The organism is Bifidobacterium sp. MSTE12 (assembly GCF_000513015.1).
Lineage (GTDB): Bacteria > Actinomycetota > Actinomycetes > Actinomycetales > Bifidobacteriaceae > Bifidobacterium > Bifidobacterium dentium.
This window is the reverse complement of the sequence record NZ_AZYA01000013.1, coordinates 1-57,671: the sequence shown is the minus strand read 5'-3', so window position 1 is coordinate 57,671 and position 57,671 is coordinate 1. Positions and strand designations below refer to the sequence as shown.

The 57,671-nt window shown below is 53.6% G+C and carries 47 protein-coding genes and 1 tRNA gene (1 of these 48 running past the window's edge); 31 read left to right on the top strand and 17 right to left on the bottom strand.

From position 1 onward, the window contains the following. Nucleotides 1-104, top strand: the 3' portion of a protein-coding gene (gene nagA, locus HMPREF1494_RS04125) for an N-acetylglucosamine-6-phosphate deacetylase (protein WP_034519867.1). It extends 1,168 nt beyond the left edge of the window; 104 of the gene's 1,272 nt are visible here — the last part of the coding sequence; the start codon falls outside the window, past its left edge; the stop codon is at nucleotides 102-104. Between the two features lie 100 nt (nucleotides 105-204). Here the strand turns inward: nagA and HMPREF1494_RS04120 are convergent, their stop codons facing one another. Both HMPREF1494_RS04120 and HMPREF1494_RS04115 read right to left on the bottom strand, forming a co-directional pair. Then, on the bottom strand, nucleotides 205-1,050 hold the full coding sequence (locus HMPREF1494_RS04120) for an ATP-binding cassette domain-containing protein (RefSeq protein ID WP_034519864.1): 846 nt from the start codon (nucleotides 1,048-1,050) through the stop codon (nucleotides 205-207). A 23-nt stretch (nucleotides 1,051-1,073) separates the two neighbouring features. Beyond that, on the bottom strand, nucleotides 1,074-2,246 hold the full coding sequence (locus tag HMPREF1494_RS04115) for an ROK family transcriptional regulator (protein ID WP_003843239.1): 1,173 nt from the start codon (nucleotides 2,244-2,246) through the stop codon (nucleotides 1,074-1,076). A gap of 256 nt (nucleotides 2,247-2,502) precedes the next feature. Between HMPREF1494_RS04115 and HMPREF1494_RS04110 the strand changes: the two genes are divergently transcribed. The 4 genes from HMPREF1494_RS04110 to HMPREF1494_RS04095 all read left to right on the top strand — a co-directional run bounded on the left by HMPREF1494_RS04110 (nucleotide 2,503) and on the right by HMPREF1494_RS04095 (nucleotide 6,879). Continuing rightward, nucleotides 2,503-3,660 (top strand): substrate-binding domain-containing protein, encoded by a 1,158-nt coding sequence (locus tag HMPREF1494_RS04110; RefSeq protein WP_003843240.1) that lies wholly within the window; start codon nucleotides 2,503-2,505, stop codon nucleotides 3,658-3,660. Between the two features lie 80 nt (nucleotides 3,661-3,740). After that, nucleotides 3,741-5,297 carry a sugar ABC transporter ATP-binding protein gene (locus HMPREF1494_RS04105; protein WP_003838500.1) on the top strand — a complete coding sequence of 519 codons (1,557 nt, stop codon included), beginning with the start codon at nucleotides 3,741-3,743 and terminating at the stop codon, nucleotides 5,295-5,297. Next, nucleotides 5,294-6,514, top strand: a complete 1,221-nt coding sequence (gene mmsB / locus HMPREF1494_RS04100; RefSeq protein ID WP_034519856.1) for a multiple monosaccharide ABC transporter permease — start codon at nucleotides 5,294-5,296, stop codon at nucleotides 6,512-6,514. Before HMPREF1494_RS04105 ends, mmsB begins: the two co-directional genes overlap by 4 nt. 134 nt (nucleotides 6,515-6,648) lie before the next feature. Continuing rightward, nucleotides 6,649-6,879, top strand: a complete 231-nt coding sequence (locus HMPREF1494_RS04095; RefSeq protein WP_003838504.1) for a hypothetical protein — start codon at nucleotides 6,649-6,651, stop codon at nucleotides 6,877-6,879. 17 nt (nucleotides 6,880-6,896) lie between these two features. Here the strand turns inward: HMPREF1494_RS04095 and HMPREF1494_RS04090 are convergent, their stop codons facing one another. Continuing rightward, nucleotides 6,897-7,652 (bottom strand): TIGR03943 family putative permease subunit, encoded by a 756-nt coding sequence (locus HMPREF1494_RS04090; protein WP_034519848.1) that lies wholly within the window; start codon nucleotides 7,650-7,652, stop codon nucleotides 6,897-6,899. A 1-nt stretch (nucleotide 7,653) separates the two neighbouring features. Continuing rightward, complete coding sequence (locus HMPREF1494_RS04085) at nucleotides 7,654-8,754, bottom strand: permease (protein WP_034519845.1); 1,101 nt, start codon at nucleotides 8,752-8,754, stop codon at nucleotides 7,654-7,656. A gap of 183 nt (nucleotides 8,755-8,937) precedes the next feature. Between HMPREF1494_RS04085 and HMPREF1494_RS04080 the strand changes: the two genes are divergently transcribed. Further along, a complete protein-coding gene (locus tag HMPREF1494_RS04080) occupies nucleotides 8,938-9,282 on the top strand; it encodes a hypothetical protein (protein WP_003843245.1) in 345 nt (114 codons plus the stop codon). Nucleotides 9,283-9,354: 72 nt separating this feature from the next. Here HMPREF1494_RS04080 and HMPREF1494_RS04075 read toward each other — a convergent pair whose 3' ends face one another. Further along, entirely contained in the window at nucleotides 9,355-9,906 is a 552-nt protein-coding gene (locus HMPREF1494_RS04075; protein ID WP_034519840.1) for a hypothetical protein, read from the bottom strand. Between the two features lie 260 nt (nucleotides 9,907-10,166). Between HMPREF1494_RS04075 and HMPREF1494_RS04070 the strand changes: the two genes are divergently transcribed. Beyond that, nucleotides 10,167-12,815 carry an RICIN domain-containing protein gene (locus HMPREF1494_RS04070; RefSeq protein ID WP_034519837.1) on the top strand — a complete coding sequence of 883 codons (2,649 nt, stop codon included), beginning with the start codon at nucleotides 10,167-10,169 and terminating at the stop codon, nucleotides 12,813-12,815. Nucleotides 12,816-12,841: 26 nt separating this feature from the next. Here HMPREF1494_RS04070 and HMPREF1494_RS04065 read toward each other — a convergent pair whose 3' ends face one another. Beyond that, nucleotides 12,842-13,786, bottom strand: coding sequence for a glycosyltransferase family 2 protein (locus tag HMPREF1494_RS04065; protein WP_034519835.1), 945 nt, complete (start codon nucleotides 13,784-13,786; stop codon nucleotides 12,842-12,844). 261 nt (nucleotides 13,787-14,047) lie between these two features. On the opposite strand from HMPREF1494_RS04065, the gene HMPREF1494_RS04060 reads away from it, so the two are divergent. Then, entirely contained in the window at nucleotides 14,048-15,166 is a 1,119-nt protein-coding gene (locus tag HMPREF1494_RS04060; protein ID WP_034519833.1) for an acyltransferase, read from the top strand. 23 nt (nucleotides 15,167-15,189) lie between these two features. Next, nucleotides 15,190-16,893, top strand: a complete 1,704-nt coding sequence (locus tag HMPREF1494_RS04055; protein WP_051404707.1) for a DUF6020 family protein — start codon at nucleotides 15,190-15,192, stop codon at nucleotides 16,891-16,893. Between the two features lie 85 nt (nucleotides 16,894-16,978). Here the strand turns inward: HMPREF1494_RS04055 and HMPREF1494_RS11170 are convergent, their stop codons facing one another. Next, on the bottom strand, nucleotides 16,979-20,014 hold the full coding sequence (locus tag HMPREF1494_RS11170; protein ID WP_081724102.1) for a DUF4422 domain-containing protein: 3,036 nt from the start codon (nucleotides 20,012-20,014) through the stop codon (nucleotides 16,979-16,981). 52 nt (nucleotides 20,015-20,066) lie between these two features. Next, on the bottom strand, nucleotides 20,067-21,332 hold the full coding sequence (locus HMPREF1494_RS04045; RefSeq protein ID WP_081724101.1) for a glycosyltransferase family 2 protein: 1,266 nt from the start codon (nucleotides 21,330-21,332) through the stop codon (nucleotides 20,067-20,069). 235 nt (nucleotides 21,333-21,567) lie between these two features. Here HMPREF1494_RS04045 and HMPREF1494_RS04040 point away from each other — a divergent pair, with 235 nt between their 5' ends. From HMPREF1494_RS04040 to HMPREF1494_RS11960, 4 genes are all read left to right on the top strand, one after another. After that, entirely contained in the window at nucleotides 21,568-22,401 is an 834-nt protein-coding gene (locus tag HMPREF1494_RS04040) for an ABC transporter permease (RefSeq protein WP_034519829.1), read from the top strand. A gap of 3 nt (nucleotides 22,402-22,404) precedes the next feature. Continuing rightward, on the top strand, nucleotides 22,405-23,700 hold the full coding sequence (locus HMPREF1494_RS04035; protein WP_034519826.1) for an ABC transporter ATP-binding protein: 1,296 nt from the start codon (nucleotides 22,405-22,407) through the stop codon (nucleotides 23,698-23,700). A gap of 78 nt (nucleotides 23,701-23,778) precedes the next feature. After that, a complete protein-coding gene (locus HMPREF1494_RS11680; RefSeq protein ID WP_306471384.1) occupies nucleotides 23,779-23,985 on the top strand; it encodes a hypothetical protein in 207 nt (68 codons plus the stop codon). Continuing rightward, a complete protein-coding gene (locus HMPREF1494_RS11960) occupies nucleotides 23,913-24,377 on the top strand; it encodes an excalibur calcium-binding domain-containing protein (RefSeq protein ID WP_396334927.1) in 465 nt (154 codons plus the stop codon). The genes HMPREF1494_RS11680 and HMPREF1494_RS11960 overlap by 73 nt, the downstream gene beginning before the upstream one ends. A 417-nt stretch (nucleotides 24,378-24,794) precedes the next feature. Here the strand turns inward: HMPREF1494_RS11960 and HMPREF1494_RS04030 are convergent, their stop codons facing one another. Together HMPREF1494_RS04030 and HMPREF1494_RS04025 are read right to left on the bottom strand one after the other, a co-directional pair. Continuing rightward, nucleotides 24,795-26,147: a glycosyltransferase family 39 protein gene (locus HMPREF1494_RS04030; RefSeq protein ID WP_034519823.1), complete on the bottom strand. Its 1,353-nt coding sequence runs from the start codon at nucleotides 26,145-26,147 to the stop codon at nucleotides 24,795-24,797. 17 nt (nucleotides 26,148-26,164) lie between these two features. After that, nucleotides 26,165-28,624: a glycosyltransferase family 2 protein gene (locus HMPREF1494_RS04025; RefSeq protein WP_081724100.1), complete on the bottom strand. Its 2,460-nt coding sequence runs from the start codon at nucleotides 28,622-28,624 to the stop codon at nucleotides 26,165-26,167. A 556-nt stretch (nucleotides 28,625-29,180) separates the two neighbouring features. Here HMPREF1494_RS04025 and HMPREF1494_RS04020 point away from each other — a divergent pair. From HMPREF1494_RS04020 to HMPREF1494_RS04010, 3 genes are read left to right on the top strand one after another with little or no spacing between them, the layout of a single operon-like run. After that, entirely contained in the window at nucleotides 29,181-30,248 is a 1,068-nt protein-coding gene (locus tag HMPREF1494_RS04020) for a glycosyltransferase family 2 protein (RefSeq protein WP_197017146.1), read from the top strand. Between the two features lie 30 nt (nucleotides 30,249-30,278). After that, on the top strand, nucleotides 30,279-31,379 hold the full coding sequence (locus tag HMPREF1494_RS04015) for a glycosyltransferase (RefSeq protein WP_034519820.1): 1,101 nt from the start codon (nucleotides 30,279-30,281) through the stop codon (nucleotides 31,377-31,379). A gap of 31 nt (nucleotides 31,380-31,410) precedes the next feature. Further along, on the top strand, nucleotides 31,411-32,325 hold the full coding sequence (locus HMPREF1494_RS04010) for a lysylphosphatidylglycerol synthase domain-containing protein (protein ID WP_034519816.1): 915 nt from the start codon (nucleotides 31,411-31,413) through the stop codon (nucleotides 32,323-32,325). A 421-nt stretch (nucleotides 32,326-32,746) separates the two neighbouring features. Here the strand turns inward: HMPREF1494_RS04010 and HMPREF1494_RS04005 are convergent, their stop codons facing one another. The 4 genes from HMPREF1494_RS04005 to HMPREF1494_RS03990 form a co-directional block, all read right to left on the bottom strand. Beyond that, the gene (locus tag HMPREF1494_RS04005; protein WP_034519815.1) at nucleotides 32,747-33,991 is read right to left on the bottom strand and encodes a nucleotide sugar dehydrogenase; all 1,245 of its coding nucleotides are present in this window, start codon (nucleotides 33,989-33,991) and stop codon (nucleotides 32,747-32,749) included. Between the two features lie 48 nt (nucleotides 33,992-34,039). Further along, the gene (locus HMPREF1494_RS04000) at nucleotides 34,040-36,676 is read right to left on the bottom strand and encodes an LTA synthase family protein (RefSeq protein WP_034519812.1); all 2,637 of its coding nucleotides are present in this window, start codon (nucleotides 36,674-36,676) and stop codon (nucleotides 34,040-34,042) included. Between the two features lie 321 nt (nucleotides 36,677-36,997). Beyond that, nucleotides 36,998-37,840, bottom strand: coding sequence for a conjugal transfer protein (locus HMPREF1494_RS03995; protein ID WP_034519809.1), 843 nt, complete (start codon nucleotides 37,838-37,840; stop codon nucleotides 36,998-37,000). Nucleotides 37,841-37,969: 129 nt separating this feature from the next. Continuing rightward, nucleotides 37,970-39,637, bottom strand: a complete 1,668-nt coding sequence (locus HMPREF1494_RS03990) for a sialate O-acetylesterase (RefSeq protein WP_196336258.1) — start codon at nucleotides 39,635-39,637, stop codon at nucleotides 37,970-37,972. A 97-nt stretch (nucleotides 39,638-39,734) separates the two neighbouring features. Here HMPREF1494_RS03990 and HMPREF1494_RS03985 point away from each other — a divergent pair, with 97 nt between their 5' ends. From HMPREF1494_RS03985 to HMPREF1494_RS03975, 3 genes are read left to right on the top strand one after another with little or no spacing between them, the layout of a single operon-like run. After that, nucleotides 39,735-41,516 (top strand): glycosyltransferase, encoded by a 1,782-nt coding sequence (locus HMPREF1494_RS03985; protein WP_231495311.1) that lies wholly within the window; start codon nucleotides 39,735-39,737, stop codon nucleotides 41,514-41,516. Beyond that, entirely contained in the window at nucleotides 41,513-42,448 is a 936-nt protein-coding gene (locus tag HMPREF1494_RS03980; RefSeq protein ID WP_034519806.1) for a glycosyltransferase family 2 protein, read from the top strand. The genes HMPREF1494_RS03985 and HMPREF1494_RS03980 overlap by 4 nt, the downstream gene beginning before the upstream one ends. A gap of 15 nt (nucleotides 42,449-42,463) precedes the next feature. Next, nucleotides 42,464-43,447 carry a glycosyltransferase gene (locus HMPREF1494_RS03975; protein ID WP_034519804.1) on the top strand — a complete coding sequence of 328 codons (984 nt, stop codon included), beginning with the start codon at nucleotides 42,464-42,466 and terminating at the stop codon, nucleotides 43,445-43,447. 14 nt (nucleotides 43,448-43,461) lie between these two features. Here HMPREF1494_RS03975 and HMPREF1494_RS03970 read toward each other — a convergent pair whose 3' ends face one another. Beyond that, nucleotides 43,462-44,400, bottom strand: a complete 939-nt coding sequence (locus HMPREF1494_RS03970; protein ID WP_034519801.1) for a glycosyltransferase — start codon at nucleotides 44,398-44,400, stop codon at nucleotides 43,462-43,464. Nucleotides 44,401-44,428: 28 nt separating this feature from the next. On the opposite strand from HMPREF1494_RS03970, the gene HMPREF1494_RS03965 reads away from it, so the two are divergent. Then, nucleotides 44,429-45,520: an acyltransferase gene (locus HMPREF1494_RS03965; RefSeq protein WP_034519798.1), complete on the top strand. Its 1,092-nt coding sequence runs from the start codon at nucleotides 44,429-44,431 to the stop codon at nucleotides 45,518-45,520. A gap of 178 nt (nucleotides 45,521-45,698) precedes the next feature. After that, entirely contained in the window at nucleotides 45,699-47,507 is a 1,809-nt protein-coding gene (locus HMPREF1494_RS03960) for a DUF4012 domain-containing protein (protein ID WP_034519795.1), read from the top strand. A 266-nt stretch (nucleotides 47,508-47,773) separates the two neighbouring features. Here HMPREF1494_RS03960 and HMPREF1494_RS03955 read toward each other — a convergent pair whose 3' ends face one another. Continuing rightward, nucleotides 47,774-48,241 (bottom strand): hypothetical protein, encoded by a 468-nt coding sequence (locus HMPREF1494_RS03955; protein ID WP_034519792.1) that lies wholly within the window; start codon nucleotides 48,239-48,241, stop codon nucleotides 47,774-47,776. Between the two features lie 297 nt (nucleotides 48,242-48,538). Between HMPREF1494_RS03955 and HMPREF1494_RS03950 the strand changes: the two genes are divergently transcribed. The 10 genes from HMPREF1494_RS03950 (at nucleotide 48,539) to HMPREF1494_RS03905 (ending at nucleotide 57,457) form a co-directional block, all read left to right on the top strand. After that, the gene (locus tag HMPREF1494_RS03950; RefSeq protein ID WP_034519787.1) at nucleotides 48,539-49,621 is read left to right on the top strand and encodes a LacI family DNA-binding transcriptional regulator; all 1,083 of its coding nucleotides are present in this window, start codon (nucleotides 48,539-48,541) and stop codon (nucleotides 49,619-49,621) included. A gap of 263 nt (nucleotides 49,622-49,884) precedes the next feature. Continuing rightward, nucleotides 49,885-50,841, top strand: a complete 957-nt coding sequence (locus HMPREF1494_RS03945) for a nucleoside hydrolase (RefSeq protein WP_003844490.1) — start codon at nucleotides 49,885-49,887, stop codon at nucleotides 50,839-50,841. A 67-nt stretch (nucleotides 50,842-50,908) separates the two neighbouring features. After that, nucleotides 50,909-52,354, top strand: a complete 1,446-nt coding sequence (locus HMPREF1494_RS03940) for an MFS transporter (protein ID WP_034519785.1) — start codon at nucleotides 50,909-50,911, stop codon at nucleotides 52,352-52,354. A gap of 147 nt (nucleotides 52,355-52,501) precedes the next feature. Further along, on the top strand, nucleotides 52,502-53,479 hold the full coding sequence (locus HMPREF1494_RS03935; RefSeq protein ID WP_034519782.1) for a ribokinase: 978 nt from the start codon (nucleotides 52,502-52,504) through the stop codon (nucleotides 53,477-53,479). Nucleotides 53,480-54,022: 543 nt separating this feature from the next. After that, the gene (locus HMPREF1494_RS03930) at nucleotides 54,023-55,036 is read left to right on the top strand and encodes a ribose-phosphate diphosphokinase (RefSeq protein ID WP_003843297.1); all 1,014 of its coding nucleotides are present in this window, start codon (nucleotides 54,023-54,025) and stop codon (nucleotides 55,034-55,036) included. 256 nt (nucleotides 55,037-55,292) lie between these two features. Then, nucleotides 55,293-55,580: a 30S ribosomal protein S6 gene (rpsF, locus tag HMPREF1494_RS03925; RefSeq protein WP_003838587.1), complete on the top strand. Its 288-nt coding sequence runs from the start codon at nucleotides 55,293-55,295 to the stop codon at nucleotides 55,578-55,580. A 44-nt stretch (nucleotides 55,581-55,624) separates the two neighbouring features. Then, nucleotides 55,625-56,281: a single-stranded DNA-binding protein gene (locus HMPREF1494_RS03920; protein ID WP_034519778.1), complete on the top strand. Its 657-nt coding sequence runs from the start codon at nucleotides 55,625-55,627 to the stop codon at nucleotides 56,279-56,281. A gap of 38 nt (nucleotides 56,282-56,319) precedes the next feature. Beyond that, nucleotides 56,320-56,568, top strand: a complete 249-nt coding sequence (gene rpsR, locus HMPREF1494_RS03915; protein ID WP_003838589.1) for a 30S ribosomal protein S18 — start codon at nucleotides 56,320-56,322, stop codon at nucleotides 56,566-56,568. 19 nt (nucleotides 56,569-56,587) lie between these two features. Further along, entirely contained in the window at nucleotides 56,588-57,034 is a 447-nt protein-coding gene (rplI, locus tag HMPREF1494_RS03910) for a 50S ribosomal protein L9 (protein WP_034519776.1), read from the top strand. Between the two features lie 349 nt (nucleotides 57,035-57,383). Beyond that, a tRNA-Lys gene (locus HMPREF1494_RS03905) sits at nucleotides 57,384-57,457 on the top strand. A 20-nt stretch (nucleotides 57,458-57,477) separates the two neighbouring features. Here HMPREF1494_RS03905 and HMPREF1494_RS11665 read toward each other — a convergent pair. Continuing rightward, on the bottom strand, nucleotides 57,478-57,671 hold a 194-nt coding region (locus HMPREF1494_RS11665; protein ID WP_231495310.1), incomplete at its 5' end, for a hypothetical protein.

Genomic DNA, 57,671 nt, shown 5'->3' with positions numbered 1-57,671 from the left:
CACTCGGCCTGCTTGCGCCAGGCTATGCGGCGGATGTTCTGCTACTCGATCCGGAAGACTGGACCATACGGCACGTATGGTGCGACGGCCACGCCGTGCGGTGAGGGGAACCGGAGTGGATCTGAGGCCTGCCCGTCGGCAACCCCTTCGTCTCATACGTTAACGGCAATGAATTATGGTGCTGTGGCTGATGGGTATTCGGCCTTATGCGGGTAGTCCACTTTGCTCGGTCCGACGTTTGATCAGTCCTCTTCTTGGGTTGCAATCGCCATGCGGTAGTGGCCTTTCGACATCGGTATCTTCATGATCGTCTACGTTCGGGATGCCGGCTATCTCCGCAAGAATCTGTTCGTAGCTGGTTTCGCTGGCGTTGTGGACTGCAATGATCCGCCCTTGGCGTAATACCGCAATGCGATCTGCAATGGCGAATACGTCCGGTAGGTCATGGCATACCATGACGACCGACCGCCCTTCTGCGCGCAGTCGTTTGATGTATTCCAGCACCTCAGCTGTTTGGATGATGGATAGTGAATCGGTCGGCTCGTCAAGCAGAATGAGATCGGGGTTATTGAGTAGCGTCTTTGCGATTGCGACGGTCCGTCGTTGTCCCATGGAAAGACTGGATATCGGTCTACTGACTTGAATGGAGGACGATAGGGTGTTGAGAACGGCTCGGGCTCTCACGTGCATGGAGTTCTCATCGCGAATTCCATAGTTGGTACGAAGTTCCTTGCCGAGGAAAAGATTGGCCGCGACGCTAAGATTCTCGCAAAACTCATTGTCTTGGAAGACCGATGCTATGCCTAGGGCGTTGGCGTTGCGGATGTCGCTGATTCTCGTTTCCTGGCCGCGGACGCGCAAGCTTCCGGTGGATGGCTGATAGAGGCCTGCGATGATTTTCACCAGTGTTGACTTGCCTGCTCCGTTGTCTCCGACAAGAGCGACGACTTCCTGATGACCGATTGTCAGGTTGACGGATTTGAGGGCTTCGACGAATTCAAAGCGCATGGAAACGTCCCGAATCTCCAACAACGGTGTGGTGTCTTTCATCAATTCTCCCTGTCGACTCTGCCTCAGCCTTGAAGCAGCTTCTTCTTTTCAGCAAGTTCGATGACCATTATGGCAGCACCGAGGGCCGAACCGCTATCTGGGTATTGTGCTGCAAGAACTTGGATTGGGGTAAGTGCGTTTGGGAATAATAGTCGTTGCAATGTTTCGGAAAATGGCTCAATGAATGTGTCTCCGGACATGGCGAGACTGCCTCCGACGACGACCATTTCCGGATCCACGGAGATGCATAAATCGCTGGCAACGGTTCCGATGCGTACTGCGGCGTCCGCAATGACGCGACGACAGCCTGGGTCACCGGCATTGGCTGTCTGCACCAGATCTTCCATGGTCATGTTGCCGTGCGTGACGCTAAGCAACGAGACGAGACGTGCCTCGTCGACGATGGTGTTGAGGCAACCGCGGTTTCCGCAGGAACATATGCTGCCCAGCGGGTCCACTTGGATGTGGCCGATTTCACCCGCAAGTCCGGTTACGCCATGCATGATGTCCCCATTGACCATGATGCCTGATCCGACGCCATCGTTGGTGCCGATATACACAAAATTCTGCTTGCCCAATGCGGCGCCCATCCTGGCTTCGCAGATGGCGGCTGCGTTTGCGTCATTGTCGACCATAACCGGCACGTGGAACGCCGTGGTCAGGGGAGTGCGGATGTCAATGCCGTCCCAGCCGGGAAGAATGCCCGGTATTGCGGCCGTTTGGGCGTGAAAATCAACGGGCGCTCCCAGTGCGACGCCGATGCCTACGATTTCACCGGCATCTGTTCCTGCGTTCTCGAGTGTTTCGTTGATGAGCCGAATCGCTCGCTCCAGCGTCGTGTCGGCTTTGTGTTTCGGCGGGAGCGGCAGTCTGTGCTCCGCAATGATGTCTTTTGAGTAGTCGATGATGACTAGGAACAGATCACGTCGGGTGATGGACAGGCCGACTCCCAATCCCTGATCGTGTGACAGGGCGACCAGCGTTGCCCTACGCCCGTTGCGTATGGTGTTATGGGTTTCCAGTTTGCCTTCTTCCACCAACTGATGCACTTGGGTGGAGACGGTTCCCGTCGATAGTCCGGTGATTTCGGCAAGTTCGATTTGCGTCATCGCGCCGAATTTATGAATGGACTCCAATAAATTCGCTTTGTTCGCTCTGCGCAAAGATGTTTGCGATCCGTTCGTTCGTCTTGCCATGAAAGCTAGCTTAACGCATGGCGGTGTCCGTAGTAATGAATTGGCGCTTTTCGAGGAAACCGAAAGACGCTGTTCCGGCTGTCTGACGGGTGATTCGGCGCCGACCAGCTAAATTCAACAAACGAACTCAAGATTTCTGAAACCTTTATATTGAGTTTGACAACTGAACGCAATCATGTATGCTTAGGGAATCCGCGGAAAAGTCCACGGATATGGACGGGCGAAGTGGCCCGCCCGTAATGTCGAAGGAGACTCTATGAGATTCACGAAGAAGGTCGTGGCACTGTTGGCGGGTGTGGCGATGTGCGCTGGCTTGGCCGCGTGCGGCGGTGCTCGAGGAGGGCAGTCGACGGGCAGCTCGGATGATGCCATCGCCAAGGGTGACACCATCGGCATCTCGATGCCCACGAAATCCGAAGAACGATGGAACAAGGACGGCAACAACCTGAAAACCAAGCTCGAAAAGGCCGGGTACAAAGTCATCCTGTCGTTCGCCGATGACAAGCCGGCTCAGCAGAACGCGGATATCGAGAACATGGTCAACAATAACGCGAAGCTCGTCGTGGTCGCTTCCAAAGACGGCACCGCGGTTGGCCCGGCGGTTGAAAAAGCCCACGATGCGGGCGCGAAGGTCATCGCCTACGACCGCCTCATCATGAACACCAAAGCCGTGGACTACTACGCCACTTTCCAGCTTGAACAGGTCGGCGTGCTCGAGGCCACCTATTTGATTGAGAAGCTGGGCCTGAAGGATGGCGCCAAAGGTCCGTTCAATATCGAACTGTTCACCGGATCCCCAGACGACAACAACGCGAAATACTTCTTCAAGGGGGCGTGGGAGCTTCTACAGCCCTACTTCGCATCCGGGGCGCTGGTCTCTCCTTCCAACCACGGTCAAGGTGTGACGAAGGATTTCAAGGTCGATGACTGGCAATCCATTTCCGTGCAATCCTGGAAGACTGAACAGGCCCAGAAGGACATGGAGTCCATTCTGGATTCCACCTATGCGCATGGCGAGAAGCTTGATGCGGTGCTTTCTCCTTATGACGGCATCACCCAAGGCGTAATCAACGCCATCGAATCCAAGCGTCCTGACATGAAGCCCGGCACGGATTCCTGGCCGTATATCACCGGTCAGGATGCCATGGAGATCGCCGTGGCGAACATCTCCAAGGGCAAGCAGGGCGAAACCGTATTCAAGGACGTCAACAAGCTGGCCGATGCGGTATACGACATGATCATCGAAATCGCCGAAGGCAAGGATGTTTCCGGCATCAACGGCAAGTTCAACAACAATACCATCGACGTGCCGTCCAAGCTGCTCGATCCACAGAGCATCACCAAGGATAACCTGTCTGATTTGGTCAAGGCCGAATACATCACCCAAGAGCGTTTCGACGAGCTGACCAAGTGACCGGCCAGCCAATAAGGGAAGTGCGGCCCATCGAGCATGCGGCCGCACACCCATCCAAATCATTATGAGGAAGTGGTGACATGTCTGAAAGAGACACCATTCTGACAATGGAAAGCATCACCAAGACGTTTGGACCGGTTAAGGCCCTTACCGATGTGAATCTTTCCGTCGAACGTGGAGAGATACATGCCATCTGCGGTGAGAACGGTGCCGGGAAATCGACACTAATGAACGTTCTCTCCGGAGTGTATCCCTACGGCAGTTACGGCGGCAGAATCATGTTCGACGGCAAGGAATGCAAATACCGTACCGTCAATGATTCCGAAGCGGACGGAATCGTGATCATCCATCAGGAACTCGCATTGAGTCCATTCCAGTCCATCGCCGAGAACATCTTCATCGGCAACGAACGGGCCAAGGGCGGAGTAATCGACTGGGACGAGACCCGTGCGCAGGCTGCCCGCCTGCTGGAACGAGTCGGACTGCCGGAAGATCCCGACTCCAGGATCGCGGATATCGGCGTAGGGAAACAGCAACTGGTGGAGATTGCCAAGGCGCTATCCAAGAACGTGAAACTCCTGATTCTCGATGAACCGACCGCGGCATTGAATGATGAGGATTCCGCGCACCTGCTGGATCTGGTACGGCAATTACGTGATGAACAGGGCGTAACCAGCATCATCATCACGCACAAGCTCAACGAGGTCGCGGCAGTCGCCGACAATGTGACTGTCATCCGAGACGGATCGACCGTCGGTCAAATGTACGTCACCAAGGAGACGCCGCTCGACCAGGACGAACTTATCCGCAAGATGGTCGGCCGTGAACTCACCAATCTTTACCCGGACCACACCTCGAATATTCCAGGTGAGGAATATCTGAGGCTGGAGAATTGGACGGTTCACCACCCGCTCGATCCACACCGCGTCATTGTCGATCATGCGAATATTTCCGTGCATGCCGGCGAAATCGTCGGATTGGCCGGACTCATGGGCGCAGGTCGTACTGAACTTGCCATGAGCGTGTTCGGCCGCTCCTACGGTTCCAACATTTCCGGTGAGATCTACATCAAAGGCAAGAGAACGGACCTGTCCGACGTCCAGTCGGCGATTGATGCAGGACTGGCATATGCCACTGAGGATCGCAAGGTGTACGGACTCAACCTTCTGCAGAACATCCGAGAGAACGCATCCCTCGCATCGCTGCGGAAGCTGAGCAGACACGGCATCATGGATGACAACATCGAACGTAAGGAAGTCAGCCAGTACCGCAGGGATTTCAACATCAAATGCCATGACATCGACGTCCAGGTATCCACTCTCTCAGGTGGAAACCAACAGAAAGTAGTGCTCGCGAAATGGGTGATCGCAGATCCCGACATCCTGATTCTCGACGAGCCCACGCGAGGCATCGACGTCGGTGCGAAATACGAAATCTACGAAATCATCGACCAGTTGGCCGATGCCGGCAAGGCGATAATCGTCATTTCATCAGAATTGCCCGAGCTGATTGGCATCTGCGACCGCATTTACACGGTCAGCCAAGGCGTTGTGACCGATAACGTCGGAAAACAAGGATTCACACAGGAGTATCTCATGCGGGGCATGACCAAAGAAAGGGAGGTGGCTGCACGATGAGCGCAAGGACCGCGACACCAGCAGCGACGAAGAACAAAACCGGCGGCCTGCTCGCCACCATCGCCAACAACGCACGACAATACGGCATTGTAGGGGCATTGCTCGTTATCGTCATCGTATTCCAGATTCTGACAGGTGGCGTCCTGCTTAAACCGAACAGTTTCGTATCGCTGATTCAACAGAACGCATATGTGATCATTCTGGCCATAGGCATGGTAATGGTCATCATTGCGACCCACATCGATCTTTCGGTCGGTTCGCTCGTGGCTTTCATCGGCGGCGTCTGTGCGTTGCTGATGGAACGACAGGGGGTCAATTGGGGTCTTGCCATCGTCATCTCCCTTGCTGTGGGACTCATCGTCGGCGTCTGGCAGGGTTTCTGGGTCGCCTATGTCGGTATTCCGGGCTTCATCACCACATTGGCCGGCATGCTGATTTTCCGAGGCCTCGCCACCGTCATCGTCGGCGAATCCGTGCCGATCACCTCTGAATCCTTCCGTGACATCGCACGTAATTACCTGCCGAACGTACTCGGATGGTGGGGGCCGTTTGATGGTCTGACCATCGTCTTGGGCATCCTGTGCATTGCGGCGTTCGCGTGGAGCCAATTGCGCAAACGCGCTCGTGCGGAGAGGGTCGGTCTTGTGGCCGAACCGATGAGCCTGACCATCATCAAGATCGTCATCGCGGCTCTTGCCATCGGCTTCGTCACCTACCTGCTTTCCTCCTCCGGAAATGCGGACCAGGGTGGCACTCCGGTTATGCTCGTCATCGTCGGCGTACTGGTGTTGATTTACAACTTCATCTTGACCAAGACCGTGTTCGGTCGTCATGTGTATGCGGTCGGTGGCAATCGTAAGGCGGCTGAGCTGTCCGGCATCAATACCAAGCGTGTGGATTTCACCCTGTTCGTCCATATGGGCTTCCTATCCGCGGTCGCGGCAGTGTGCATGCTCTCCAGACTGGCTTCCGCGACCGCGCAAGCCGGTATGGAATTCGAGATGGACGCCATCGCGGCCTGCTTCATTGGCGGTACTGCGGTAACCGGTGGCATCGGCACCATCCCCGGTGCTGTTGTCGGCGCCTTCGTGATGGGCGTCATCAACCAAGGCCTGTCCATCATGGGTGTCGATACCGCAATCGTGAAGACCATCAAGGGTCTGGTGCTCCTGGGAGCCGTCGCGGTCGACATCATGTCGAAGCGCAAGAAGAGCTGAAGTCATAGTGCCGAAGAATCTGTCGGATCCGTCCGTATGCAAGGCGGATCCGACTTTCCCATATCTCGCCTGTCCTGCAACGTCCTGAAAAAACGTCGGCTTTTGGAAGAACGCATATCTTGAAAAAGGAAACCATGATGAAACTCACCACCTCCGGCCGCGCACGTCTCTATGCGATTACCAGTGCTTCCTGCATTATTTGGCTGGTTCAGTCCGTAATCGAAGCAAACGAGGATGGAACATTGTTCTCCTATGCGACGATCATTCTCTCCCTATGTCTGGTGTTCGTCTCCGGATATTGCGCATTCAATGCGATTAGGGATTGGAACGTCAAAGATAACGAGTCGAAGCATAAGTCTGAGTGAGGGGCCATTCTCCGGACTCATTGCCAGTAAAAATAGCCGGTAGGGGCATTCGCGGCCTGCTGCAATGAGGAGACCTGCAATATCAGACCCTGCCGTTCATGCCCACTGGTGCCGTACGTGCCCTGTTCGATCGTGGCGTCGATGGTCACCCAGTCATATTCGTGCAGTTTGGCGGCTTTTGCGGTGACGGCGGTGAATCCGAATGGTGTCATGTCCAAGATGCAGCAGCTCATGAACTGGCGGGAGATCTGGAATTCGTCGGTGCCGAGCGTGGACGGTTTGCTGACGAAACCGGTGATGCGGATACGGTAACCGACGTAGGATTGTGGATTGTGGTCGATGTGTTCGAACCATGAGCCGAATTCGTCGTTGCGTACGGTGATGGTTCTACGGGTGTCATCCAATCCGTGCAGATGCCGTGCGCCGTCCGCCGCGTACACGTTGCGGGGAATGGCGATGGCCCGTCCGCCTGCGTAGATGTCGAAACCGGTGCTGCCGCCCGCCTGCTGGAACGGTATGGTGATTAGCAGTGCCGGGATGATCAACGCGACCAGCCAGCGGAATGCCGACCGTTCGGTGGCATGGAACAGGCCCAGCCATGCGGCGGCAGCCAGAATCGACAATGCGATGACGGCGATGATCAGATACGGTTTCGAACGTGGCGTGGCCAGCGAAACGTATGTGCCGCTGGCCACGCTGTATGCGATGGCCGATGCGAGCGCCGCAAAGCAGAGTCCTTCGATTCGATTGGGGAGTGATGGCCGGCTGCGCATGTCAGGCTCCGGGCATCCAATGCTGCGCGATGCAGACGGCGGTGAAGCAGGTAATGGCGAACGTGCCGATGAATCTGATGACGAAACGTGGCCGGCATGCCGAGATGAGCATCAGCGTGTTCTTCAGATCCAGCACCGGGCCGAATGTCAGGAATGCGATCAATGCCGATTGCGGTAGTACGCCTACCATGCTCGAGGCGATTACGGCGTCGGAGGATGAGCATAGTGAGCAGAGAAACGCCAGCCCCATCGCCAGGATGATCGCGAGGATGCTTGCCAGTGTGGATGTGTCGAGACCGTTTGCCGATGGACGTATATATGTGCGCGCCAGGGAGGCGATGATGGCGCTGAACAGCAGGATCGGCATCATGTGTAGAAAATCGTGGTGTGTGCAGCGTAGAAAACGGATGATCGGCGGGTCGTCCGTCATCTTACGGGCATCGTCGCCGAGGCCGGTGCTGCAGCAGGCGTCATCTGCATGCCGCGTGCATGCGGTGCGATTCTTTATCGCATAATCCGCGTAATCCGTGCGGTTCGCGTAATCCGTGGCGGTGGCGGAGCTTTTCGGCGGCCATAGCGCGAACGATGCGCCGACCGTCACGGCTATTATCATGCCCAGTCCCGTTCGCCAGAGCACCATCCATGGTTTGTCGGGAAACGCATACCAGGTGGACCATATCGCTATGGGATTCGTGACCGGTACGGCGGTCAGAAACGTGACCGCGCAGGGCAATGGCATGCGTTTGCGTACGATGCTTGCGAAGGTGGGCACTACCATGCAGTCGCATACTGGCAGGCATAATCCTGTGAGCAGGCCGATTGCGAGGCCGCCGAATGTCGAGTGTGGAATATGGCGGCGGATCAGCGATTCGCTGACGAATGTGGTGACGGCCGCCGACATCAACGCCCCCAGCATCATGAACGGGATGGCTTGCAGCATCAGTCCCGCGATGCCGGTCGTGATGCGAACCAGCGGAATGGTCAGGCCATGCGTCTCGAATGCGCGTGATGCCGCGATGAGGAAGGCTGCCAGCGGGGCGCCGACGATGAGAAAAAGATAATGGGCCGAATGGTCTGCGGGCGGATGGGAACTTTCAGCCATATCTGAAATCCTACCGGTCCAAGGTCGTTTTTCGGAGGGACGATGATTCGATTTCGTTCACTGTGAACGCTTAAGTTGCTGTTGAGTAAGGGAGTTGCGCATATCGCGCATTCGTAATGTGGAAGTCATTATGGCTGCGTTACCCTCGGTACAGTGAGAGGTGAGTCAATGAGGGGAGGCGTGATGACGGAGTATGATCGCCTGCAGCAGGAGCCGGATACGCGCGATTCCCTTGCCGCGATGGCTTCTCGAGTTTCCATGCGGACCGTCTCTCAGGATTCTTCTGAAGACACCGCCGCCACGCAGCCGCTTCCACCCAGTTTCATTCCTACGGCGACCGGTCGGATTCGCCCCGTAACCGGCGCTTTTCCGCCTGTGCAGGCTGATGCGGCCACCTCTTCCCGCGAGGCGCGTTCCGTACAGTCATCTTCCAATATCTCGTTGCGTCGCACCGAACCCATCGTGATCGAGTCTTCCGCCGCGTCGGTTCCGCGTAGGGTCTCCAGTGATCCTCGCCCCGTTGCTTAGACCGATTGGATTGACCGGATTGCTTGGCTCGATCGGATTGACGGAAGTTCACGGATGGCGAAATCGTCCTTGCTATTGCGTTTTCTTCAACGCATCTTGAAATGCCGTTGCCTGTTTGTCGTAGGCAGCCTTGGCTTTTGTGGCGGTATCGGCGGTGTTGGAAGGGTTGTTGGAGCACTGCAGTGTGCTTGGAATGTCAACTTTTTCGCCATACAGATTCGACAATTGGTCAAGATTGTAGTTGGCATCCATGCTGGTGAAAGCGGAATCCACCTGCGTTTTGAGCTGGGAAGCCTTGAAATATGAGTTGTTCATATCGATGACGGCTTGTTGACAGGTGGATACTCGGACCAGCTCGTGCGTTCGCAGCGATGCGCGCGCTCCCATCCATCCAAAGCAGATGCTGCCGATGAGCACGATAATCGCCAAGGCGGCCACAACCGTGTGCATGGCTTGTCTCGTGCGTTTGCGTTCCCGTTCCATGCTGTCGTGTACGCCTTGCATCACTGCCGTATAGAAGCGGTCCTTGGGCACGAACATGGATTTGATGATGGCAGGCTTCGAGCTGGGAACGGCATGCCGAGCTTTGTGCCTGCCATGCTTTTTGCTGTGCCGTGCTGCCATATCACCCTTCTGTGCCACTACGCTGTTAGGATGTGTGCCGCAGGCTCCGCAAGTACCTTCCTACTCCGATCGCCGCAGCATATGAAGCATGTTACCGTCTCGGCCTGTACAACAGAACAATCGGGCTATCATCATTGCAACGTATTCGCAAGGCAATGGGGCGGGGTGGTGAATGGCTACCGAAATGTTGATGAAGTATGTTTCAATGAAAAGGTCGGTAGGGATCTGCACAGTAACTATCTGACTGGAAGGAACGTTCGATGAAGATGCTGAGGGAACTTGTTTCGAGTGCGGCTGTTGCGGCGACTGCAATCACGTTGATTTTAGCGAGCGCTGTGCCCGCTCATGCACTACAGGATACCTCGATTGGCGCTGTCGAGAAATTGGCCGCCGGCGCTACCTTGGCGGATCAAGAAGAGCCTTCATCGGACAGCATGCCGGATAATCCACAGATACCGCTTCCGGATTCGATAAGTGAAAGTATTCCCGACGATGCGACAGTTGTCTCGGCGGATCTGGCCATTACGCCGGAAGGTGAGCTGAAAAATATAGAGACCGGTGAAACGGTTGAAGACCCAGGGGCGGCTGCTGCAGCGGAGGCTGGCGATCGGCAGCCTGATCCGCTTGCAAAGACGGATGGCGAATCATTCATTCCTGTGTCTGCGGAGACGGTGAAGGCTGCCGTTGAAGAGGTGCAAAGCGAAACATCCGCAGATGGACAGGGGCGAGAGAGCCAGTCTTCGTCGTCATCGGACGGTTCCATTAAATTCGCTAAGTTCGAATCGAACAGCTACGGTGCGCATTGGGGTACTTGTAACGGTACGAAAGCGTTCTTCGATTACGAAAACAATCTGTTTGTGCAGCAGGCGAAGGGTGTGGTCGATGTTTCTACATGGCAGGGCGATATCGACTGGGTTAAGGCGAAAGCCGATGGCGTAGAAGGCGCGATTATCCGTCTTGGATATGGCGAGGGTAATTCAATTGATACCAAAGCCAAACGTAACATTTCCGAATGCAAGCGTTTGGGTATTCCATTCGGCATCTATTGGTATTCATACGCCGATACCGGCAGCATGGCGAAGGCCGAGGCGAATGACATTGTGGCGAAGCTCAAGCAGGTGGGTGTAAGCGCCAAGGATCTCACATACCCGATCTACTATGACTTGGAAAAGTGGAGTGGCTGGACTGGCCATACTCCACCAACCAGTGTGAGTGCGTACGACAACATAGTTAACAGCTGGTACAACGTGATGCAGTCGAATGGGTACTCCAATCTGGGCGTCTATTCGTATACGAGCTATTTGCAGGGGCCGTTGAACAGTGCCAACATCCATGCCAAGACCCGTTGGGTGGCGCAGTACGGCGCAAAGATGGGCTTCACCAAGTTCCCTACTAATGATCGTGGCTGGCAGTATACGAGCATCGGCCATGTGGACGGCATCGATGGCAATGTGGATATGAACGCGTTTGGTAATAAGAGTTATTCGTCCGGCGGTTCGCATAATTCCGATTACACCGTGCCCTCACCGGCTCTTGATACACGTCAGCTGAGTAAGGTTTCTATTCCGAATGGGAGCTATTACATCAACGTGCGTTCGAAAATTAGTTCCAGTGTTGATATTCCGGGTGCGAGCACGGCAAATTCCACGGCGATTCAGCTGTATGCCGGCAACGGTTCAAACGCACAGCGATTCAAATTTACTCAGCAGTCTGACGGCAGTTATGAAATCGTCAATGTCAATTCCGGCAAGGCTTTGGATGTGCGCAATGCTGCAGCTGGTAATAATGCAGTTGTGCAGCAATATAGTGCGAACGGTTCTAAGGCTCAACGCTGGTTCATTCGGGATTCGGGCGTCGGCTACTACCTGCAGTCCGCATTAGGGAATTGGGTATTGGATTTGAGCGGTGGCGGCACCGCTAATGGTACTGCGATTCGCCTGTATGCACCAAACGGTTCTGCTGCGCAGATGTTCGTGGTTTCATCGAGTGATGTCAGTATCCCGACAGATACGGCAGTAACGGTTAGCTCAGGAATCAACAAGAATCTTGTACTTGATGTGACCAATGGTTCTACCGTCAATGGTGCAAGAATCCAGCTTTACGGCAGCAACGGTACGGATGCACAATGTTATCGTTTCCAGACCCTCGGCAACGGCGCTTATCGAATCGTCAACGCAAATTCCGGTAAGGTGCTGGACGTATCCGGTGGTTCGAATGTTGATGGCGCCGTACTGCAACAGTATGGCGACAATGGCACTCTTGCCCAACAATGGACGGTGCGTAATTACGGAAATGGCAAGATTGCGTTGGTATCGGTCAATGCCAATAAAGCAGTGGACGTTCCAGGCGCCAACGCTTATGCGACCGCGAAATTGCAGCTGTATTCGCCGAACGGGAGTGCCGCTCAGCAGTGGGTGGTTACGAAATGCCGGACGGTGCGCGAACGTCTGGACGATAAGGCCTGCCAACATAGAAACGATATCACTGATGGTACGTACACGTTTGGGTCAAAGCTTAGGACTTCCCTAAAACTGGATGTTAATGGAGCTTCTCAAGCTAACGGTGGTAACGTGCAACTATGGACAGGCAATGGCACCAAGGCCCAAAAGTGGAAGATTGCCCACGATTCCAGTGGATATGTGACTCTGACCAGCGTAAATTCCAATAAGGTGTTGGACGTAAGCGGCGCATTGATGACCAACGGTACCAATGTGCAACAGTATGCCGCGAACGGTACGTATGCTCAAAAGTGGATTGTGCTGAAGAATTCCGACGGATCCTACGTTATTCAATCTGCACTTTCGGAAAATATGGTACTGGATGTGGCCGGTGGCTCTGCGGCGAATGGCGCTAATGTACAGCTCTATGCTGCAAACGGCACCAATGCGCAACGTTGGCAAGTGCGATAAAGGGAGTGGATAGGTCTCGGCATATTCTACATGTGCCGCCTCGTCAGGGAGAACCGATTCATTTCCAGGATGAAGGTTTTACGGTCATTCTTGGCCATGACGTCAAGGATGATGCCTGCGATGATGAGCAAGAGACCAGTGATCACAAGCATCACTGCGCCAACGAGTGTGGGGAAACGGGCGACCATGCCGGTGTGCCAGAAGTCCAAGGTTACACTGCCACATAGCGCTAATCCGATAATGCCGATCAGGCATCCGAACCCACCGAAGAAGGGCAGGGGTTTGTATTCACGGATCATGCGGAAGATGGTGCCTAATACCCTGATGCCGTCACCTACGGTGTTGAGCTTGCTGACGGAACCGGCCGGTCTATCCCGATATTGAATCGGCATTTCATACAGTCGAAGGTTGTTATTCAGCGAGTGGATAGTCATCTCGGTTTCGACCTCGAAACCCTTGGAAAGCACAGGGTAGGTCTTGACGAACGTGAAGGAGAATGCGCGATATCCAGTCATGATGTCGGTGACATGTGCGTGGAATAGGCTATTGATTGAACCTCGTACGAGCCGATTGCCAAAGTTATGGAAGGGTCGCTTGTTTTCTTGGAAATAGGTGGAGCTCAAACGGTCGCCAATCACCATATCGTAGCCTTCGAGGACCTTGGCAACCATGGCGGGCGCAGCGTCGGTGGGGTAGGTATCGTCGCCGTCAGCCATAATGTACACGTCGGCGTCAATGTCCTCGAACATGGCGCGAATTACATTGCCCTTACCCTGGCGGGGCTCCTTCCTGACGATTGCACCTTCGGCAGCGGCGATTTGGGCGGTGCGGTCAGTGGAGTTGTTATCGTACACGTAGATATCGGCTTGGGGCAGTGTGGTCTTGAAGTCACGCACGACCTTGCCGATAGTCACTTCTTCGTTGTAGCAGGGCAGTAGCACGGCAACGGAAGGATTCGAATTTTCTAGCATACGATCCACTATATCCTTTGCACTGGCCGACTGGCGATGGGCATAGGCCACCCAGCCGAGTGGCTCAACGGTCATTCATGGATGAGATGACGTTGGTACGGGTCCTTGTTCTCTTTCGCTGAGTATCCTCGCAAGAAGGGGACTGCTTGTTGCAAGAAGGGAATTGTTTGTCAGAGGGCAGCGTGTGGATGGAATTAATATTGCTGTGTAGGATGAATATAAAGTTGTATGAACGCCGTTGACAGAAACGATGCAAGATAGATGAAAAAACGTATAGTTGGATATGATATAGCGAAAACGTTGGCAATGTTCCTTGTGGTCATGCTTCACTATTCGCTTTACACGAGATACTATTCCAGCGGAATCGCCGGTACCTTGGTAACTGTCATGTGTGTGGTTTGCGTTCCCTTGTTTTTTGCAGTCAATGGCGCCTTGTTATTGCCGCGACCGTTAGATGAGCATCGCCACTACAGGAAAGTCCTCAATATCGTCATTATCGTGAGCATCTGGAAGGTGCTTGCAGCGATTTTTTTCATTTACGTTGACGGCTCCCAAACCGTGACGATTAAGGATTTTTGTATATTTCTGCTTGGCGGCAATTTAGGTGGATATCCTACTGGCTATTTCTGGTTTATGAATGCGCTAATTGCCGTATATCTTATCTTACCTCTGGCGAAGATGGCATTCGATTCGGATCGCAGGATTGTGCTTCATGCTTTGATGGCGGTGTTGTTTGGCTTTACTGTAGGCAAGGATACGGTATCCCTCGTCCTGCAGGGACTTGGAACATTGACCCATCATGATTTTGCGTCAATCATGAATTCGATTGATGAGTACTATATTTTCGGCTCATATGGGTATGTACTACTGTATTTCTTGGTCGGCGGACTTGTTGGTAGGAGATTGGTGCACGGTTCGGAAATAGAGGAAGCGGCTCATGGTGATATCCAAATCTCTCAAGGCATGGCAGCATGCGGCATCATTGTCTGCTATGCGGTGACGGTGTTGATTCAACGCTACCAGCATGCGGTTAAGGGTGTCGTTCTGACAGTGGAGAATGGCTATTGGCTTTTGCCGACCTTCGTTGCCACCCTTCTGCTGCTGCTCGCATTGGGGCGAGTGCGGATGCGTGGATTCGGAGCCGAGATGTTCCGTGCCATTGGCATGAATACATTTGGCATCTACATGCTACATATGGCTGGTCTGATTTTACTGTGCCGAGCGCAGGATACCTCTTTATTCAATGGTCTTGGAAATTTGAATTCGATAGCGCTCACCGTAGTGAATGTACTGTTGTGTATCTGTGTATTTGCAGGATGTCTGTTTATTACGGTTTTGCTGAGAAAGATTCCTTTCATTAAAAAACTTTTTGTACTTTGATTTAGTAAAAGGTTAGTAGAAATATGAAAAAAAATATATCTATAAATCATTTGGAAATGCGCCTTATTGTGCCTTTGGTACTTGGAATCATGTTCGGATTGGGAGACGAGGTCTCCAATCCTGACGGAACAATCTTGCAGGGCAAAGTTGCGTTGCTTGTGAAGATAGTTTTTTTCTGCACGATATTCACTATCTTGTTTTATGCGGTCGATCGTCTGATTGCCAGATTGCACCGTCGCCGTTCGGATATGGTCGGCCATGCATCTTCGGACAAGGGGACGGTACACCGTTTCTTTGACTACCGGTATTCTGCTGGAGCGATACTGAAAAATGCCGTTGCGATCATCGTTTGCTGGCTACCGTACATTATTTGGCTTTTTCCCGGAGTCTATTGGTCCGATACGTCAAAGCAGTTGCTCATACATTATGGCGTTGAAAAATTTACAGATCATCATCCTTTCGCTCTAACTTATTTGTTTGGTTGGTTCGCTGACTTTGGGCAGTGGGCTTTCCGGAACCCGATCTTTGGGCTGTACTGCCTGATCATGCTTCAGCTGGCGGCTGCGCCTCTGCTGTTTTCCTGGATGATTTCGTATACGAAAAAAATCGGACTTCCGCGAGGATTGTGCCATGCGGAGCTTGCGTTCTTCGCATTGTTCCCCGTCTTTCCGGTGATGTTCTCTTCTTTGGCTAAAGACACTATATCCGTCCTATTCTTTATTCCGTTTTGCATCCTGTTTGTGGAGGTAATTCGAACTCGTGGTGAAGCGATGAACAACTCTGGCGTTATCGCGACGCTCTTCATTTGCGGCTTGTTGGCGTGTCTGACAAAAAAAGCTGGTGTCTACGTGGTGGTGCCGTCCTTACTGCTAATGTTCTTGATCCATGTTTCTAAGAAGGCTAAAGCAATTTCTTTTGCGATAGGTGCTGTGATCGCGATCATCATGATGGTTCTGATCCCAAAGTTCGTTCTGCCGGCTTTGGGCATCGAATCCGGGGGCAAGCAGGAAAGCATCTCGTTTGCCATTCAGCAGGTGGCTCACGATATCAAGTACAACGGCAACGATATGACTGATCAGGAAAAGAAATTGGTCTCGAATTTTTTGACTATTGACTATGAGAAAATTCCTGAGGTCTATGATCCGCAGATAGCCGATCCCGTCAAAGGAACCAGTCTGAAGGACCCGGATTTGTTCAATGATTTTATCAAGCTATGGTTGAAGAAGACTGTGGAACATCCAATCGGGCATCTGGAGTCATGGATGGGCCTTGTTCGTGGATGGTTCAGTTTCTCCAATAACGATGGCACGCCGAACTATATGGTGGTGTGCACCGAGTCCGCTTGGTATTACGATCCGATTCTAAAATATATACCGCAATGGCCATTGAAGGCGTACAGAAGTGATACCGCTAGGTCCGTTTATGATATGGAACAGAGTATTCCAGTGTTGAACGCTTTGTTCTCCAGGGCACTGTGGGCTTCCATTTTGCCATCCTTCATGCTGTTTATGGCTTTGAGACGGGGAAAGGGCAGATTGAGTCGTGTCGCTTCCATGCTCCCGGTGGATATGTCTTTCGTGTATCTGTTGCTGGTCCCGGTATCGGGCATGGGTGGCGAGCCCACGCGTTATGTGCTGCAACTGATCTGCGTCGCGCCGTTGTTCCTTACGCTTATGTGCAAGCACGCAGACGGAATCAATGATATGAGTCGGCCAGCGCAAAGGTAGCGGTATGGCAGCATCATGAGACCGGGTGTTTTCGGGATCTCATCGTAGGTCTCCAGTCTCATGATGCTGCCGTCCTGTTTGCCGTTCAGCGTCGTCCGCGAGCCGCTCGAACAATGGCTTTCACTACATCACGGCGCCTGGAACCGATTGGCATCAGCGGATCGATGACCTTGCGAATTGGGTTGTTTTCCCCGACGGCACGCTCGTGTCGCGGTTGGAACATGTTTTCCGGTACCTTCGGTTCATTGGCCTTCACCATGCGCTTGAGCAGACGTTCGTAGAACGGTGTCTCACGGGCGTAACGCCAGTATATGGAGGCAAAATCGCAATCCGGGTCGTTCCAAGGCTTTTGGAAACCGGCATAGTGGATGATTTGCGGATTGCTGCGCGACCTTATGTAGGCATCGTAGATGTCACCGGGAGCCTGCACGAACAAGTTACCGACACGGCCACCGCAGTCATGCACTACATTCCATTCCCATGGCAGGTACAGTACGTTACCCTCGCAGTGCGCGTTTAGCACATCCTGATCGTTATATATGAAGGCTGGATTGGAAGCATAGGTGAGCCACTGCTTGATGGTGTAGCGTTCGCGCATGGCCCGGGTGTTCAAGATCAGCACACCCGCCTGAAAGTAATCGTATGGATTTTTCATCTTCAATACGTCTTTCGTATACTTCATACGGTCACCGTGCTTCACATTGAGGTTGGCAAGATAATCGATGTCGCGAATCGCACCAAGTAGCTTACCTTGCAGATCGGTGCGGTATAGCTCCGCGATGTCGCCGTTGATGACGATATCGGAATCGAGATACAGCACCTTGTCGTAGAAGGGCAGCAGTTCCTGTATCAGGAAACGGTAGTAGGTTTCGATACTGATATGCGCATTATTCGTGGACAGGTCATACCCGGCCAGCTCGCGTTCCACATTGGTAAAACGCAGGGACATATTCGGGAATCGTTTGAAGAAATCGCGTAGACGCTCTTGTTTGTCCCAGGCGATATTACGCTGCAATACCACCACATCATAGAGGTAGTTCGGATCGGCGTTCTTTATGGCGGAATAAACCGTAGTGGCCAGTTGCGGTACATAGTTGTCGTCAGCGGCGAACACCACAGGAATAATCGGCTTGTCATATACGGTGAGTGGCCCGAGCTTTTCCGCCGGTTCCGGATCGGTGAAATGTACGCATTGCAACTCTTTGAATCTCCAGTTGGAGCCGATGCGCTTATGATGCATCAGATAAATGTTCAATAAACGTTCGGAGAGATGTCCCGGCGTGCGAAGGGCTTCTTTGCTGTATGTACCGTAATCGGTCTGCTTATCGAATTCCTCGAGAATGGGGAACAGCCAAGAGCAGTAGTCGAAGAAGATATCCTTCCTCATGATGAACATGTTGCAGAAGCATGCCGTGTTACCTTTAAGGAAGGCGTCCGCGTCCTGCCTATAGTCCGGGTACATCTTGCACAGAATATGATAACAGCGTTGCAAATCGTCGTCGTGCAGCAGGGGGGCGGCTTCCCACAAGGCCCGTGGTGTGCCGTACTTGTTGATGATTTCCTCGAGATTGCCGAACGGCGTGGTGATTACGTCATACTGCTTGACGGTTTCCGCGATGGTTGCATCGTCCAAACCGTATTCCTGTGCGGCTTTGGCATCGATATAGTCGTCCATGATCTCACCGAATGGGTTCTCCTCATGCTCGGTTTCGGTGAAATCGAAATAGCGACGATAGTGGCAGAAGCCATAGTAGTCGGCATTGATGTTTTTCCATGCCCAGTATTGTGTGGTCAGCTCGCAGTAACGTGGGTTGAGGTCTGCGATGTTTTCGCCTTCATCATCGTGGAACGCCCAAGGGAACCGCTCCGTTTTTGGTCCGACTTGCACAGGCTGCATGATATTGCTGTCGAACAGGTCAACGTTTTTGTGCGTGGTGACGAAGATGCGGATGCCCTGCTTGGCGTAGGACTGAAAAGATGCTTCATTGCGGATGCGCGCATCCAAATCAACCATATGAGTGGAGGCACTGTGTTTCATCTTGAGAAATCGTATGGCGTTGAGATTTTTGCAATCCTCTGTCACTTTGAATTCTTTTGCAATTGAGAACCAATGATGGAGGGCATCATCTACGGATGATTCCGCACCGGTCACAATTTTTTCGTAGGCGTCATCCCGTACGAAGCGATATATTTCTCTACCAGTAATAGCGGGACCGAAGACGGCTTCCATCTGTTTGGCTGCTTTCCGTTTCTCTTGTTCTGGAACCCTGACTTTCCAATCGTTAGCCAGTAGTTCGGTGGCTTTTTCCCTATAGCCACGAACACAAGCCTGCAAATCAATCTCGGTATATTTCGTGGCATAGTCTGTCGCAGCTAAGAAGCAACGGTTGAATTGTCGACAGAATGTGCCATATTTTTCAGCGGAAATTTCACTCGTGCCGGTGACTCCGCGTCCGTAGTGGTAACGGTATCCGCGACAGTCTTTGCGTGAACGGTATGTCTGAGCCAAAGACGAAATGACTAGGCATTCATATCCATCCTCTGCTCTCTCAAGCCGATCACGACTCATGGCTTCAAAAGCTTTTTTGAGGAGTGAAGTGCGATATAAACGTTGTGTGACGCGCCAATCAACTTTCTGCCCTCGAGATTGATCATAGATATTGCTCGCGATATCGGCCTGTTTGCAATCTTCCGTCGGTGCATTATTGAATGCCTCGAAGTCATGGCACTCATCGGTGAGAATGTTGTTCTCTCCGATGACGGTAATACCATAGTGCAAGATATCGGCAGGACACAGTTCCATTGCATCGACAAGTTGCTTGCAAGTTTCAGGTGCGAGATCGTCATCGCCATCTAAGAAGAATGCATATTCACCAGTCGCGGTCTCAACACCTGTTTTACGAGTGAGGTGAAGTCCTTGGTTGTGTTCGTGTGTGACGTGAACGATGCGTGAATTTTGTGCGGCAGCTTGTGCAATGATTTGTGCGGTGGAGTCAGTGCTGGCATCATCTACGACAACCGCCTCATAGTCGGTGAACGTCTGTGCTGCCACGCTATCGAGGCACTGCTGCAGGTAGTCGCCGACATTGTAAGCGGCGATGATGATGGAAATTTTCGGCATTGTATCTCTCATTCGGTTGTGAAGCTTATTAGAGTCTAACTAAAAGTCCGTCTCAGTGCCCTGCAAACAGTCTTTTCAACATAACCTCCAAGCGATTATCCCTTGATTTGGTTGTCTCTTGTTGCGGTTGCTGCAGAATGCCAGAGTCATACAGATGATTGTACGCAGTTTTTCGCAGTGATAGATAGTGCCGGTTATCGGACTTACTAGGAAGCCCGTGTAGCCGTTCTATATGCTGCACCTTGCGTAAATACCATTCGGCCTGTTTTTGATCGCTTCGACTGGCCTCGGATTGTCGATTGTCGGCAACCAGATAGGCGTAGGCGTAGTCCCTTACGTATCGGTACAGTTCTCCGCAAACCGTGTCAGGTGCCCAAATATCGAGTATTCGCTGGAGTCCCCGCGTTTTATCATTGTCTGGCAGGTTGTCTTTCCATTCGTTCATGGTATGTTCGATGAGTTTATCGCGTACATCGGCGAGACGATCACTCCAGTCGGAGCGAAGGATTTTGGTATGATTTCGGGAAATGAACGTAGTTAGCATGGATAGGGCCTGAGCGTCCCATTGTGCCATAACGCTCAGCGAGCCGGGTGTGAGCTTATGTCCTAATGTGTCTCCACGGCCTAAATGGTAGAGATACCATGGTGAATTGGGAATACTGATATAGGTTGATGCTATAGAGTCCAAAATGAAACTCACGTATAGATCGTCGGAAAGCACAAGTCGTTGATTGGCAGCCAGCGCATAAGCGGAGCGTGCTAAATCGCCTCGATACATTTTGTGATGTACGTGCCAGTCGAAGTTCCCATTCGGGGAAAATTGGGTGAGGAGTATTGTTTCGCCGTTCAACCTGCGTGGTATAGGGGTGAGAAATGTTGTCATTCCAGCGGCTGCCTGTTGCGCTGAAGCGTTGGCCGCGATCACTTGTACTCCAAAATGGTAGATATCCGCTGGATAGCCATTCGCAAAATCAAGAAGTTTTCTCAGCGCACCGCTGGCAAGTTCGTCATCCTGGTCCATCAGCATGACATAACGCCCTGTCGAGGTAAGTACTCCTGTTTTCCGAGACGCGAGGGTTCCAGAGTTCCGAGAATGCCGAATGAAATGAACGCGAGAATCCTCAGTTGTGAGCTCAGCCGCGATGGTGGGGGTGTTATCGGTGCTGGCGTCATCGACAATTATCACTTCGATGTCTTTGAATTCCTGGGTTGTCACACTATGCACGCACTCAAGAAGGTATTTACTGTTGTTGAAGGTGGGGATAATGATGGAGAGTTGCGGCATACAGACCCCTTGCTCAGTGGTGCTCGGCTTCATGTAGGTTCCAGCTTAATGCGTATACGTCAGTATGCGAAACCGGTAGTGGTGTGAGCTCGAAGAGGATGAAGTCTCTTGCCCCTCCAGATTGGGGTCTGGCTGTGAGAGGCATGTGAGATATTTTGTCGTTGTGCGGTAAACGTCTTTTGGTCAATAGAAAATTATTAAATATTGCTGAAGATGGGTGCGCCACATTTTGCGCCCAAACGCTTTGCGCTAGTAGAATAGGACGCTTGTGAAGAACTTTTTTGACGGTCTCAAAAAGAGATACCACTATGCGATGGTGGTATTCAAGGAACTGGTGAAAACCGATTTTCAGCTACGTTATCAGGGCTCGTTTCTCGGCATGGTGTGGTCCGTATTGAAGCCTTTGATGCTGTTCGCTGTGATGTACGTGGTGTTCGTGAAGTTTCTGAAGTTTTCTGATGGCACCCCTACATTCCCGATTTCATTGTTGTGTGGTACCTGTCTGTGGAGCTTCTTTTCCGAATCCACCAGCATGGGTATGCAGTCCATCGTTGGCCGAGGTGACTTGTTGCGCAAAGTGCACTTTCCGAACTATATTATCGTGGCTGCCACAACCATGGGTTCCATGATTTCACTGGGCATCAACCTGCTCGTGGTGATTCTGTTCGGTTTCTTCGCCCACGCACACTACACTTGGCATGTGCTGCTGGTGCCGTTCAGTATTCTGCAGTTGTATGCGCTCGGCCTTGGCGTGGCCCTGCTGCTTGCTTCGTTGTATGTCTATTTCCGTGATGTCGCGCATATTTGGGAAGTTGTGCTACAGGCCATGTTCTATGCGACGCCTATTATCTACCCGATTTCCATGGTGGCCCAGAATAAGGAGTTCTCTTGGGCCGCCGACATCATGATGTTGAATCCGACCACGCAGGCGATTATGGATATTCGCCATAACCTGCTTTCGCCGGAGTATGTGCCGACCGTATGGACCATGGTCGACAATAAGCTGCTTTGCCTGCTGCCATACGCGCTATCTGCGTTCATCCTGTGGCTGGGAATTCACGTGTTCCACAAGTACAGCTCCAAATTCGCAGAGGTGCTCTAAACCATGACTGAGGTTGTAATGACTGAGAAGACAACTGTTGACGAACGTCCAGTGGTATTGAAGGTTGACCACGTTGCCAAGATGTTTCGGTTGCCCACCGAACAGGCTACAGGGCTGAAGATGGCCTTTCTGAACTGGACGAAGGGCATTAAGGGCTACACCGAACAGCATGTGTTGCGCGACATCGATTTCGAGGTGCGTCAAGGTGACTTTTTCGGTATCGTCGGCCGTAATGGTTCCGGCAAATCCACGTTACTGAAGATCATTTCCCAGATTTACACTCCGGAACAGGGCTCGGTTACGGTTACGGGTAAGTTGGTGCCGTTCATTGAGCTTGGTGTCGGTTTCAATCCGGAGCTTACCGGTCGTGAGAACGTGTATCTGAATGGTGCCTTGCTTGGCTTTACTCGTACGGAAATTGATGCGATGTATGACGACATCGTGAAGTTCGCCGAGTTGGAAGAATTCATGGACCAAAAACTCAAGAACTATTCCTCTGGCATGCAGGTACGTCTTGCTTTCTCCGTGGCCATCAAGGCTCAAGGCGACATCCTTGTACTTGACGAGGTTCTCGCCGTGGGCGACGAGGCATTCCAACGGAAGTGTGATAACTTCTTCGCCGAGATTAAAAAGGACCCGACCAAGACCGTCATTCTCGTGACCCACTCCATGGATGCGGTCAAAAGGTATTGTAATAAGGCGATTCTTATTAAGGACGGCGAAATCATTGCTTCCGGCAATAAAGACGATGTAGCGGACCGTTACACGTTGGAGAATCTGCGTCGCGAGAAGAAAAGTGTGGCGGAAGAGAAAGAGAAAAACGATGCTCCAAAGTATCCGTTAGGTCTGAGCGCCACCGTTCCCGTGTTGAACGTAAAGCCATCAAAAGAGCCGGTCTGCACCATTGTTGGTGGTTTTGATTTTGAAGTTGAATACGATTATCGCGGAGATAAAAATTTTTACGTCGCGTTGGCCATGCATGATCTTCGTAGAGGTGGTCTGCCTTATGGCGATAGCTTTGACCTGAGCCGGAAAGGCCATCATACGGTGCATTTTCATTTACCAATGGATTTGTTCAATAATGGCGACTTCCGTCTTGTTGCATCACTGCATACATGGGATGGCTCCCATCCGGACACTGCGGAGATGATTGCGTTCACCAATGAGGAAAATTCATGTGATTTTTCCCTGCGTGATGCGAAAGGAAAGGATAATTTCGCCCTAATCAACAAGGTCTCTATGGCGTATGAAAGCTTGGACGAAACACTTGCCACAAGGCAGAGACCAATGGAGGACTGAACGTTGAAGAAGTCGACCATCAAACGTTGCGTCTCAAGTACATTGGCGGCAGCGCTCGTTGGATTGAGCTCAATCGCAATGATGGTACCGCTTGCTCATGCCGACTCTAGTGCGGCAGACACTATGTATCGTCTATATAACAGGCATTCCGGAGAACACTTCTATACAGGCAGCGCAAATGAAAGGGATGGGCTCCGCCGCGCCGGGTGGCGATGGGAAGGTGCCGGTTGGGTCGCCCCACTTCATCTGGTACCCCGGTGTATCGTCTATACAATCCTTACGTAGGGGACCATCATTTCACGGTGAGTTCACAAGAACGAGACGCTTTGGTATCTGCCGGATGGACCGATGAAGGAATTGGCTGGTATTCGTCGGATGATAATCGTTCATTCCCTCTTCAGCGTCAATACAATCCTTATGCGCATACTGGCACGCACAATTACACGCTGAATCCAGGTGAAGCTTCTTACCTGATCAGTCGTGGAAGGCGAGACGAAGGTGTTGCTTGGTATGGTATTGGCGGTGCCTCTTCTGCACCGTGGGGTACCTCTCCCTCTGAAGCACCATTCAAAAACTGTAAAGCCGTAAGAGCTGCTGGCAGAGCCCCCATTTATCGTGGAGACCCAGGGTATAGCAGCAAGCTTGATACAGACAATGACGGTATCGGCTGCGAGTAGATACATACCTATCCGCATATGAACGGGGATGTCCTTCCACTAAGGGTAAGTAGAGGACATCCCCGTTCATATGCGGATAAACCATTGATTGCCAAGTAATCTTGTAGTAACCGTCATATTGATTGAGCTGTCGACTAATATACTTGTCTTGAATACAATCCTTATTCCATTGGAGTAACAGGCGGTGGAAATCATCACTACATGACCAAGGCTTGGGTGCATGATGCTCTGGTGAGCAAGGCTAGAAGTATGAGGCATTGGTTGCTGGTCGGTCGGCTCGACGCCGGTGTATCGCCAGTGCAATCCGTATCCACCGATGGATTCGCTAGAGATCTCTCCGCCCATCGTTGAAGAAAATCTGACTGATAGGTCATTCGGAAAAGGAATGCGGAGTAAATTCCATAAGCAAGAATATAGTCAAACTAACATCGCAGCCGTCAGTACTGAGGCGAATCCACAGCAGATGCCGATCAACGGCATACTGACGGCGATGATGCGTGACTTCCGATTCTGCAGCGCCAGCGCCCAACAACACAGTACCAACGGGACTAGGCACATGCCATAGCGTACGGTTACCACGGAAAACATCAGACCGCTGCTCAGATACTCACGAATCTGCACCAGTGTAGGGTACAGAAGCATGGAGAACACTGTGGTCCCCAGTAGCATGGTATGGGAGACGTCGCCGTCGTGCTGGAAGTATAGAAAACCTACGGCTCCAATCATTACCACGGTCAATAAAGCGGACCACATGATAAAAGCAGGCTGGTCCGACATATCACGGCCGGCGGAAGTGAACGCGCCCAAGTCAAGACCCGACAAGGCTGTTTTCATCCATTCCCAAACAGGGCTTCCCTCTATTTTGGGACGGTAGACTGAATTGGGATTTTGCCAGTTCTCTACGCCACGCATATTCTGAAATTTTGACCATCCGAAGATACACAGCAGGGAGACGATACCGGTCGCACATGAACTGATGATGCCGTTGCGCCCTAGACGAACGTCACCAAGATACCACCATAGAGCGGATGTTGCGAATACCGTCGCCGCGAATCCCAAAAAACCGAAAGCGAACGTGCCCTTCATCAGACAGAATAGTAACGCCATCACTGCAGGCAACCAATCGCAGCGATGCTGTTTGAACACACGCGCAGCGCTCCAAGTCAGCAGGGCACCACATGCAAGTGCCGGCGCATCGTTCGTCACGGCGCTTCCCGCGTTCAGAAATACAGGAACAAACGGGATGACGGCTACGGCACTGTAAGCATACAGTCGGTCAATCCCCCATGCTCGTAAAGCACGATAAGTAAGGGCGAGGCCTAGGATAATCCAAGGAATCTGCATGAGTCGAGCCGCCTGGGCGAACGATACCGAATGGTCGATATGTGCGATTATCCGTGCAGCAAAGCCAGTGACCGCATAATAGAGCGGTGGATGAATGTAATTGTACTGTTGGCCTTGTGCAGGGAATTTTGTCGGATCTTCAGCATCACCGCAGGGGGGCAACTCGGCATTAGTCTGGCTAGAGCAGGCCCAGTCATCAAGGATTGGCTGCTCCACAGTATCGCCTTTGGCGGGAATGCGGCCATGCGATGCCGACCAAGCATAGCTGATATGCGTACCCTCGTCGATTTGCGAGAACACGCCATGATATTTTGCTTGAAGAAGTCCAAAGAACAGTGCCGGAATAAGGACGATAATCGTCAACCATGCAATGATATTACGGATTCCGCCAACTCGATTAGTAATGTTGTGAAGGCTTGCACGCATCCGGATTGTCTTTCTCCCTACCAGGCAATTTTGTAATGGCCGTCGTACTGATTGAGCTGATGGTTGATGAAAACCCCTCGTTGCAGATCCTTGTCCCAACGCGCGTAGAATCGTGCCTGCTCGTCGATGGCACGACGTTCCTTCCGCACATCCTGCTCATCACGGCCGCGGCTGGTATGTTCGCTGTGATATAGCTTCGCCTCAGGGTCGAACACCACTAAGAAGCCTTGTCTTCCAATTTTGAGACACAGATCGACATCGTTGAGTACTACGGCCAGTTCTTCATCGAATCCGCCAACAGCGTCGAACACGCTGCGACGTACCATCTGACAAGCACCAGTTACCGCGGCACAATTGTATGGGTACCGCATGGTCTCCATATAACCGCCGTCTTCGTGTGATAGTAAATCGCCTAAGTATCCCACCTGATCGGAAGATACCCATACTCCGCCATGTTGCACCAGATTATCAGGGAACAGCAATTTGGCTCCGACTACGCCGACTTCCGGCCGTGCGAAGAAGCTGACCATGGAACCGAGCCATTCGCTGTTAATTACTTCCGTATCGTTGTTGAGGAACAGCAGAATCTCACCATCGCATTGCGCGGCACCGTAATTGCAGATAGCGGAATAGTTGAAGCCGGTTCCCTGCCAAGTGACTACCTTGATTTTGTCGCTCTGCTTCTGGACTTCGTCGTAGTAGGCGAAGGTCTCGCTTTCGGTACTGTTGTTCTCGACCAAAGTGATGTCATAATTCTGGTATTCGGTCTTTGTGAGCACGGCATTAAGGCACCGGCGAAGAATATCGCTGTGATCCTTGGTGGGAATGACAATGCTTATTTTCGGCGGATTGTCAACGATATAGCGATTACGGTACCGGAACGGCAATTCGGATTCCGAAACCTCCACTTGTAGATCAGTGCGTTCGAAGTGACGTTCCAAAGCGATTCTGCCGGCGGTCTCTGCATAAGGCTTGCTGTCGGGGTTCGTGCTGGTAGAATTTTGGTGCATACGCCAGTGATACAGCATGTATGGCACGTTGGTGACCAGACGTGCCCTCTCGCAGCACTTCAACGTTAGATCGAAATCCTGAGCACCACTCACGTCGGCAGGTGAGAGCTCCACCTGTTCAAGTACGGTGCGGCTGATCACCAGCATATGTGTCACATAGTTGTAGGCATTAAGCAGGTCGGGATTGTAGTCCGGCTTGAACACTGGCCAAGTGTATCGCCCGTTATCAAGCAGGTCTTCGTCGCAGTACAGCACATCTGCATCAGGTTTGCTGTGCAGTACGCTGATGTAGCGATACAGCGCATCTGGCTCGATTACATCGTCATGGTCAACAAACGCAATGTAATCGCCATGGGTCTCACGAATGCCGATATTTGTATTGTCAGCGATGCTCTTGTTTTCCTCGGTGATGACACGGAAACGTGGATCGCTGAGTTTGTCGAGCAGTTTGTTGACCGACTGTGCTTCAGGCCCATGGCCACTGACGTTGACGAACACAACCTCGAAATTGTCGTAGGATTGTGCGGTGAAGCTGTCGATGAGTGCTTGCAGGTATTCGACTGGAGGATGGAAGATGACGGTCACGATGCTGATGAGAGGTTTCATCTCGTCCGTCCAGGATTGACAGACTCTACGCTGGTTGCGGATGTCGGCCACAGTTGCACGATGCTGCTCGAACCACACGTGGTAACCATCATCATAGGAGGCATGTTTGGTGAGATCACGGGCGCCGTTGACGAATCCGTCGAACATTGGCGGAAGAATACAGGTGAAGCAAGCGTCCTGATGTTCTGGCTTGGCCTGGATGCATATGGTTTTGTTGCTGTCTGTGACGATGATTGAGTATACCAGCTCGTGAATCTGACGTGTGTGGTCATGCGGGTCGGTGATGAGTGAATCTTCAAGAATGATAGGTGACAGATCAAGCCTGTGCGCTGCAGCATCAAACACAGTAATGGAACAGGATTCCTGCATGCCGAAATAAGGGTAACGTACATGGAAACGGCACGAATAATGCTGTTCGTCGACGGGGTAAATGCCGGTCACATAAGCGTGGGGCGTGCCAGAGATTCGCCGCTGTTCAATGCCGCGGATTTGGGCTGCAAATTCGGGACGTAGTCGGTACGTCAAACGGGACTTGATTTTTGTTTGTATTGGGTGGAACGGGAACGAGCCGAGAACAGTGTGAGAGTTGCGGTCTGTAATGATTATTGTGAGTCGAGTGCCGTCCAGTAGCGGTACAACCACTACGGACTCATGCACACCATCACAGGAGATATCACCCCAGCCGACTCTTGCCGTCATATCTTCGCCAGGGAATCCGATGGACACCACGGGGCATTCCAGAATGGAGTTGTCCGTCATCTTGATGGTCGCCTTGAGGTTATCTGCACTGACATTCGTTGCGATTTTCACGTATCCTTTACCGTCACCTCGGCACAACCCCAAAATTTGCACAACCATCATGTCTCTTTCGTCGGTGTATCCAGTCGTTATGGAAAAGCAATTCCCGCATAATTCATAACGTTTTCGAACGTGCGCTATTTTACCGTTCGTCACGTACAGTCTCCTAAAAGGTAGCTCAGTGTCACGATGGCGGTGGGGATCCCCACCACCATTCTTGGTGTTTCTGTGAGGGAACGTTCAAGGACGGTGTAGCCGTATTCAATTTCCCGAAACGTTTAGGGCTGGCGGACGCTTTTCAGTTTATGTCTGTGGGTGTTCCATAGGCGAGGAGGGACATCCTTTCCGCTTAGGAGAATATGAGGGGGTGCGCATGAAGCATTTTAGTAAGGAGTATCGCTGAACTGTACGGTCAGCATGTCAGAGAATGATTCCTAGTCAACGCTAGCTGGCGTGCCGAAGGCATCGGCTGGAGCGCGGCCAGCACCAAATGATTCGACGTTGTGTTGAGAACCCTTGTCTCTAACAAGGAGATTAACATGAAGGAAGTGTTTCAGTGTGGGTCTCAGAGCATCTGCAGGTCATGCCGAAGCCCTTTTGATTGCACCACCGGTCTGCGATGGTGCGTAAAATCCAGACAGATCATCATATAGTTGAAGTTGATTGCAGTAAGGTTACTATGCGTCTTTTTATCCAGATTCCATGCCTTAATGAGGAACAGACACTGCCTATGGTCCTGAAGAAGATGCCAACTGAGATTCCCGGCATTGATGACATTCAGCTGCTTGTCATCGATGATGGCTGTTCCGATAAGACGGTGGAGGTAGCCAGCAGTCTCGGCGTCAGGCATTTTGTGCATCATGCAAGACCGATGGGATTGGCCCGTGCGTTCCGTGATGGTGTGGACTATGCGTTGAAACACGGTGCGGATATAGTGGTCAACACTGACGGTGATAATCAGTACCCGAGTGAGACCATAGGCGAGCTGGTACAGCCAATCATCCGCCATGAGGCCGATATCGTGGTCGGCGACCGCCAGACCGCTACCATCAAGGAGTTCAGCTGGTTCAAGCGTAAGATGCAGCATTTTGGCTCTTGGGTGGTCAACAAGGCCGCTGGTACACATATTCCGGACGCGGCCAGTGGCTTCCGTGCCTACTCCAAAAATTCCTTACTCAAATTGAACATCATCACTGAATTCAGCTACTGCATGGAAACCATCATTCAAGCAGGTAACAAACACATCGCCATTACTTCCTACGCCATCACCACCAACCCAAAAACTCGTGAATCCCGCCTATTTAGCAACATTTTCGAGCATATGGCCAAGTCTGGTGGGGCCATCATCCGCAGTTTCCTAATGTTCAAATCAAATGTGATTTTCAAGTGGGCTGCCATCATTTTCGGTTTTCTCGGTCTCGTCCCATTCGTGCGATTCCTCGTGCTTGCCTGCATGGGCAATAGTGCAGGTCATGTGCAGTCGCTGTTGCTTGGTACGGCCCTGCTCATGTTGGCTGCATTCTGTATAGCATTACAAATCATTTCCGAAGTGCAGCGCATTCAGCGCAAGTTGGTGGAAGACCAGCTTGAACGTATGAAGGAGGTTACCTACTCTATCGAGTATCAGAAAATATGGGCCCAACAAAACGAATACGGCGAATTCTCTCCGGCGCAGGGGCTTGACTAAACGATTCGATAATGGGAAGGACCTGAATCTATGCCGCGAATTTTGGCATTCGGCACTTACAACGTGCGCAAACATCCACGCGTCGGCATTCTCATTGATGGTTTGCGCAAGAACGACTGCGAGGTTGGGGAGATTAACGAGCCTCTGCAGCTCAGTACCGCTCAGCGTGTAGAGATCCTTAAAAAGCCGTGGAGGATATTTGGATTCTGCTGGAATCTGTTGAAGCTGTGGCGTTTACTCGCCAGACGTGCCAGGGCGTGGATAAGCGTCAACGGCAAACCCGATGCCGTGCTGGTTGGCTATATGGGTCATTTTGATGTGCTATTCGCGCGCCACATGTTCAAAGATGTACCGATTATTCTCGATCACTTGATTTTCGCCGGAGACACTGCAAAAGACCGTGGCGCACAGGGGTTGAAGGTCGAACTCTTGAAAATGCTCGACCGCATGGCCATCAATGCGGCAAACCTTGTGGTGTTGGACACTAAGGAACACCAACAGATGCTCCAACCGAAAGACGTTAGTATGGTGGTTCCTGTCGGAGCTTCGGATGACTGGTATGAGGTTGGCAGTTACGTGAGTGCTCGCACAACTGATATCGTGTTCTACGGCTTATACACGCCGCTGCAAGGTGTACCAGTGATTGCTCGGGCTGTGCGCATACTTGCCCAGCGTGGCGTCACACCGAACTTCACCTTTGTCGGTAAGGGTCAAGATTACAAGGAAGTCCGTGAACTCTGCAAAGGGCTTGATAACGTCACGTTCCGCGAATGGGTGGAGCCCGAGGAACTGCCCACTCTGGTCGCTTCTCATGCCATCGCCCTAGGTATCTTCTCCACTACGCCTAAAGGTCTGCGTGTGGTGCCGAACAAGGTATACCAGTCCATGGCGGTCGGTTGTGCGGTTATCACTAGTGACACCAAACCACAACGCAGAATGCTTGGTGACGGTGTGGTGTTCGTACAGCCGGGCAATGCGAAATCATTGGCTAACGCAATCGAATCTTTGGTGGCAAATCCGAGCATTCTTACGAAAAAGCAACGCAGGGCACTGGAGGTTTCGCAGCGATTCACCAGTGAGAACATCACCAAAGAACTTGCTCAATGGGTTAAAGATCATGCTTTGACATAGCCAGTTCGGTGAAGATACTGATGAGGATTGTATGAATAAGCTGAAGAAAATATTCGACTCCCAATTGCTCCGCTGGGTTTTTTTGGCTGTCGCGCTGGTTGGCCTAGTTTGGGCCGTTGTCAAGAACTGGGGGTCTTTGGTCTCCGCGTTGGCGGTATTGCCATGGCATATCGCCTTTGCTAGTGTAGCTCTGGCGATAGTGTACGTATTCTTCACGATGTGGTCTTGGAAAGTGATTCTTGCTGACCTTGGCTCAATGCTTGATTGGAATGTAGCGACACAACTGTTTGGTATCAGTCAGATAGGTAAATACATTCCTGGAGGTGTATGGAACATCGTCGCGTCTGCGGAAATTGGTCGTGATCATGAGATTCCTGCGCATCGTTCCGTGACGGCCATGACTATCGCGGTTCTCATTTCGTTACTATCTGGGACTGGTATTGGAACCATCACAGTGTTGAGCACATCTGTATCGATTCAAGTACCGGTTTGGCTGATTGTGTTACTTCTGGTCGTATTGATTGCACTGCTTATGCCACCGGTGTTGAATCGATTGATTGGATTTGGCTTCAAACTGCTGAAAAGACCTGTTCCGGAACGGCAGATGACGTTTAAAGGGCTGGGTTTGGCTACGCTGCTGGCAGTTGTCGCATGGATCATCGCTGGTATTCAAGTGTGGGTGTTGGCCTGTGGTTTTGCCATGCGCCCATCGATGGCTAGTTTGATGCTCTCTATTGGTGCTTACGCATTGGCTTGGGTGGTCGGTTTCTTAGTTGTATTTGTGCCTGCCGGTACTGGTGTACGTGAAAGTGTGCTGGGCCTGTTCTTTGCAGGCGTACTTAGCTCTGGCAGTGTGCTGGCTGTCGTTCTGATCAGCCGCATTGCCATGACAATCGCCGATTTAATGTTTGCCGGTGTCGGTGTCTTGCTGAAGACACGGCGATGATAGAAAGAAGCATGCGGGGATGACGGGCCTCTCGTTTATCTAGGCTATTTCATCCGAGGGAATGTTCCAGCTTAGTCCTTTACCCCCCTAATCTGTGGTGATGAAGGAGCTGTGACTCGATTTTTGAAGTCATGCCATTGTGCACGCTAGTTTGCATGCGGGTTGTAGATTTAACGGATTAAAATTTTGCGCTCTCAAAAACAACGGTAGATTTTTGTGAGAAAGTATGAGAAAGTATGAGAAAGCAGGTAAGTGTAATTCCTGTTTCCAATGTCTCGTCAAAACCCTAGGACGATGATAGTGATATGCATACCAAATTGGATGTCCAGTGAATGGTGAGCTAGCGACCGGACGATATGGGGCTGTGGGAATCAGGCTTTTCCCGAAGAAGACACACTTGCGATACTTTGCCATGATGAGATCAGTCACGCTTGAATAGATCGCGCGTGAATACCTTGCTGGCCACATCGGCAAGATCATCATTCCAACGATTGGCGACGATAATATCAACCCGCTGCTTGAACTCGGTCAAATCGTATGTGACTTCACTACCATAGAAATCAGACTTGCCCAATGTCGGTTCATAGATCACCACTGCAAGGCCTTCGCCTTTGAGTCGTTTCATCACACCTTGTATGGCGGACTGACGGAAGTTGTCGGAGCCTGACTTCATGGTCAGGCGATAAATACCCACCACCGGGTTTTCTACATTCCTGAGTTGGTTGAGAATCTCATCGGAAATAAAATCCTTACGGGTACGGTTTGCCTCGACAATCGCTTCGATGAGGTTCTGCGGCACTTGGTTGTAGTTGGCCAGCAGTTGCTTGGTGTCCTTCGGCAGACAGTAGCCGCCATAGCCGAAGCTCGGATTATTGTAGCCGTCACCAATACGCGGGTCAAGGTATACGCCGTTGATGATTTCGCGAGTATTTAGGCCACGGCTTTCCGCATAAGTGTCAAGTTCGTTGAAATAAGCCACACGTAACGCCAGATACGTATTAGCAAATAGCTTGATGGCCTCCGCCTCGGTGGTGCCGACTACTAGTTCCGGAATACCGGTGCTGCCGTCCGGATTCGTACGGTTCCATTCCATTGGATCCGCACCTTGCGCCAACGATGCTGCGAAATCGCGTGCCGCCCGAACGGAACGTTTATCATCCTGCGGAGCGCCGACCACAATGCGGCTCGGATGCAGGTTATCGTACAGTGCATGGCCTTCACGCAGAAACTCGGGGGAGAACAGGATATGGTCATCATGTAGACGATTGCGCAGTTGTCGGGTGTAGCCGACCGGAATGGTCGATTTGATTACAATCCAAACTTTCGGCGCGTATTCGCGTACAGTACTGATTGCAGATTCAACGCTGGAGGTATCGAAATAGTTCATCTGTGCATCATAGTTAGTGGGTGTCGCGATGATTGCAAGATCCGCGTTGGAATAGGCCTCCTTCGGACTGCTGGTGGCATGGAAATCTAATGGGCGTTCGCCGGAAGTGTTGCGGGTAAGAAAATTCGTGATTTCGGAATCAACGATCGGGCTTACTCCGCTATTAAGCATCTCCACTTTTTCTGGCACTATGTCAAGTGCATGCACTTCATTATGTTGGGATAGCAGCAGCGCTACGGAAAGGCCCACGTATCCGGTTCCAGCCACTGCGATTTTCATTGACAACCTGCTTTCAATTTACAGTTGGATACATGACATTGTAGCCAGTCATTGTGGTAAATCGACGAATCCGGCGTCCTTAAGATAATTTTTACCGACGCTCATATCGTACTGGATAAGCAAATAGTCGTGCAGTAGCGACTGCGCCTCTTGTGAAAGAGATTTTTTGTCGATGCGGTTTCCGGATACGTCAAGGTATACGGGTTCATCGGAACTGCCGCTTCCCGAAGCCGGAACCGAAATGGCAGGAACTGCTTGATGCATTTCAGTGAGGAATGCCAGATAGGGGCTGACTTTGGCATTCATGTGCAGAGCCAGCTGAGCGGAAAAATAATTTGACGATGTATAGGCCGAGGTCTGGTCGTCCAGTTTGGTGTTTGCCGACGTGGAAGCGTCGTTTGACCAAATGAAGTAATCCGTTTCGTGTAGTCCTAGAATATTATTCTGATCAGAATATGCGGTTGAATAGATACCTGGGAGATGATCTCCGTAAAAAATTACGGTGATGGGCTTGTCTAGGGCATTGAGACTATCGAGAAAATCCTTGGTGGCTTGGTCAGTGTAATTGATCCCCTTGGTGTATGTCTCGATATTGCTTCTCTCGGTATCCTGTAGGTTTTCGGAGGTGTCGAGTTCTTTAAACTGATTATCGTTGTAGAAATCTTCGAAAGGCATATGGTTCTGCATGGTGACCACTTGGAAGAACTTATTGCCTTTTGCTTTGGACACTTGACTCAAAACGTCGTTGTAGAACGATTGGTCGGAGGCATACCATGCGGAGTCGATGGGGGACAGGTCGGTGAGCTGAGGTGTCCCATCGGTGGCATAGAACTTCGAAAATCCGAATTTTTTGTAGTTCAGGTCACGGAAGTACATATTACGGTTATAGGCATGAAGCGCTACGGATGAGTCATCGCCATTATTCTTATTCCAATACTGGTTCAGCGTCGGCGTCCATTTCAGAGATGGCACGAGTTGCTGATAGGCGACGGACAGTGTCGAGCTGTAGTTCGCCGTGGAAAGGCCGGTAAGGGCTTGATACTCGATGTTCGCAGTGCCTCCGCCGTAGCCGGGGGAGAGCATCAGACCGGAAGTCGTCTCATTCTTGAGCTGACGTATGTAGGGCATCGGATCTTCGGCGAAGCTTACACCCGGTACACGGGTCGGATCGGAGAAGGTCTCCGACAACACCATAATGACGGTGCTGTCCGTCATTGTTTCGGTGCGGTTTTGATTGATCTGCTGGGCCTGCTCGGCATACTTCTTGGCAATCTCCTCCATGGCCTGCCGAGAGTAGCCGTCAGGTTTGTCCATGGTCTTCGTGTGCGCAAGACGAAGGAAATTGACCACCGGACCATTGGCAGTGGAATCCGCCAAACCATTCCATATTTGAGGTGAGTCGGAAAGGCTTTGGGCAAAATTGGTGGACCAATACTGAGAATCACCAAATCCCCAAACGAAAGATATGACCAAAGTGGAGCTGAGTACGGCTGCAGTGATACGGGTCAAGGTACCGACGGCATTCTTGACGCTGGCAAACGGATGACGCCATGAGCAGTGAATGACCGCATTGCGTCCGTCAAGGAATTGCATGACGATGCAGGTGGCAACGAGCCATATGACACCTATGACGGCGCTGTTCACCAAGGCTCGGCTTGTTTCTGGAATGAATGAGGTTAGCTCTCCCGTGTTGCCGCCGGTGATGAAGTTCAAGTCGGCGGGGAGTATGGGTTCGTTGCGAGATTCCATCTTGATATGGTTTGCAACGGCATAGACGGTCATGACCGTGCCGAAAATGGCCGTTGATATCCAGAATCTATTCAGTATGAATATCAAAGTGATATAGAGGGCGGCGAGAATGATGAGGTTCAGTAAAAACTGATATTGCCTATCAAACCACATCTGGCTAACGAAATGCAGTAGCTGCCCGGCGACGCTGTTCGCTTGCCTGGTAGCTTCATCGACTTCTTCCCCCGGTGCATATTCAGGCTCGGAATACATGCCCCATTGGATGAACAGGACTTCGAATGTGGTAAGCGCAGTGAAAATAATCGCATAGAACGAGTAGGAGAAACGATGGCGTTTCTGCCAGAGCGTATGGGTCGTCTTAGCGGCCTTGATAATGGTTTGGACGGTCCTGCGTTGGGTAAAGGTATGCCAGGCATTACGGATTGAAGCCGCCCTGACACGAATGGCATGACTCGCTGTCTTAACGGCTCCGACCGTGGCTTGACCTGCAGTGGATAGGACTTTCGTGATGGACCGTACTGTACGTGCGCTGTTGGAAGCGTCGGGAACATCCGCGACTCTGGTCACGGTTTTACGGCGACGATTTTCGCCGACAAATGTTCGGTATTTTTTAAAACCCTGGATATAAAGGCTATAACGTGTGGTTTGGGGGTAATCCGAAGCGCCTTTGGCCAGGACTTTACCAACAGTGGTTCCCTCTGAAAGAGAGTGAGAGGCGGATTGTGCATAGAGGCTTTTGCGAGTCTTCGGATATTCGGCATGGATTGGGTATTTCCGTGTGAAGAGTGCGGTCTTGCGACAGGATTTAAAATCTGACGGGGAGTATGTGATATTAGAGACGTCAGAAAGGCGGTGTGCTGCACTGGAGACTGGTTGTGCGGGGCGTCTCGAATACGGGAGCGCTGGAGAGTGAGGAGCTCTCAAAACATTGTGCATCGTCGCGTCCTTTAGTGCTCGATCCTTTGGGGGAATATTCCTGTCCTTGTGCCGGTGAGACATCGATATTGTAGGGGTGGACTCTGGACGAGTAAGTGTCTGGCGGGTTGCTTAAAGGTGTCTGGGAAGGAACGGTGATTGAGGGGCATCTGACGGATATTCGTTGTGTTGACAATTAGACCTTCAAGGTCAGTAGGGGGTAAGGTGGTGCGGTAGTATATCTAGATTCTGTCATCGAGCGACCAGCATAAACGGCTCTTTACCAGCACCCCGGTGAAGAGCCGTTTTCGCTATGTTCAGGGTTCGCCTGAAATGTCCGGATTACTCGGCGGTTTCGCGCTTGTACTGCACGAACATCTTGACGGCGTAGGCAAGGCCGCTCAGCGCGAGGATGATCGCACAGGCAACGGAGATGCCGATACCGGTCTGCGCCAACTGGCTGTACTCCGACTTGGTCACGGCACCGGAGGCCGCGCTGGTCTGATTCGCGGATGACGCGCTCGCGGTGGCATCGGACTTGGCCGTGCCGCCGTTGCCGGTGGCGGAGCCGCTGCCGGCAACCGTCTGAACCGACGTGCCGTTACCTGCGGCGGAGTCGGTACCGGAGGTGACATCGGTTCCGGATGCCCCATTCTGCGTATCCTTCAGCGCCTGAATGAACGACTTGTGCCATTCCTGGCGTGCGGCGACGAGCGAATCATGCTGGGTTTTCAATGCGGCGTGATCTTCCTGCAGATCGGTATGCAGCTGGTTGAGATGGGCCTGCGTATCCTGCGCATCCTGATGCAGGGTATCGTGCACCTCCTGACCGCGTTTGGAGGCGCCATCGAGCGCGGTCTTGATGTCTTCGCGATCTTCCTGGTAGTTCTTCCAAGCCTGCTCGCTGTACTGGCGCAACGCATCGGCGTCATCATGCGCATTCTGATGCAATTGCTCGGCATGTTGCTTGGCGGTGTCGAGGTCGGTCTTGAGCTGCTGGTCGGTCTGATGCACATGCTGCAACGTGTCGCAGAGCCTGTCCGTGTCGCAGGTGGTCATGTTCGGGCCGATTTCCGTGGTCGCTCCGGAGGTGCCGGTTTCGTCTGCCATGGCTGCGGACGGCAGCGAAACCATGCCGATTGTCAGCATGCCCGCGACTGCGATTGCTGCGATGCTTTTCTTCATTGGTGCCTCTCTATACGGTTACGGACCTGTTCGCGCACAACAAACGGCGCAATGCTCCCCTTGCGACATACTAGGAGCATTTTCCTCGCCGCAAAACCGATGGGAGTGCGGCAAATGACTAATTACGGACTAATTGCGCACCGCGACCGTGAACGGGCTGGCCGGGAGGGTGTCGCCGTTGTAGAGGATGCTCGAGCAGTCGGGATTGCCGCTCCACAGATAGCGCACCTGCGTCATGTCGGCCATGGCTGCCGTGGTGGAGGTGAGCGACACCTGATTGCCTTTGATCGTGGCCGTGGCCGACGTCCAGTTGCCGCTGTTGTCGGCCACTTCGAAGCCTTGCAGTGCATCGCCGGTGGGGGAGGCCACGTTCGCAATGCCGTCCAGTGGTGTGGCATTCGGGGTTTTGGTATAGTCCGGCGCACTCGCCGTGGCGCTTTTCGAATAGTTCGGCTTCATGGATCGCAGTTTGTCGGCAGTGCCGTCTTTGAACGACAGTGTGATCGCGGACTTGTCGGCGCTGCGCGTCGCCGATTCGATAATCGGCCCGGACGGCACGCTCTCGCCGGCGACCATGGCCTCGTACTGTGCGGCCATGCGTGCGCCGAGAATGTCTTTGCCGAGCGGATGGATCACCTTCGACGTGCCTTTGTCGGTGTCGATGGAGACCGTCATGGCCACGTTCGTGCTGTTGCGCAGATTCGCGTTGTCAAGCGTGCGCAGCTGCCCCTGACGTACGTTCTGCATGTACTGGTAGCCTGACCATCGCGCAAGTTGCACATACAGGAATGGCAGGGTGCTTTCGCCGAACACCTTGCGATACTGGTTGATCAGCGCGGTCATCTGCGATTCGTTGTCCAGGGAGGTGCTGAGCGTCGAGGCGTCATTGCAGCCTTGATACCACAGCACGCCCGCCACGCGGAAGCCGGTCAGCGGCGCGATGTGGTTCGCGTAGATGTCGCCGCCCTGTACGTGGCGGCTGATTGCGGTACCACCCCATGAGGTCTGGATGATGCCGATCGGTATGTTGGTTCTTTTGGCGCGCAACTGCATTGCGAACTGCTGTGCCAGGTAACTGAGATGTTGCGAATTGGTGCTATCCGCAGTAAGCCAGCCGGAGGTCTTGTTGGCGTCGATCAGCGGGAAGTCGGTGTTGTCGACGCTATGCTCGGCCACCACGAAATGCACGTTCGCATCGGTGAGCAGTTTCGGCAGATCGCCACGCGAGATGAGTCCGCCGCCCCAATTCCAGTTGGAGTCGCCTCCGGACGAGTAGTACTGCGTGTAGTTGAGTTCCATATTCGACTGTCCGGCCGCTACGAACACGTCTCCCACATACACTTTCGCCAGGCTGAACACGGTCTTGCCGTTGTATGCGATGGTGAGACGGTATGGTTTGAGCCCGCCCTGCAACGATTTCATCGTGCATGTGAACGCCCCGCTGTTCCTGACGTTCACGGTCGCGTTCACGGTCGTCTTGCCCCGCGTGAGCGTTGCGGACAGTTTGGACTGGTCGATGGCGTTGCCGCCGGCGTCACCGCTTGTGGCGGTGGCCGTGCCTTGGATGACCAGCGGCTTGCCGCGCTGGAAGACCATGTTTTCGGCATAGTATGACGGCAGGGTCACGGATATGTGCTGTGCTTGGGAAGTCGCGGATGAAGATTGAGCGGCACCTTTCGCCGAATGCATCGCGGAGCCATTCCCCCACTTCGGCATGCAGCCTACGATGATCGCCATAATTACCATAGTCGTGAGCACGGCCGCGATCGTTCCTCGAATCAGCCTCTTTCGGTTCATATGGGTTCCTTTTACCTTCACCAGCCATTTTCTTGTATCAGAGCATACTTTGAAACACCATAGTCGGTGCGGATCGTGCAGGGAAATATGAGACCGGTTGATTTTCGTTGTCCTGAACGGAAACATTCGTGATATGCGGGCAATTTGTTTCCCTCTAGACATATCAGATATGATTCCGCATATGCGACATTTTTTCCGTGTGGAACTTGAGGATGAATGGAAACTTCAGCAATTAAGTGAGCGCCTTCGTCGATTGGTCTATGGCGCAATGGACTACAATTCACTGATTCAGCCCAAGCGGAAACTCATATATAAGCTGTATATGGGGGAGAAGTGGCAGTATCCGAAGCTTACCGATCTCACCACATTGGATGGTACGCTTACCGAGCGGATGGATTTGGTGTCTTTCATGACGGTGACGGCGACTTCCACCTCGGAGGCGCAGACGAATTTCTCGCCTCACTATTTCGATAGTGACGATCGACAGGTCGTGGACCGTGGTGTGCGGCATATTCTGCTCACTCCGGATGAGGCTACGGACAAGGATGTGGAATTAAATCGTCCTGAAGGCCGCAGATTAGTAAAATTATATAAATCTTTTGAAGAAGCAGCTCCGAATTACTTCGATATATTTCGAGAGGGCGAACGCATATGGTGCGAACGGATTGGCAGAAGGCCTGTTGGTAAGGCGCTTTCTCGTACGGCGGAAGCTGCCAATGACAATGACGACAACGTGCATCCTTGGGTGGAGATCACGCCCGGTCATGCCGCTGTGAACGCACCTCGAGCGATCATAGTCGCCATGCACTGGTTCCAAGCGGGCGGTGCCGAACGTTGGGCATTGGAAACCGTAAAGTTGGTGAGGGAGGCGGGGTTCCTGCCTATCATCGTTACCGATTGTGATGGACACCAACCATGGATTACCAATCCCGTATTTGATGATGCGCTTTTATTGCCGATGACCCTACCGCTGCAGGAGCGTCCCGGTGACTCCCCCTTATTGCGTGCTCTCTTCGAGCAATTTAATATTCCAGGCATTCTGATTCACCATTGCCAATGGATGTACGACAATCTTTGGTGGGTTAAGTCACATTTCCCGCAAACTCAGGTGATCGACTCGCTGCATATCGTGGAATACTATTTCCGTGGCGGTTATCCGAAAGAATCCGTGGCCCATGACGAGTGGATTGACCTTCATCATGTTATCTCCCCTCAACTTAAGCATTGGATGGTTGACTACCACCATGTTGCCCCTGTAAAAGTGGTGGATGCACCTTTGATAGGTCTGACAGCGGATGCGAAAGCTTCGAAGTTCAAGAGCCGGGATAAGTCCAAGCCGTTTACTGTTGCCTATGTGGGACGTGTGGTTCGGCAGAAGAGGCCAGACGCGTTCATCCTCGCCGCAAAAGCGGTGAATGATGCCTATCCTGGCGAATTCCGTTTCATTATGCAGGGCAGCGGCAATATGGATGCTTTTGCGGACAGGCTGCTGAAACGTTACGGTTTGGAAAATGTAGTGGAGCGTCGGGGCATGGGCGTGCCTGTGGCACAGACCTATCAGGAGACCGATGCGTTGCTGATTTCATCCGTTAATGAAGGCATTACTCTTACCAGCATTGAGGCAATCAGTGCCGGCATACCGGTGCTTTCCGCAAATGTGGGTTCACAGGAAACGCTGATTCCGCCTCAGGGACTGTGCCGTCGCATGACTCCGCAATTCGTACGCGATACGAAATCCATACTGTCCCATATCGTCAATAACGAAGAGAATCGTAGGAAACTGTGGGAGAGTGAGCTTGCACGGCTGCAAAAATTCTCGCAGATGGAATCCGCGGATGCATACTTCAAGAAGATGCTGAAGGAGTGGCACGACCAATGACAGAAGCAAGGAAAGTGGCGGCTGTCGTCGTTACCTATAACCGACTTGACAAGCTGAAGACGGTTCTGTCTTCCCTTGAGACGCAGACTCAATTACCTGCACAACTCATCATTGTCAACAATGCTGCGACCGATGGTACCGCGGATTATCTGCAGGAGTATGCAAGGTCGTTCTCGCTTGCCGATGTTGTGCAGCTCGATATCGTTACCTTGGAGAAGAACGAAGGTGGTGCGGGTGGTTTTTCCGCAGGCATGCGTCGTGCCTATGAGTTGGGTGCGGATTTTACTTGGATCTTCGACGATGACGGTTATCCGGAACCGAGCGCCTTGGAAAAACTCATCGAGGGCTATGATAGCGCGGTCTCTGAGCTTGGCCCAGATGTACCGTTCGCTTGCTCCATGGTGAAATATATCGATGGCACCATTTCTGAGATGAATAATCCGATTCCTACATGGGATTGGGGACGTCTGAAAGCCAAAGGGCTCGATTTGATCATGGTGACTAGATGCTCATTCGTCTCCGTACTGATTCCACGCTGGGTCATGGAGAACTTCGGACTGCCCTATAAGGAATATTTTATTTGGTTCGATGATGCGGAGTACACTCTGCGTATCACGCGCGCCTGCCCGGGCGTACAGGTACTTAGCAGTGTGGTACTGCATGATATGGGTGCCAATAAAGGTGTCAATTTCACCATGATCAACGAAAAGAATGAATGGAAGTTCTCATACGGCATACGTAACGAGGCTTCGTACCATCTGCATCACGAAGGCGTTGCCAAATATCTGATATTTTGCGCAACCGTATGCCGTACCATGCATCGTGGCAACGTAGCTGGACCGTTGCGCCGTAAAATGTACAGGAAGATGCTGGAGGCATGGTCCTTCAATCCGAAAATCGACTATCCTCAGAAGTGCCCGATAAACCGATAGGGAAGTTCGTAACCCATGCGATTCAACGTTACTGCCGTGGTGGTGTCTTATAACCGTGAACAATTGCTGGGCGAATGTCTTGACGGCCTTGCGGTCCAGACCCGTCCGGCCGACCGCGTGATCGTGGTCGACAACGCCAGCACCGACCATGCGCTCCAGGTGGCGCACGAACATCCGATCGACGCCGATGTGATTGCCCTGCCGCGTAATGTCGGCGGAGCCGGTGGATTCTGCGCGGGCATAGCCGAAGCGGTCGACCCGAAAGCCGTCGCCGCCGATCATGGCACCGCCCACTACGTGTGGATCATGGACGATGACACCATACCGACGCCCACCGCACTGGAGAACCTGCTCCAAGCGGCTCAGGAGTCACTGGACGTGAATCACGCCCTACCCACCATACTTGGGTCCAAAGCACTGTGGGTCGACGGCCGTGAGCACCTGATGAACAAGCCGCGGCCGCGCACATGGGTGCGCAAGGGCGCGAAAACGCTTGACGGCATGGCGGGGGAGGGCGCCTACCAGGCACGTTCGCTGTCGTTCGTCTCCTGCCTGATCAACGCCGGTGCGATCGTGGGACTCAACAAGCTGCCACGCAGCGCCTATTTTCTGTGGAATGACGACTTCGAATTCACCACGGCCCTGCTCAAGCATGGCATCGGCTACTACGTGCCCGCCAGTGAGGTGGTGCACAAGACCAAGGTGTTCGGTTCCAGCGACGCCGATCCGGGCCAACGCTTCTACAATGAGGTGCGCAACAAACTATGGCTGTTCCGCCTGTCCCGCAGCAACTTTACGGCGGTGGAACTCGCCGAATTCCTGTTGAAAACCGCCCGTCGCTGGGCGCTCACCTATCTGCGTTCCGGCAACAGGGAGGTAATCGTCGACTGCTTCAAACGCGGCTGGCATGACGGCTGGCATACCGATCCGCAAACCAACGCCGAACTATTCGCCGACGTGCCGCGGATCGCGCGGCGCATCACGGCAATCGAAGGCTGAACATTACAGAATGTCTACTTGCGATCACCGGTCAACCTGTTGCGTACGGCGACCAGCAGGTGATAGCAGGATTTTCTGAAGCCGGTCGGCAGCAGCCGGTAGACGGCTCGCACCAGCACATTGCGCAGGAACTGCGGAAGACTCACGAAGCCGTCGTGCAGGAACTTCAGCTGCAATTGCAGTTCGTCACGGAACATGCCCAAACCTCCACGACGCTGGTATGCGCCGGCGTCCACGCGGTACAGCACTAACGCCTCCGGTACGTTGTAGAAGCGAGCATGGCGCAGCATGAGTTGCTCCCACAGCATGTAATCCTCGAAACGGCCGACATGCTCCGGATATCCGCCGGCGGCCAGCACCACGGACTTGCGGAACACCACACTCGGGTGGTGCAATGGCGACTGCATGCGGGCGAAACGTTCCAATGCCGCGCCTTCACGGGGGAGCGTACGCACCTGACCGTTACGATTTTCTCCGCCTGAGAACTCCTGAATGGCACTGCCGGCAATATCGATGGCCGGCGCACGGTCGGCGGCGAACAACGGCATCATCGTAGCGAAACGTTCAGGCAAGGAGATGTCATCGCTATCGGCACGGGCCACCACATCGTAACGACACCGCCGCAAACCTTCATTCAACGCATGCGCAAGACCCTGATTGACTTCCAGCGGTACCACGGTCACTTCAGGGCGAGGCCTCGAGGAGACGCCGGAACGGCTGAACCAATCGGCAACGGTTTCGGGCAATCCCTGCAGGAATCGTGCGATATCATCCGGCACCCGACCATCCCGTATGATCACGATCTGCGTAGGCGGCAGCGACTGCTCGACCGTGGCGGAGGCAATCGCCCTCTCGACCTGTGGCAGCGAATCATTGGCATACACTGACATAAGCAGGGAGAACTGCGGAAGCTGGTCATGCTGTTGAATGGTCACTACGCTATCGTAAATCATGACCGTGAAGTTGCATGAAGGAGCTTGAATGGCTGCAAACGAGACGAGTCGGGTGCAAAGCATCGACGTGCTGCGCACGCTGGCCTTGCTCTGCGTACTGAGCATCCATTCGCTACGCGCCGCCATCGCGCAGGTCAACGGCCAAGACCTGTCCGGTCTCACCGGCAACCAGATCGCCGCCTCCTGCGCCATAGGACTATCCACGCTGGGCGTACCGCTGTTCCTGATGATCAGCGGCTACCTGCTGTTGGACCGTGACTATACGAAAGAGCGGACCCTCACCTTCTTCAAACGCAATCTGCTGCCGCTGATCGTCTCATATGAGATATTCGATCTTGCGCTCGCGGTAGTGCAATACATTGGCGCTGGCGGCGTGACCGTTGCCGACTATGTGAAATCGGCGCTGTTCATAGGACCTGCGCCAATGGGCCATCTCTGGTACATGCAGGCCATCGTAGGCGCGTACCTGCTAGTACCGTTGCTGGCGTTGCTGCTGCACGCCGTTCGGGAACGTGGCTTGGAACCGTATGCCTATGCGGTACTGGCCTGCCTGTTCGTGTGCTACTCGGTGTTGCCGAGCGTGAATCAGATTATGGCATTGCAAGGCAATGCGTTCCGGGTCGTCAGCGCTTTGGATATGTTCGGCATTACGGAACCGCGATTCCTGCTCTATATGGTGTTCGGCTACATGGTGCGTCAAGGCTTCGGCATGCGAACCGCACCGGTTGCGGTGTATGCGGGTATGGTGGCGGCGCTCGCGGTATTGTGCGTTTCCGCCGCATGGTCGAATCTGCATGCAGATGGTTTCCAGTCCAGTCTGGCGTTCACACCGGTGGTGTTGGGTGGGTGCATGCTGTTCCTTGCCGTGGTACGGGCGTTGCGCGGTAGGCGTATTCCGAATGCCCTGTACCGGCCTGTGCGCAGTGTGGCCGTATGTTCGTATGGCATGTATGTGTTGCATTACCCCGTAGTGCTGTTCATGAAGTATGCGCCACTGCCTGTGCATGGATGGGCGCTGTATGCGTGCATCATGGCCGTTGCGTTTATCATCTCGTACGCAGTGGTATGGTTGGCGTCTCGATACCCCCTTGCCGCTAAATGGCTGTTTCTGATGAAGTGACCCGATTCCCTCGGCGTGGGGCTATGTGGAGAACTTGGTCTTCAATAGCGGATATCGTTATTTCAAGCGGTGACGTAAATGTAATGTCACATGGCGATAGGGTGTTGTTAACGGCTTTTGAAATAGGGAATTCAAGCCGTATGAGAGATCGTAAGTAGACGAATCGGAGTTGTCGACTATGAAACATAACGCAATCCATGCCACGGCACGGTCTAGCCAGCGTAAGAAGTGGCCATGGGTGCTGCTGGGGGTCTTCGTGTCGTTCGTCGTACTGGGTGCGGTATGCGGTATGGCCGGCTACAAGCTTTACAAACAGGCACTGCAGGTCAAGGACCATGAGGTTGCCGCCGTGGAAACGATGAAGCCGTTCGAGGATATTACGAATACGACGGATTCGAACACACTGCAGAGAGCAATCAAGTCGATGCGGCAGCATACCGGCGCCGCTCGTACCATCGCGCATGGCGGTTTGTGGAAGCTGGCGGCCATGGTGCCGGTGTGTGGCGATGACATCCGCACCGTGCAGGGCATGACGGAAGTGGTGGATGACCTTGCTTCGAAGACGTTACCAAAGGTTTCCGATATGTTGACCGCGGTGACGAATGCTGATTTGAGTGCCGGTGACAATCAAGTCAACATACAACCGATATTGGATATCAAGAACGCCATGAATACGGTGAATACGCAAGTTCAGCAGCAGTATAAGAAGATGGAAAACCTGCCGACCCCGCATATCGGGTTGGTGAGGAATGCGTATAATCAGGCGCTGGATCAGTTCGCTGATATTGCCGCTAAATTGAATCAGGGCAACGAGATATTTTCCGTTCTACCGAATCTCCTGGGCCAGGATGGTCAGCGTACTTATCTGGTCTTTGCGGCCACTACTTCGGAATCCCGTTCTTCGGGCGGTCTGGGTGGCTCACTGGGCAGCATGACCACCAATAACGGTTCGTTCCAGATGGGCGACTTCTACCCGAATACCGAGTTCGAAGGTGCGGATTCAGAGGTCTATACGGATTCCGATAAGGCGTTTTTCCCGTTGTCCTTCGATATTCGAGATCAGGAGGTGGACCCGGACTTCAATAACGTGGCGAAGAACATTGCCACCATTTGGCAGCGGTCCAGCCACTCCACCAATGTGGATGGCGTGATGTCCATCGATCCGGTGTTCATCCAGGCACTGGTGAAGCTGAATGGTAACGTGCAGATTCCAGACGGTCCGCTGCTGACCGGTGACAATACCGCCCAGTTCCTGCTTAACGACATCTACAAGGATGTGGACACCGCTTACCAGGATGAGTACTTCCAATATGTGGCTTCCAATGTGATAGACGCTACGTTCAAGAATCTGGATGTCAGCAAGCTCATGTCCATTGCCAAGCTCGTCTCCCCAATGGCGGACGGCCGACATGTAAGCTTTGTGAGCTTCCATGAGGATGAGAACAAGGTCCTCTCCGATATAGGTCTGACGAACGGTATTCCTTCCGATGAGGAGAAGCCGGAATTCGGCATGTATTTCAACCAGCTCAACTTTTCGAAGATGGATTGGTACCTGCACCGCAATACGCGGATTACGCGCACCTCATGCAATCAAGATGGTTCCCAGACCTACCATGTAACAGTCACTTTGGAGAATGTTCTGCCCTATGAGGATTACACGAATGGCCCCGCCTACATTCTCGGTGGCGGTGATTTGCGTGGCCACAGCATCGATAAGATATTGTTCTATGCGCCTGCGGGTGGTTCCATCTCCAACCTTACCGTAGGTGGCAGTGCCCAGATTGATAACCCAAAGCGGGGCGATTTCAAGGGCAATAGCATGATCTATACCGTTGCGAACATTGCCTACGGACAGAATGCGACGTTCGACTTCGACGTGACCACCTCTCCGAAGGCCAAGGAAGATCTCAAACTTGATCAGACGCCGATGGGCTGGGTCGAAACAGGTGTTGACTATGGGAAACCATCCTGCGAGATTAAGAAGTAGACTCCGCTATACGGTTCTGCGATTAACGGCTGACGTGAGCTTGTTCACAGTTATGCCAGGGAATCATGGCGGAGACCGGCTCCAACTGCAGAGCCTGGGCGGGCTTTAAGCCATTGGAAGAAGTTTGCCGGGTGTCTGGCTGTGGCATTGGCCTATGCCGCCATTGGCGGCGACGGTGCCGCCAATAACTGGTGCATCCATCAGACCATCTTCCGTACGTTCCGCGGTAGGACGATTGCGGTTGGAAGGTCGTCAGCGGAAGGCGGCTATTTGGCGGAATCGAGCTTCATTTCCTGTGAGGCGAGAACGGCCTTGACCGCGGAATCAAGCTCATTGGTGATATTGCGCAGGTTGTCGGCGTAGTCTTTGATGTCGTTGGTGGCCTTGGTGAAATCATCCGCATTGCCCTTGGCTGGGCAGGTCGGCGCATCGTCGACGGCGTCAGCAAGCTTCATCGCATCCTTGAGCGTTTCCAATGTGGAACCGTTCGCAACATCGTCGACCGTCAGTTTTGCGGCTTGTTTGGCTTCGGACTGCGCCTCTTTGAAGCTGTCTTGATGCACGGTCAGCGTCTTCGCGTTCAACTTGCAGGTGTCGCTGGCGGCTTGCGTCAGTTCTCGCTGATTGCCGATGATGATGGTCACGGCGACGGTTAATATGATCGCGATAACCGCCACTATGGCGATTGCGGCAATCACGCGCCTTGATTTGGCATTGCTTTTTTCGATCTTCACAGTTTCTTTCCCTCTATCTTGTTGCTTGTGAATTCCAACGAGACTTGATGAGCATACAAAAAATCCATGAGAAAATCGCTTACTGAGAAAATGACTTCGTGTTTTTCCTCTGTGAGAGGAATAGTTGCGGCATGTGACTTCGCGAAGAGGTTTGCATGGTTCGGGTGGCGCTACGGGCCGCCGTGTCCGATCGGTACGGTGCCATGCCGACGTACGGTACGCAAGTGAATATCGGCACAGCGCGTTGCGGTCCATGATGATTTTATGCTAGAAGGAACGATGTTCTAAGGGGGCTGTATGGCACGGCGTGCAACGCTGAAAGACGTGGCGCGGGCGGCGGGAGTGTCGGTGACCACCGTGTCGCTGGTGCTTAACGGACGTCCGGCACGCGTGTCGAAGGAGAAGCGCGAGCTTATCGCCAAGGCGGCCAAAGAACTGCATTACGTGCCTAACCAGAGTGCGCGCAGCCTGGTGACCAAACAGTCGAAACTCGTGGCGCTGATCGTGCCCGACATCGAAAACCTGTTTTTCGCCGCACTGTCGAAATGCGTGGAAGATGAGTGCGCCGCACAGGGCTATTCGTTGATTGTGGCTAATTCCGACGATTCGCGTGCCACCGAACATGATCTGATGGTCCGACTTGCCTCCCGAGGTGTCGACGGCATGATGCTGATTCCCGCGCGCGAGTCCTGTGCCGCCGAAGACGAGCTGCGAGCCGACGTGGAGCAGGTGGCCTGTCCGGTGGTGCTCATCGACCGCCTCGTACAGAACGGCTGGTGCGATGCCGTCGGATTCGACAACTATGTGGGCGGCCGTCTCGCCGCACGGTACCTGTTGGAAGGCGGGCACCGTCATATCGGCATCGTGACGGGCGATGTCGCGGAATCGAGCGCGCTTGATCGCAAACGTGGTTTCGTGGATGCCATCGAACAGGCGGGGGAGCGTTTCGATCCCGCACTGTGCGTTGCGGGTGACTACCGTTTCGACAGCGGATATCATGCTGCCGATCGAATTATCGACGGCGGTGCCACGGCAGTGTTCTGCTGCAACGATGTGATGGCCTTGGGATTCCGCCAGCGCCTTGCCGAGCGTGGACTGCAGGTGACGCAGGACATGCAGGTGATCGGCTACGACAATATCCTCAAGAGATTCGGCCTTGGCCTGCACATGACCACCGTCGAGCAAAGCGTCACCGATCTGGCGGAAGCCTGTTGGCGGATGCTCTCCGTCCGCATCGACGCCGCGATTGGCCGCACCGGCGCAAAAGACGGGAATGATTCCGACTCCGTGAGTGCTGAAGACGGAGGCGAACGCCCTTGGCTGCGCCATCCGCGAGTCCAGCTGCTCACTCCGAAACTGGTTCAGGCCGCCTGCGCCTAGACGCATAGCTCCTTCCTTCCGGCGGATTGCGCCATCCTGTAGGCGTCGACGCCGAAATCGTGACAGATGAGGCTGGTTCCAGCGGTGGGACAAACAGCGACACGCAGATATGTGAGTGTTTTGACTCTCTTGATAAAACGCTTTATCATGAATCCAACAGCAAATCGAGAATGTACTCGCTGCTTTTTATGCAACAAAGCTGACGACAATGGGACGTGTGGTGGCGGACCGTCGTCAGTCCGTCAATGAGGAAAGGCATAACCATGAAAAAACTGATTCTGGATTTGGATACCGGTGTTGACGACGCTCTGGCCATCTCCTACGCCTTAGGAAGCCCGGAGATCGAACTCATCGGCATCACCGGCACCTACGGCAACGTGCTCGTCGAACAGGGCGTTCGCAACGCTCTGGCCGTAACCGACCTGCTCGGACATCCGGAAGTCAAGGTCTACCAAGGACTGCCGCACTCCAGCACCACCGACCATTTCGACGTACTGCCGATCTCTGCGTTCATCCACGGCGAAAACGGCATCGGCGACGTGACCATTCCCGACTCCAACCGCTCCGTCGAAACCGAATCCGCAGTCGACTTCATCATCGACGCCGTCAAAACGTACGGCAAGGACCTCGTCTACGTACCTACCGGTCCGATGACCAACATCGCGGCCGCACTCGACAAGGCGCCGGAAATCAAGGATGAAATCGGCGAAATCGTACTTATGGGCGGTGCTCTGACCGTTCCAGGCAACGTGAACGCGTGGACCGAAGCCAATATTTCACAGGATCCAGACGCAGCCGACCGTCTGTTCCGTTCCGGCGCACCCGTGACCATGATCGGCCTCGACGTGACCCTGCAAACCCTGCTCACCTACAAGGAAACCCAGCAGTGGCGTGAGCTCGGCACCAAGGCCGGTACGTTCCTGGCCGACATGACCGACTACTACATCAAGGCCTACGAGACCACCGCACCGCATCTTGGCGGTTGCGGCCTGCATGATCCGCTCGCCGTGGGCGTGGCGGTCGATCCGACGCTCGTGACCATGCTCGACATCAACATGAAGGTCGATGTGGACGGCCCGACCCGTGGCCGTACCATCGGCGACGAAACCAGACTCAACGATGCGAACAAGACCATGAAGGTGGCCGTGGGCGTGGATGTGCCGAGGTTCCTGAACGAGTTCATGACGCGTATTTCCGGGCTTGCCAAGGGCGCGAAATAAGGTTGCGCGCCCTAGATTGCGCGTTCCGTTTCCCTATTGAATGTGAAATTTGAAAGTAGTCGATCATATGACTCATAACAATGCAAACGCATCCGCCGATCCGTTCGACGATCCGGTCACCAGCAACAAGATGGCCATCCGTGCCCTGATTCCGCTGCTCATCACCTTCGTACTCGGCACCCTGTGCCTGCAGGGCTTCAACCTTGTGTTCCAGCAGGTCGGCGCCGATGTTGGCGCGCCGAACCAAGCCTCCCTGATCACCGCGTTCCCGAGCATCGTGCTTGGCATCGTGTGCTTCATCTACGGTTCTCTGGGTGACTTCGTCTCCCTGCGTCGCCTCGTGACGGTCGGTCTTATCACCCTGTTCGTGGGGTCGCTGTTCGGCTTCATCGCCAACTTCTTCTTTGCCGCCAATCTGTGGACCGTCATCATCGCACGAGTGCTGCAGACCGCCGGCGAACAGGTGGCGGGCTCCGCCTTCCTGGTGGTCGCGACCAAATATCTGCGCAATGATCTGAAGGTGATTTTCTTCGGCCTGTTCACCGCCGCATATCAGCTGTCCGCATCCATCGGCGTGTTTGCGGCGGGTATGTTGAGCTCCATCGCATGGCAGTATCTGTTCCTGATTCCGGCGGTGACCATTCTGTTCCTGCCGATCCTGCTCAAGACCCTGCCGGCCAAGAGCGGCAACGGCCAGAAGGTCGACGCGCTCGGCTTCGTGATCTTCGGCTTCGCAACCGCGTTCCTGACCCTGTTCTTCTCGTACATGGCATGGTGGATGCTCGTGGTGTCCGTACTGTTGTACGCGGCGTTCGGCGTGTACATCAACAAGGCCTCCAACCCGTTCATCACCCCGGCGTTCTTCAAGAACACCCGCTGGCTACGTGCGATCAGCCTGATCCTCGTGTTCTACTTCGTGAACTACGCACTGTCGCCCATCTTCAACGCCATCGGCACCAAGCTGTACGGTATGACCACCACGCAGGTGTCGCTATACATCGTGTGGGCGTACGTGGTCGCCGCCGTCGTGGGCACTTGCTCCGGACTCATCGTCGGTAAGATCGGCATCAGGGCGGGACTCGTGACCGCTGGTACGCTGATGTTCGTCGGATGGACGGGTGCCGCGTTCTGCGTGAATTCCGGCTTCCTGGTGCTCACCCTGTTCGCCTGCGTGTTCTACGCCGGCTGTGGTCTGATGTACTCGCCGGTCGTCTCCACCGTGCTGGGCACCATCGAAAAGGATGAGTCCGGCCGTGGCGTGGGCATGAACGATCTGGCCATGAACGTCTCGCCGTCCATCGGCATCGCCATCATCGGCAGCCTGCTCGGCTCCAACGCGATGGCCGGCTCCTCCATCGTCGGCACCACCGGCGATGCCGCAGGCTTCTCCAATCTGCTGCTTATCGGCTCCGTCACCGCGTTGCTGGGCCTAATCGTGTTCTTCGTGTTCAAGAAGAAGATCTACGAAGGCAATCATGCGCTGGAAACCGAACAGGCCGGAAAAGCCGAATAGGCCGAATAGGCCGAACAGGTCGAACAGTAAGTTTTCACGGAATGTTTCACGGACGGTGGGCGGTATCGGATGAATGAACCGCCCGCCGGTAATCTGAATCTTCGATAATTGACAATCATCGGAACACAACATTTTAAGGAGACAAGGATGGGCGCGATCGAAGTGCTCTCTGCATTGGATCGAATTCACGGCACGGTGTCGGTGATCGGCTCCATGAACGCGGACTACACCGTTACCGCGCAACGACTGCCGGGGCCGGGGGAGACCATCACCGGTGGCCCGTTGCAGCTGCTGCCGGGTGGTAAATCAGGCAATCAAGCCGCTGCGGCCGCGCGAATCGGCGCCACCGTGCAGATGTTCGGCGCGGTTGGCTCCGACAGCAATGCCGAATTCCTGCTCGGCGCTCTGGCCGAGGCCGGTGTGAACACCACGCATGTGCGCCGCGTGCTCGGTCCGAGCGGAACCACCGTAATCACCGTGGACGCGGCCGGCGAGAACACCATCGTGTATTCTCCGGGCTCCAACGCACAGGTGACCGTGGATTATGTGGAATCCGTACGCGAGGCGCTGGTGCGTTCTTCCGTGCTCGGCTTGTGCCTCGAAAGTCCGATCGAGACGGTGACCGCCGCCGCGCGCATCTGCCATGAGGCGGGTGTGAAGGTGCTGCTCAACGATTCGCCGTTCACGCCGTCGCTGCCTGCGGAACTGGTGGCAGCCTCCGACATCCTGCTCGTCAATGAGCATGAGATGGCGCAGTTGCTCGGCATTGACGAGCCTGAGGATGATGACTGGGACGCTTTCGACTGGGGCCATGTTCTGGACGAAATGCGGTCGTTCGGTTTTGATCAGGCGATCGTGACATTGGGAGGCGACGGTTCCGTGGTGCTCGATACCACCGCGGAAGAGCCGATTCAGCGCATTGCACCGGTTCGCGTGAAGGCCGTCGACACCACCGGTTGCGGCGATTCCTTCATGGGTACCGTGCTAGCCGGTCTCGCCTCCGGCATGTCACTGTCCGAGTCCGCGCAACTTGCCGCGTATGTGTCCGCCTATGCGGCCACGGGTTACGGTGCGCAGGCTTCTTATGGCAATGCCGCGCAGATTCGCGAGGCATTCGCCGAGTAGTCCGAGACGGCCGGCATCGCGGCGGTGCGGTTCGGTGAAATTGGATGTGCAAGCACGATTTGTCAAGACGGCTGTTTTGGCAAATCGTGCTTTTCATGTTCCCCTCAATGACTCCATGAGGCCGCATACTGAAGGCAATCGTAAAGTAAGAGGGTATGGATAAGTCGTCTGAGACGTGAATTGAGTCCATGCGGCACGGAATCTGAACGCACTATCTTCGAAAAGGTCTTTTTTTATCCGATCGTGCGCGGTCCAATCCGGACGGAAGGATGGCCGTCATTGCAGTATCAGGAATTTCTTGTGTGACTGTGCGCAACCTAAGTGCGCATTCGACCCGTATCTTCCTGAGACGATATGACGTTCTTGCGGTGAGGCATCTTCCCTTCTTGAGCCGGGTGACGATCGCAAATGATTCACCCTCACGGCATCCGTATCTTTGAAGACCGCGTGACGGGCCGAATCGTTTCCGCGCGGCGTGGGCACCCGCATTGTTATATTTGAGTTTGGCTTAATTTCACGCACCCGTATATTGGAAGGCGAAGCATGTCGGCGATTCTCGAAGGCACCCCGGATAAAAAACTGGCGTTGGTGACGGGTCGTGCGTACCCCGAACAAGCCGAGGAAACCGCGAAGTACCTTGGCACCCACGTGCTCGAGACCACCTCATACGATTTCGCCAACGGAGAGATGTACGTGCGCTACACCGAGCCGGTGCGCGGCGCCGACGTGTTCGTGATGCAGGCACACACCGTGCCGATCAACAAGTGGATTATGGAACAGCTCATCATGGTCGATGCGCTGAAGCGCGCTTCCGCCCGTTCCATCACCGTGGTCGCGCCGTTCCTCGGTTACTCTCGTCAGGACAAGAAGCACCAGGGGCGCGAACCCATCACCGCACGGCTTATCTTTGACCTGTTCCAGGCCGCCGGCGCTGACCGCATCATGACGGTCGACCTGCATGCCGCCCAGGAACAGGGTTTCTTCGACGGTCCGGTCGACCATCTCACCGCCATGCCGGTGCTGCTCGACTACGTGCGTAACAACATGCCATTGGAAAACACCACCATCGTGTCCCCGGACGCCGGCCGCATCAAGGTTTCCGAACAGTGGGCCGCCAAACTCGGCGGTCTGCCGCTCGCATTCATCCACAAGACCCGCGACACCACGCGTCCTAATCATGCGGTGGCGCACGGCATCATCGGAGAGGTCGAAGGGCGCGAATGCGTGGTCGTCGATGACATCATCGACACCGCCGGCACCATCTGCGAGGCCGTGCGCACTCTGCGCGAAGCCGGCGCGAAGTCGGTGACCTTGGTCGCCACGCACGGCCTGCTTTCCGGCCCGGCCGTGGAACGCCTGCGCGATTGCGGTGCCAGGGAAATCGTGCTTACGGACACCGTGCCGGTTCCGGAAGAGAAGCGTCTGCCGAACATGACCGTACTGTCTGCCGCGCCATTGCTGGCCGCCGGCATCCGTTCCGTGTTCGAATCCGGTTCGGTCTCCACGTTGCTCAATGGATTGCCTGATGATATGCGCCCACGCAATATCTATGCGTGATCTGCGTGATTCGTGAATGTACGATTCGTATAATGGAGCCTCGCCCATGCGGCGGGGCTTTTTGATTGACGGCGGACTTGGGTGCGGGCCCCTTCGCCGAGAGAGTGAACGGAAAGAACTCGTCTGGGTGTCGGGATATGCTGAACAGGTTGTCTGAATTGTATCTTTATACCTTATATATAGATGCGTGAAGGCAGTACGCATACACACTCCTGCCATGGAAAGTCCATGGCCGATAGTCCGAAGGAGGTGGGTGATGTCTGCGCATAAGTACGAACTGATGTTCATTGCCGATCCTGAGCTGGATGAGCGTGGTCTGAAGAAGCTGACCGAGCAGTATCTGGAACTCGTCACCAAGGAAGGCGGTGCCGTCGAGAACATCGACATCTGGGGCCGTCGTAAGCTTGCCTACGAAATCGCCGACAAGACCGAAGGCAACTACGTCGTGGTCAACTACTCCGCCGAGCCGGCCACCAGCGACGAACTCGATCGTCTGCTGAACCTGAACGAATCCGTCATCCGCACGAAGATTCTTCGCAAGTAAGTAATTCCAAGCTTTTCAAGCTGCATAAGTAAGTAGGTAACGTCATGGCAGGCGAAACGATTATCACCGTGGTGGGTAACCTCACGGCTGATCCTGAAATCCGTACCACTGGCAACGGCGCATCCGTGGCCAGCTTCACGATTGCCTCCACTCCGCGCACTTGGAACCGTAATTCGAACCAGTTCGAAGACGGTCAGGCCCTGTTCATGCGCTGCTCCGCGTGGCGCGACATGGCCGAGCATTGTGCGCAGAGCCTGTCGAAGGGCATGCGCGTAATCGCACAGGGTCGTCTGCAGCAGCGTTCCTACCAAGCGCAGGATGGTTCCCAGCGTACCGTCGTTGAGATGCAGGTCGATGAAATCGGCCCGTCCCTGCGTTACGCAACCGCCCAGGTTACGCGTACTTCCAGTGCCAGTGGCTATGCCGGCAATCGTGGCGGCAATGGCTTCACCGGTAACAACGGAGGCTATGCGAACAACAATGGTGGCTTCGGCGGCAACGCCGGCGGCTACCAGGGCGGTGCCGGATATTCCGGTGGCGCGGGCTATCAGGGTGGGGCCTCCGCTCCCGCCAACGCCGCACCTGCCGCAGCACCGGCTTCCGACCCGTGGGGCAACGCGGATTCCTCCGCCGCGTCCTTCGGATCTTTCGGTGCCAGCTCCTCCGAATTCGGAGGCAATGACGGCGAGCCGGAATTCTAAGCTGAAAAGCAATCCCAGATTGTAAGGAGAACATCAAGATGTCACGCAAGAGGCCGCAGCCGCCGGTCAAGCCGTTTAAGAAGAAGCCGAATCCACTGAAGGCTGCCAAGATCACCGAGATCGATTACAAGGACGTCGCCCTGCTGCGCAAGTTCATTTCCGATCGCGGTAAGATCCGCTCCCGTCGTATCACCGGTGTGACCGTGCAGGAACAGCGCAAGATCTCGAAGGCGATCAAGAACGCCCGCGAGATGGCTCTGCTGCCGTACGCCACTTCCGGCCGCTGATCTTAGAGAGGTTTGAACAATGGCTGAAACTAAGGTTATTCTTACCAAGTCCGTCGCTAACCTGGGTCACCCGGGCGATGTCGTGACCGTCAAGGCTGGTTACGCTCGTAACTACCTGCTCCCGCAGGGCCTGGGCTTCGCCTGGACCAAGGGTGCCGCCTCTCAGATCGAGGCCATGAAGCGCGCTCGTCTGGCTAAGGCCGTCGCCACCCGTGAAGAGGCCGTTGCCGCCAAGGAACTGATCGAGGGTACCACCGTCGAAATCGCTGCCAAGGTCTCCGAATCCGGCAAGCTGTTCGGTGGCATCTCCGCCGAGAAGATCGCCATTGCGCTGTCTTCCAAGGTCGAGGTCAACCCGAAGAACATCACCGTTGAGCCGATCAAGACCACCGGTGACTTCCCGGCGACCGTCGCTCTGCATCCGGAAATCACCGCTTCCTTCTTCGTGAAGGTCGTCGCTGAGTGATTTCGGTCCCATTCGCTGCGATCCGGACGAGTGTCCGACCGCGGTGAATGACTTCAGACTGCACGTCTGAGCTTAAGCATCAAGAATCCCCCTGCACCGTTGTGGCGTAGGGGGATTCTCATTAGGGTCAACACCTAATTTGTGGAGAAATTGTAATTGATGAAGTCGGGGGACCGGTAGAGGCGGTTTCATCCATGAAACTTGCGAGATTATCCGTCACGGCGAAATTGCCGATAATCACTGGAATTTCGCGGTTTTATGTCCGCGACACGCCGTGAGTTGCATTTGATTCGAATCTGAGTATATTTACTTCTCGTGCTCAGCGAGAACAAAACCTCGCCAGACCAACGCCCCTTTAGCTCAGTTGGTTAGAGCAGCTGACTCTTAATCAGCGTGTCCAGGGTTCGAATCCCTGAGGGGGCACAGCAAAACCCTTGGAATCGTTAGGTTCCAAGGGTTTCTTTGTTTTCCATTGGTCTTGGCTTGATCTTGGTGTTCACGCTTGCGGAGAGTGTTTCGGGATGTGTGCCTTCAACACTCCATCCTCGGCATGCAAACCCATCAAAGGAGCATGCGATTTGAGCATCGTTGAACATATCCTCATGACGATCTGCGCGGGTGCCGTGATGATTGGCGG

Coding starts and splice junctions, on each gene's coding strand:
- HMPREF1494_RS03995 (WP_034519809.1), bottom strand. CDS start 37,840: ATGAAGAAAAGCATCGCAGCAATCGCAGTCGCGGGCATGCTGACAATC.
- HMPREF1494_RS04035 (WP_034519826.1), top strand. CDS start 22,405: ATGACTGAGGTTGTAATGACTGAGAAGACAACTGTTGACGAACGTCCA.
- HMPREF1494_RS04105 (WP_003838500.1), top strand. CDS start 3,741: ATGTCTGAAAGAGACACCATTCTGACAATGGAAAGCATCACCAAGACG.
- HMPREF1494_RS04120 (WP_034519864.1), bottom strand. CDS start 1,050: ATGAAAGACACCACACCGTTGTTGGAGATTCGGGACGTTTCCATGCGC.
- HMPREF1494_RS04010 (WP_034519816.1), top strand. CDS start 31,411: ATGAATAAGCTGAAGAAAATATTCGACTCCCAATTGCTCCGCTGGGTT.
- rplI (WP_034519776.1), top strand. CDS start 56,588: ATGGCTGAAACTAAGGTTATTCTTACCAAGTCCGTCGCTAACCTGGGT.
- HMPREF1494_RS11170 (WP_081724102.1), bottom strand. CDS start 20,014: ATGCCGAAAATTTCCATCATCATCGCCGCTTACAATGTCGGCGACTAC.
- HMPREF1494_RS04115 (WP_003843239.1), bottom strand. CDS start 2,246: ATGGCAAGACGAACGAACGGATCGCAAACATCTTTGCGCAGAGCGAAC.
- HMPREF1494_RS03980 (WP_034519806.1), top strand. CDS start 41,513: ATGACAGAAGCAAGGAAAGTGGCGGCTGTCGTCGTTACCTATAACCGA.
- HMPREF1494_RS04090 (WP_034519848.1), bottom strand. CDS start 7,652: ATGCGCAGCCGGCCATCACTCCCCAATCGAATCGAAGGACTCTGCTTT.
- HMPREF1494_RS03965 (WP_034519798.1), top strand. CDS start 44,429: ATGGCTGCAAACGAGACGAGTCGGGTGCAAAGCATCGACGTGCTGCGC.
- HMPREF1494_RS04030 (WP_034519823.1), bottom strand. CDS start 26,147: ATGCGTGCAAGCCTTCACAACATTACTAATCGAGTTGGCGGAATCCGT.
- HMPREF1494_RS03935 (WP_034519782.1), top strand. CDS start 52,502: ATGGGCGCGATCGAAGTGCTCTCTGCATTGGATCGAATTCACGGCACG.
- HMPREF1494_RS04085 (WP_034519845.1), bottom strand. CDS start 8,754: ATGGCTGAAAGTTCCCATCCGCCCGCAGACCATTCGGCCCATTATCTT.
- HMPREF1494_RS11960 (WP_396334927.1), top strand. CDS start 23,913: ATGGGAAGGTGCCGGTTGGGTCGCCCCACTTCATCTGGTACCCCGGTG.
- HMPREF1494_RS03930 (WP_003843297.1), top strand. CDS start 54,023: ATGTCGGCGATTCTCGAAGGCACCCCGGATAAAAAACTGGCGTTGGTG.
- HMPREF1494_RS04055 (WP_051404707.1), top strand. CDS start 15,190: ATGAAAAAAAATATATCTATAAATCATTTGGAAATGCGCCTTATTGTG.
- HMPREF1494_RS11680 (WP_306471384.1), top strand. CDS start 23,779: ATGATGGTACCGCTTGCTCATGCCGACTCTAGTGCGGCAGACACTATG.
- HMPREF1494_RS04095 (WP_003838504.1), top strand. CDS start 6,649: ATGATGAAACTCACCACCTCCGGCCGCGCACGTCTCTATGCGATTACC.
- HMPREF1494_RS04065 (WP_034519835.1), bottom strand. CDS start 13,786: ATGCTAGAAAATTCGAATCCTTCCGTTGCCGTGCTACTGCCCTGCTAC.
- HMPREF1494_RS04060 (WP_034519833.1), top strand. CDS start 14,048: ATGAAAAAACGTATAGTTGGATATGATATAGCGAAAACGTTGGCAATG.
- HMPREF1494_RS03940 (WP_034519785.1), top strand. CDS start 50,909: ATGACTCATAACAATGCAAACGCATCCGCCGATCCGTTCGACGATCCG.
- HMPREF1494_RS04000 (WP_034519812.1), bottom strand. CDS start 36,676: ATGCACAATGTTTTGAGAGCTCCTCACTCTCCAGCGCTCCCGTATTCG.
- HMPREF1494_RS04110 (WP_003843240.1), top strand. CDS start 2,503: ATGAGATTCACGAAGAAGGTCGTGGCACTGTTGGCGGGTGTGGCGATG.
- HMPREF1494_RS04080 (WP_003843245.1), top strand. CDS start 8,938: ATGACGGAGTATGATCGCCTGCAGCAGGAGCCGGATACGCGCGATTCC.
- rpsF (WP_003838587.1), top strand. CDS start 55,293: ATGTCTGCGCATAAGTACGAACTGATGTTCATTGCCGATCCTGAGCTG.
- HMPREF1494_RS04005 (WP_034519815.1), bottom strand. CDS start 33,991: ATGAAAATCGCAGTGGCTGGAACCGGATACGTGGGCCTTTCCGTAGCG.
- HMPREF1494_RS03970 (WP_034519801.1), bottom strand. CDS start 44,400: ATGATTTACGATAGCGTAGTGACCATTCAACAGCATGACCAGCTTCCG.
- HMPREF1494_RS04045 (WP_081724101.1), bottom strand. CDS start 21,332: ATGAAGCCGAGCACCACTGAGCAAGGGGTCTGTATGCCGCAACTCTCC.
- HMPREF1494_RS03945 (WP_003844490.1), top strand. CDS start 49,885: ATGAAAAAACTGATTCTGGATTTGGATACCGGTGTTGACGACGCTCTG.
- HMPREF1494_RS04020 (WP_197017146.1), top strand. CDS start 29,181: ATGGTGCGTAAAATCCAGACAGATCATCATATAGTTGAAGTTGATTGC.
- mmsB (WP_034519856.1), top strand. CDS start 5,294: ATGAGCGCAAGGACCGCGACACCAGCAGCGACGAAGAACAAAACCGGC.
- HMPREF1494_RS04025 (WP_081724100.1), bottom strand. CDS start 28,624: ATGATGGTTGTGCAAATTTTGGGGTTGTGCCGAGGTGACGGTAAAGGA.
- HMPREF1494_RS03950 (WP_034519787.1), top strand. CDS start 48,539: ATGGCACGGCGTGCAACGCTGAAAGACGTGGCGCGGGCGGCGGGAGTG.
- HMPREF1494_RS03975 (WP_034519804.1), top strand. CDS start 42,464: ATGCGATTCAACGTTACTGCCGTGGTGGTGTCTTATAACCGTGAACAA.
- HMPREF1494_RS03960 (WP_034519795.1), top strand. CDS start 45,699: ATGAAACATAACGCAATCCATGCCACGGCACGGTCTAGCCAGCGTAAG.
- HMPREF1494_RS03990 (WP_196336258.1), bottom strand. CDS start 39,637: ATGAACCGAAAGAGGCTGATTCGAGGAACGATCGCGGCCGTGCTCACG.
- HMPREF1494_RS04015 (WP_034519820.1), top strand. CDS start 30,279: ATGCCGCGAATTTTGGCATTCGGCACTTACAACGTGCGCAAACATCCA.
- rpsR (WP_003838589.1), top strand. CDS start 56,320: ATGTCACGCAAGAGGCCGCAGCCGCCGGTCAAGCCGTTTAAGAAGAAG.
- HMPREF1494_RS03920 (WP_034519778.1), top strand. CDS start 55,625: ATGGCAGGCGAAACGATTATCACCGTGGTGGGTAACCTCACGGCTGAT.
- HMPREF1494_RS04070 (WP_034519837.1), top strand. CDS start 10,167: ATGAAGATGCTGAGGGAACTTGTTTCGAGTGCGGCTGTTGCGGCGACT.
- HMPREF1494_RS04075 (WP_034519840.1), bottom strand. CDS start 9,906: ATGGCAGCACGGCACAGCAAAAAGCATGGCAGGCACAAAGCTCGGCAT.